The organism is Streptomyces sp. NPDC004065 (genome assembly GCF_044903565.1).
In the GTDB taxonomy this organism is placed as follows: Bacteria; Actinomycetota; Actinomycetes; order Streptomycetales; family Streptomycetaceae; genus Streptomyces.
Window position 1 is genome coordinate 1 of sequence record NZ_JBJDQT010000035.1, and the last position, 57,671, is coordinate 57,671.

Below are 57,671 nucleotides of genomic sequence, written 5' to 3' on the forward strand. Positions count from 1 at the left end.
GTGGGGGGGGGTGGCGGCGGGGGGTTCCACAACGCTTAACACCCCCTTTGGGGGGGGGGCCGCGCCCCCCCCCCCCCCCCCGGGGGGGGGGGGGGGGGGGCGGGGGGGGGGGGGGGGGGGTCCCCCCCCCCCCCCCCCCCACCCCGACGAACTCCGGTTCAGCGCTCGCCATCGCCATCGACGCCCACAGTCCCGGAGAAGTCCCACGGATGCCGCCGCGCCCCTCCCTTACCCGCTGCACCGCAGGTCGGACGGGGCGCAGTGGCGTTCGCCCGTCAGATGTCCCGGAACGTCTCGATCTGCGCCCCGATCGAGTTCAGCCGCTCCGCGAGGTCCTCGTAGCCGCGGTTGATGACGTAGACGTTGCGCAGGACCGAGGTGCCCTCGGCGGCCATCATCGCCAGCAGGACGACCACCGCGGGGCGCAGTGCCGGCGGGCACATCATCTCGGCGGCGCGCCAGCGGGTCGGGCCCTCCACCAGGACCCGGTGCGGGTCGAGGAGTTGCAGCCGGCCGCCGAGGCGGTTGAGGTCCGTCAGGTAGATGGCGCGGTTGTCGTAGACCCAGTCGTGAATGAGGGTCTTGCCCTGGGCGGTCGCGGCGATGGCCGCGAAGAACGGCACGTTGTCGATGTTCAGGCCGGGGAACGGCATCGGGTGGATCTTGTCGATGGGCGCCTCCAGCTTGGAGGGGCGCACGGTGAGGTCCACCAGCCGGGTGCGGCCGTTGTCGGCGTGGTACTCCGGGGTGCGGTCGTGGTCGAGGCCCATCTCCTCCAGGACCGCGAGCTCGATCTCGAGGAACTCGATCGGCACCCGGCGCACCGTCAGCTCCGACTCGGTGACCACGGCGGCGGCCAGCAGGCTCATCGCCTCCACCGGGTCCTCGCTGGGGGAGTAGTCCACGTCCACGTCGATGACCGGCACGCCGTGCACGGTGAGCGTGGTGGTGCCCACGCCCTCCACCTTGACGCCGAGCGCCTCCAGGAAGAAGCACAGGTCCTGGACCATGTAGTTGGAGGAGGCGTTGCGGATGACGGTCACGCCGTCGTGGCGCGCCGCCGCCAGCAGCGCGTTCTCGGTCACGGTGTCGCCGCGCTCGGTGAGCACGATCGGGCGGTCCGGGCGCACGGAGCGGTCCACCGTGGCGTGGTAGTGGCCCTCGGTGGCCGCCACCTCGAGCCCGAACCTGCGCAGCGCGATCATGTGCGGCTCGATGGTCCGCGTCCCCAGGTCGCAGCCGCCCGCGTACGGCAGCTTGAAGCGGTCCAGTCGGTGCAGCAGCGGGCCGAGGAACATGATGATGGAGCGGGTGCGCACGGCCGCCTCGGCGTCGATGGAGTCCAGGTCGAGGCCGGCCGGGGGCACGATCTCCAGATCCACCCCGTCGTTGATCCAGCGGGTGCGCACCCCGATGGACCCCAGCACCTCCAGGAGGCGGTAGACCTCCTCGATCCGCGCCACCCGGCGCAGCACCGTGCGCCCCTTGTTGAGCAGCGAGGCGCACAGCAGGGCCACGCACGCGTTCTTGCTCGTCTTGACGTCGATGGCGCCGGACAGCCGGCGGCCGCCGACCACCCGCAGATGCATCGGGCCGGCGTACCCGAGCGAGACGATCTCGCTGTCCAGGGCTTCGCCGATGCGGGCGATCATCTCAAGGCTGATGTTCTGGTTTCCGCGCTCGATGCGATTGACGGCGCTCTGGCTGGTGCCGAGTGCCTCGGCCAGCTGCGCCTGCGTCCAGCCGCGGTGCTGCCGGGCGTCGCGGATGAGCTTGCCGATGCGTACGAGGTAGTCGTCTGCCATGGGGCTGAGGTTATCTCAGATATGAGATGGCACCTCTCGGGGGGTCCATTCGGGTGACATCGCGTCACCGGTCCCTGCGTGTACGGGTGCTACGCCACCCGAACGGCCCAGGCAAATCCATCGATGTCGTACTACGTCCGGTACTGCTGTGGGTGTGTCGCGGGCCCTTGCGGCCGCCGGTGGTGAGGGACCAGGAACGTTTGTTGATGTTCAGCCGCACCCCCGGGAGGATGCGGAAGCTCTTGCGGAATGTGAGCGGCATGCCCTGCCTCCTTCACGAGCCGTCGTCTGCGCCGTCTTGCCCCCACCGGATACCCGGACTTGACGCCGCTATGGGCGGGCGGGGCGCACCTGTGGGGGAGTTGCCCCGCGGGAAGGCGGTTCGCAGCGGTCCGGCGTCGGCCTGCGGGGCAGCGGTCCGGCGTCGGCCTGCGGGGCAGCGGTTCGGCGTCGGTCTGCCGGGCGGCGGTCCGGCGTCGGCTCGCGGGGGTGTCGCCTCGGCCTCGGCTCGGCGTCGGCTCGCGGCACGCTCCTCGCGTGGGCGGGGCAACGTGGGCGGGGCAAGGGGATGCCTGTGTGCGGGCCCGCCTGTGCGTGCGGGCGGCTTGGGCCGCCTGCGCGTGCCGGCGGCCTCGCTCGTCGCCCCCGCCGGCCTACCCCGCCCCGCCGGGGTACCCGGTGTGCACACGCCCGCGAGAGCGGCCCGGCGCCCCGTCCGGCGCCGGGCCGCACATGACCATCCGGCCCTCATGTACTAGAGTTATCTCGACATCGAGATATCTGCCGAGGAGCACCGCAGCCGCCACCCGGTAAGGGTTACCTAACTTAGCCTTACCTGAGCGGAGAGGTCCAGTTGCCGTGGCGGCAGGATCGTGGTGGTACGCGCACATCAATGAAGGAGACTGTCGTGTCGGCGAACAGCTTCGACGCCCGCAGCACGCTGCAGGTGGGCGACGAGTCGTACGAGATCTTCCGGCTTGACAAGGTCGAGGGCTCGGCCCGACTGCCTTACAGCCTGAAGGTCCTGCTGGAGAACCTGCTCCGCACCGAGGACGGCGCGAACATCACCGCCGACCACATCCGCGCCCTCGGCAACTGGGACTCCCAGGCCCAGCCGTCGCAGGAGATCCAGTTCACGCCGGCCCGCGTGATCATGCAGGACTTCACCGGCGTGCCCTGTGTCGTCGACCTCGCCACCATGCGCGAGGCCGTCAAGGAGCTGGGCGGCGACCCGGCGAAGATCAACCCGCTCGCCCCGGCCGAGCTGGTCATCGACCACTCCGTCATCGCCGACAAGTTCGGCACCAACGACGCCTTCCAGCAGAACGTCGAGCTGGAGTACGGCCGCAACAAGGAGCGCTACCAGTTCCTGCGCTGGGGCCAGACCGCCTTCGACGAGTTCAAGGTCGTCCCGCCCGGCACCGGCATCGTCCACCAGGTGAACATCGAGCACCTGGCCCGTGTCGTCATGGTCCGCGACGGCAAGGCCTACCCCGACACGCTGGTCGGCACCGACTCGCACACCACCATGGTCAACGGCCTCGGCGTCCTCGGCTGGGGCGTCGGCGGCATCGAGGCCGAGGCCGCCATGCTCGGCCAGCCGGTCTCCATGCTGATCCCGCGCGTCGTCGGCTTCAAGCTCACCGGCGAGCTGCCCACCGGCACCACCGCCACCGACCTGGTGCTGACCATCACCGAGATGCTGCGCAAGCACGGTGTCGTCGGCAAGTTCGTCGAGTTCTACGGCGAGGGCGTGGCCGCCACGAGCCTCGCCAACCGCGCCACCATCGGCAACATGTCGCCGGAGTTCGGCTCCACCGCCGCGATCTTCCCGATCGACGATGAGACCATCAACTACATGCGCCTGACCGGCCGTCCCGAGCAGCAGCTCGCGCTCGTCGAGACGTACGCCAAGGAGCAGGGCCTCTGGCTGGACCCGAACGCCGAGCCGGACTACTCCGAGAAGCTCGAGCTGGACCTGTCCACGGTCGTCCCGTCCATCGCCGGCCCCAAGCGCCCGCAGGACCGCATCGTCCTGTCGCGTGCCGCCGAGCAGTTCAAGCAGGACGTCCGCAACTACGTCAACGACGAGTACGAGGCCAGCAAGGAGTCCTTCCCCGGCTCCGACGCCCCGTCCACCATCCCGAACGGCGCCCCGTCCAACCCGGTCCCCGTCGTCGCCCCCGACGGCACCGCCTACGAGCTGGACCACGGCGCGGTCACCGTCGCGGCCATCACCTCCTGCACCAACACCTCCAACCCGTACGTCATGGTCGCCGCCGCGCTGGTGGCCAAGAAGGCGGTGGAGAAGGGCCTGACCCGCAAGCCGTGGGTCAAGACCACGCTGGCGCCGGGGTCCAAGGTGGTCATGGACTACTACGACAAGGCCGGCCTGACCCCGTACCTGGACAAGCTGGGCTTCAACCTCGTCGGCTACGGCTGCACCACCTGCATCGGCAACTCCGGCCCGCTGCCGGAGGAGGTCTCCCAGGCCGTCAACGAGCACGACCTCGCCGTCACCTCGGTGCTGTCCGGCAACCGCAACTTCGAGGGCCGGATCAACCCCGACGTCAAGATGAACTACCTGGCGTCCCCGCCGCTGGTCGTCGCCTACGCCATCGCGGGCTCCATGAAGGTGGACATCACCCGGGACGCCCTCGGCGTCGACCAGGACGGCAACCCCGTCTTCCTGAAGGACATCTGGCCGAGCGAGGCCGAGGTCAACGACGTCGTCGCCAACGCCATCGGCGAGGACATGTTCTCCAAGTCCTACTCCGACGTGTTCGCCGGCGACGCCCAGTGGCAGTCGCTGCCGATCCCGACCGGCAACACCTTCGAGTGGGACCCGGAGTCCACCTACGTGCGCAAGCCCCCGTACTTCGAGGGCATGGGCCAGGAGCCGGAGCCGGTCGAGGACATCACCGGCGCCCGGGTGCTCGCCAAGCTCGGCGACTCGGTCACCACCGACCACATCTCCCCGGCCGGAGCCATCAAGGCCGACACCCCGGCCGGCCAGTACCTCACGGAGCACGGCGTCGAGCGCCGCGACTTCAACAGCTACGGCTCCCGCCGCGGCAACCACGAGGTCATGATCCGCGGCACGTTCGCCAACATCCGCCTGCGCAACCAGATCGCGCCGGGCACCGAGGGCGGCTACACCCGCGACTTCACCCAGGAAGGCGGCCCGGTCTCCTTCATCTACGACGCCTCGCGCAACTACATCGAGCAGGGCATCCCGCTGGTCGTCCTGGCCGGCAAGGAGTACGGCTCGGGTTCCTCGCGCGACTGGGCGGCCAAGGGCACGGCCCTGCTCGGCGTCAAGGCCGTCATCGCCGAGTCCTACGAGCGCATCCACCGCTCCAACCTCATCGGCATGGGCGTCCTGCCGCTGCAGTTCCCGGAGGGCCACACCGCCTCCACCCTCGGTCTGACCGGCGAGGAGACCTTCTCCATCACCGGCGTCACCGAGCTCAACGAGGGCACCACGCCGCGCACGGTGAAGGTCACCACCGACACCGGCGTCGAGTTCGACGCGGTCGTCCGCATCGACACCCCCGGTGAGGCGGACTACTACCGCAACGGCGGCATCATGCAGTACGTGCTGCGCAGCCTGATCCGCAAGTAACGGACCGGCAGGCAACGGTCCGGGCAGGGCAGCCGGACGGACCACAGGGCCGCATCCCCGGCAACGGGGGTGCGGCTCGCGCCGTCCCCGGGGAGTGTGCGGCCCGCGCCGTCACGGGCGGGCGCGCGGTCCGGGCGGGCGTGCGGGTCGGGTGGCGCGCGGTCCGGGCGGGCGTGCGGGTCGGGTGGGCCGCCTCGCCTGCGGCGGACGGCGGTCCGGACGTACGGAATGTCGACCGGTTCCCGTATGGCGGCCGATGAGGGCGGCCCCTAACCTGGCAACAGGTAGCCGAAAGTAGTCCTTCGGCTGCCAGGGGTGTTTCCGGGGTCCGACGATTGGGGTACTTGCCTGCGCTGGTGCACAACCGTCCCCTAATCTGGTCGGGCACCATCGGGCACATCGGGGGAAGCAGGGGGGCTGAGGTGGTGCGGGAGGGGGGACCCTTGTGGCGCAGGAGCAGCATGTGCGGCAATGAGAGCGAGTGCCTCGAGGTCGCCGTGGGACACGACGGCGTCCTGGCGCGTGACTCCAAGACGCCCCACCGCGCGTCCGTGCGCTTCACCGCCCCTGCCTGGAAGGAGTTCCTGCACGCGGTGACGCAGGGGGAGTTGGCCGGCTCATGACGTCGTTGTCAAGCCATCGCCAGGAGGTAGGGGGCCTTATGAATGCCGGTGCATCCGCGGCGCAGCATTCCGACAGGAGGACGTCCCGGGGGCCCGCGGTGACGGGCGCGATCACCTTCACCCTGGCCGCCGGTGCCGTGGCGACGCTCGCCGCCGCCCTCGCCTCCCTTGCCGTCGAGGGAGCGCTCGCCAAGAGGATCGTCTGGGCGGTGGTCGCCGTGGCGATCGCCGTCGCCGCCGGGGTGTGGCGGGCGGGCCGTCCCGTTACGCCGTCCCCACCTGGTCCGGGTCGCCTTCCGCAGGGTTCGCGGACGGGTTCGCCGGAGTAGCGGCCGCGCTCCTGCGCCGCCTGAAGGCGCGTATCCCCGCCCAGACCGCTCCGGTGATCCCGGACGCGCCGAGCAGCGAGCCCACTGCGGTGCCCATCCGGGACCACGGCAGCTCCAGACCCTTGGCCATGCGGACGGCCATCAGCACACACACCAGCACGGCCACGAGCGCCAGCAGCGCGAAGCCCCCGACCACGGCCAGCTGCCTCGTCTTCACCGCGCCGCGCGCGTTCTCTATCGCTATGAGGTTCCGCGTCTGCCTCTCGTCCTGTATGGCCTGCGCCTTGAGCTCTTCGTCGGTCAGCCCGGGAGCGGGCTCGGCGCCCCCGAACACATAGGTCCGGACCCACTGTTGCAGGCCCTGCCATGTCGACCTGAAGACCACGTCGGTCCTCCCCCTGGCTCCGAAAGCCGTGCGCCCCCTAGTGCCTAGCGGGTCCCGAGGTCTTGCTTGATGTGATCGATCAGGTCGAGGGACTCGGCGTCGCCGAGCGCAAGATCCGTGATCGTCCGGAAGCACTCCTGGTAACGGGCCAGCAGTTCGAGGTCCTCGCCGCCGGTCATGCTGCCGGCGGCGTGTTCCAGGTACAGCAGATCGTCGTCGTCCGGGAAACCCAGGAGGACGAAGCTGCCCAGGGTGCTGTAGTGCGCCCCGGCCGCGAAGGGCAGCACCCGGATCGAGATGCCTTCCCGGGCGCCGAGGTCGAGGAGTTGCTGCAACTGCTCGGCGAGCACCCGCGGGCCGCCGATCTGCCGGCGGACCGCGGCCTCGTCCAGCACGAACACGGTCGCGGGGTGCCCGGAGCCGTCGAACATCCGGCTCTGCCGCTCCATCCTCAGATCCACCACGCGCGCCGCCCGTTCGGGGCTCAGGCCACGGGGGGCGAGCAGGGCGTCGGCGTAGCCGCGGGTCTGCAGATGCCCGGGCACCACGATGGGGTGGTAGGTGTGCAGTGACGTGGCGGCGCTCTCGTAGCCCAGGTACTGGGCGAACTGCGGCGTGACCACGTCGTGGTACTTGGACCACCAGCTCGGCCCCTTGCTGCCGCGCGCGGCCTCCTCGAGATCGTGCACCTGGGCGGGGTCCGTGACGGCGTACAGGGACAGCAGGGCGCGCAGGTCGCTGACGGACACGCTCACCGTGCCGGTCTCCACGCGGATGAGCTTGGACTGCGACCACTCGACCCGCTCGGCGGCCTCACGCTGGCTCAGTCCGGCCCGCTCCCGGGCTTGTCGTAGGGCAAGGCGCAGCTTGCGCCGGTTCAGGCTTGGATCCACAGGGGGTGTCATCGCCGCTCCTTCGACCGTGCGCGTACCCCGCGCTCCGTCAGCCATGCACAAAAAGTTCGTGGCGTTCGGCCCCTGTCATTATGCATCGAGCTATCAGCCTATAGCCGAATGCAATTGCACGACACGGTGGCGTATTCCAGCGCTGGTGGTGCGCGGGGGGCGCAGAAGCGGCGCGTACGCGCCCCCCGCCTCCGGTCGTCACATGCGGACAACGTGTCAGCCGCCGCCCGTGCTCCCGTTGAGCGTGCTGCCGCCCCACAAACGGGTGCGCGAAGTGCGATCGGCGCACGGAAGACGGTACCGGCGCACGAAAAGGCGCCGGCGCGCAAGAAGCGCCGGCGCCACGGTGACGGTGTGTCAGGGAGAGCCGCGGGGCCGAGAGCCGGCAACTGGCAGCTGGCAGCCGGAGTCGGCAGCCGAGCCGCGCGCCGGGTGCGCCAGCAGCCAGCAGCCCGGCCGGGCGCCGGGAGCCGCGCGCCGGCAGCCGGCGGCCGGGAGCCGGCAGTCGAGCCGCGCGCCGGGAGCCGGCAGTTGGCAGCCGAGCCGCTCGCCGGGTGCCGGGCCGCGCGCCGGGAGCCGGCAGTTGGCAGCCGAGCCGCGCGCCGGGTGCCGGGCCGCGCGCCGGGAGCCGCGCGCCGGACGCCGGGTGCCGGGTGCCGGGTGCCGGGCAGCGCGCCGCGCGCCAGCAGCCAGCAGCCCGGCCGGGCGCCGGCAGTCGAGCCGCGCGCCGGGAGCCGGCAGTTGGCAGCCGAGCCGCGCGCCGGGTGCCGGGCCGCGCGCCGGCAGCCGGGCAGCGCGCCGGGAGCCGGCAGCACAGCCGCGCGCCGGGAGCGGCGCGCCAGTAGTCGACGGCCGGGCAGCGCGCCGCGTGCCGGGCGCCGAGAGTCGGCAGCCGCAGCCCAGCCGCGCGCCGGGTGCCGGGCAGCGCGCCGGCAGCCGGGAGGCGGCAGTCGGGAGCCGCGCGCCGGGCAGCGTGCCGGGCGCCGGGAGCCGGCAGCCCAACCGCGCGCCGGGAGCCGCGCGCCGGGAGCTGGCAGCCGAGCCGGGAGTCGGGAGCCGGGCCACGGGCCGGGAGTTGGGTGCTGGCAACCGGGCAGCGCGCCGGCGGTCGGCAGTCAGCAGCCGATCAGCACGCCGGAAGCCGAGCCGGGCCGCGCGCCAGCGCGCCGGGAGCCGCGGGCCGGGAGCCGCGCGCCGGCAGCCCAGTCGCGCGCCGAAAACCGCGCGCATCAGCGCAGCGACAGCGCGCACGCACGCCCCACCCGTTTACAGCGGCGCCGCAACGCGCTAGCTTCACGGGGCAAGGCGGGATGGGAGCGCTCCCATGACGGCGGACCGGAACCCGCCCTCCGGGTTCGCTCCCACCCCGCTCGCTCGACACGGGGGGCGGACCCGGTGGCCGGGTCGACGGCCACCGGGTCCGCGAGTCGGGCGGGCGAAGGGGGGAAGACGCCCGCCCGGGCAGTACCGGCTTGTGCGACCAGGGTGCGACAACGTTGTCGTAATGGTCTGCGCATGACTGTACCGCCTCAACGGACAACGATGTCAAGCAACTTGGCGTCCAGCCACCCGTGTGAGTGGCGGTGCGCGCCCCCGCTCCGGTACGCGCTCTTCCGCCGTACCACCGGCGCACGCTACTGTCCCTGCGGCTTGTGCGACCTGTGGTGCGCGACCCGTCCGAAGGAGGAGGGGCCGCGTCATGCGTTTCCGTCCCATGTCCCTGCTGCTGGCCGCGGTGCTCACGGCCGGCGGCGCCACTCCCGCCCTGGCGGCGACCGCCGCACCGCCCGGTTCCCGGCCGGCCGCCCTGGTCCAGGACCCCACCGGGTACGTCGACCCGCTCATCGGCACCAGGAACGGCGGCAACGTCTTCCCGGGCGCCGTCACGCCCTTCGGGATGCTCTCCTTCAGCCCGGAGAACACCCGCGGTGACGCGACGAGAACCGCCGCGCCCGGCGGCTACCAGTACGACGCCACCCGCATCCGCGGCTTCAGCCTGACCCACATGTCCGGCACCGGCTGCGCGGGCGGCAGCGGCGACATACCGCTCTTCCCGTACGCCGGCGAGGTCACCACCTCGCCGGCCGCCGACACCAAGGACGCCGTCTACGCCTCCGGCTTCCAGCACGGCGACGAGCGGGCCGAGCCCGGCCGCTACAAGGTGACCCTCGCCTCCGGCGTCACCGCCGACCTCACGGCGACGGCCCGCACCGGCTCCGCCCGCTTCACCTACCCCTCGGACAAGCCGGCCTCCCTGCTGATCCGGACCGCCAACTCCGAGGTCGGCTCGACCGCTTCCACGGTCACCATCGACCCCGCCCACCGGACCGTCTCCGGTTCCGTCACCTCGGGCAACTTCTGCGGCTACCTCGACCCCGAGGGCCGCCGCGCCTACTACACCCTCTACTTCACCGCCCGCTTCGACCGCGCCTTCGCGGCCACCGGCACCTGGCAGGACGACAGGCTGAACCCGGGCTCCACCTCCGCGAGCGGCGGTACCGGCGGCTTCTCCAACGGCGGGCGGCCCGTGGCCGGCAAGGGCGCCGGCGGCTATGTGCGGTTCGCGCCGGGCGACGGACCCGTCGGCGTCAAGGTGGGCATCTCCTACGTCGGCCAGGCCGGCGCGGAGGCCAACCTGGCCGCGGAGAACCCGCCGAAGCGCTCGTTCGACTCGGTGCGGGACGCCGCCCGCCGCGCCTGGCGCGAGAGGCTGTCCGCGATCCGGGTCGGCGGCGGCACCGACGAGGAGCGCACCACCTTCTACACCGCGCTTTACCACGCCCTGCTGCATCCCAACGTCATCAGCGACGCCGACCGCAGATACCGCGGCCCCGACGGCAAGGTGCACACGGTCGGCCGCGGCCACCAGGCGCAGTACGGCACCTTCTCCGGCTGGGACGTCTACCGCGACCAGGTGCAGCTGCTGACCCTGCTCAGCCCGCGCACCGGCTCCGACATCGCCCAGTCCCTGTACGAGCTGGCCCGGCAGAACGGCGGCGTCTGGGACCGCTGGCTGCACGGCGCGAGCGGCACCCACGTGATGAACGGCGACCCCTCGCCGACCGCGCTCGCCGGCATCCGCGCCTTCGGCGGCACCGGCTTCGACCTGAGGGGCGCGCTCGCCTCCCTGGTGAAGGCGGCCACCGTGCCCACCGAGCAGGACCTGTCCGCGGCGGGCAAGCCGGTGCTCTCGGTGGGCCAGCGGCCCTCCCTGGACAAGTACCTGAAGTCGCACTACATGCCGTCGGTCTCCAACGCCTGGGGCGGCGCCGCCGAGACCCTGGAGATGTCCACCGCCGACTTCTCCCTCTCCCAGCTCGCCGCGGCGGCCGGACGGAAGGACACCGCGGCCGAGTTCGCCCGCCGCGCCCAGTGGTGGCAGAACAACTTCAACATCGCCGCCGACCCCACCGGCGGCTACATCGCCAACCGCAAGGCCGACGGCAGCTGGGTCACCGGCTTCACCCCGGACACCGGCAACGGGTTCGTCGAGGGCTCCGCGGCCCAGTACACCTGGATGGTCCAGCACAACCCGGCCGGTCTGTTCGCCGCGATGGGCGGCCGTGACAAGGCCCTCGCCCGCCTCGACTCCTTCTTCCACGACGCCGACGGCGGCTGGGCCCTCACCGGCCACGGCGGCGCCAAGTCCGAACTCGACAACGAGCCCTCGATCAACGTCCCCTACCTGTACGACTACGCGGGCGCGCCCTACAAGGCGCAGGAGACGGTCCGTGCCGCCATGCGGCAGCTGTGGTCGGCCCAGCCGGGCGGCATCCCCGGCAACGACGACCTCGGCGCCATGTCCGCGTGGTACGTCTTCTCCGCCCTCGGCATGTACCCGCAGGTGCCCTCGCGCGCCGAACTCGTCCTCGCCTCACCGCTGTTCGAGCGCGCCGAGATCCACCGCCCGGGCGGCAACGACATCTCCGTGCGCGCGAGCGGGGCGGCGGCGGACGCGCCGTACGTGCGGTCGCTGAAGGTGAACGGCCGGGCGAGCGACCGCCCGTGGCTGCCGGCGTCCTTCGTCCGCGACGGCGGCCGCCTGGACTACACCCTGTCCACCACGCCCGACCGCGCCTGGGGCAGCGCCCCGTCGGACGCCCCGCTCTCCTTCCGGCAGGGCGAGCAGCCGTACCAGATCGGAGTGGGACCGACCACGGCGACCCTCGCGCCCGGCGGCAGCGCGAGGATCGGCATCCGTGCCGTGTCGCTGAGCGGCGGCCAGGGCCCCGAGGTGCGCTTCGAGGTCCGCACTCCCGCGGGCGTCACGGCCGCCCCGGCCTCGGGCACGGTGACCGGCGGCGCCCAGGAGATCACCCTCACCGCCGCCGGCGACGCCGGGCAGGGCTTCTACGACGCGAAGGTCACCGTCACCTCGGGCGACTCCTCCTACGAGCAGCCCGTGGCGCTGACGGTGGCGGCGCCCGGCACCCTGCTGGCCGCCTACGACAACACCGGCGTCTCCGACGACGACGGCGACCACGACGAGGCCGACTACGACGGCGGCGGCTGGAGCTACTCCCGCCAGGCCCTCGCCGCCGCGGGCCTCACCCCCGGCGGGCACGGCACGGTGGCCGGCCTGGCCTTCACCTGGCCCGCCTCCCCGGCCGGCCGCCCCGACAACGCCTCCGCGCACGGGCAGCGGATCGCACTGGACACCCCCGCCACCGCACTGTCCTTCGTCGGCAGCGCGGTCAACGGCAACCAGCAGTCCAAGGCCACCGTCACCTTCACCGACGGCACCACCACCGCCGTCGACCTGTCCTTCACCGACTGGACCGTCGGCGGAGGCGGCGGCACCGTCCAGTACGGCAACGAGGTCGTCGCCCGGACCGCGTACCGCAATGTCGCGGGCGCCGACAAGGACCCGGTGACCACCTATGTGTTCGCGACCAGGCCCGTCCAGGCGCCGGAGGGCAGGCGGATCGCGTCGGTGACGCTCCCGGACGACACCGACCTGCACGTGTTCACCCTGGCCACGAAGTAGCGGGGCCGGACAGCCGGAAGGGGCGGGCCCGAGGGCCCGCCCCTTCCTCGTGCCCACTGTCGTCGGTCAGGCCAGCAGCTCCACCTCCGTCAGCGCCGACGCGCCGTCCAGGACCAGCCGGTACTTCTGGTACGTGCCCGGCGAGGCGATGGTGAACGGGCGGGTCTGGCGGTCCCAGGCGAAGGACTCGCCCGAGCGCCGGTCCACCGTCTTCCAGGTGGTGCCGTCCGCCGACGCCTGGAGCGTCCAGCCCGCCGGCGCCCGGGCGTGGTCGCCCGAGGAGGTCAGGGTGTACTGGACGGCCTTGGTGGCGCCGGCGACCGGCAGGTCCACCGTCGTCACCGTGGCGCCGGTGGCGGAGGTGTCGTCGAACAGCGCCCCCTCGCCCTTCAGCACGTCCGCCCTGGGGCTGGGCGCCTTGTCACCGGTGGTGATGGACACCGGGGCCGCGTTCCTGCCCGTGCCCCACGCCGAGGGGCGCGGGCCCATGTCGAACCGCAGCACTCCGCCCTTGGACAGCATCGAGTGCGGCAGGCTGGTGGAGTTCCACGCGCGGCCGTTGAACCGCACGCCCTGCACATAGATGTTCTTCGCGCTGTTGCGGGGCGCCTCGACGACGAGGTCCCGGCCGTTCTCCAGGTGCACGGTCGCCTTGGTGAACAGTGGGGAGCCGATCGCGTAGTCGCCGCTGCCCATCACCAGCGGGTAGAAGCCGAGCGCCGAGAAGACGTACCAGGCCGACTGCTCGCCGTTGTCCTCGTCGCCGTGGTAGCCCTGGCCGATCTCGCTGCCGGTGTAGAGCCGGGAGAGCACCTCGCGGACCTTTTCCTGGGTCCTGTCCGGCCGGCCGGCGGCGTCGTACATGTAGGTGACGTGGTGCGCGACCTGGTTGGAGTGGCCGTACTGGCCCATCCGCACGTCCCGCGCCTCGGTCATCTCGTGGATGACCCCGCCGTAGGAGCCGACGAACTCGGGGGAGGCCGTCTCCGGGGTGGCGAAGTAGGTGTCCAGCTTCTGCGCCAGGGCCTTTTGGCCGCCGTACAGGTTGGCCAGGCCGCGGCTGTCCTGCGGGGCGGTGAAGGCGTAGCCCCAGCCGTCGGTCTCCGTGTAGTCGTAGCCCCACACGCGCGGGTCGTACGTGGCGGAGTCCACGCGCCAGTCGCCCTTGGCGTTACGGCCCTGGAAGAAGCCCGCCTTGGAGTCGAAGAGCTTCACGTAGTCCTGGGCGCGGTTGAGGAAGTACTGCGCCTCCTCCTTGTAGTGCTTCTTGCCGGTCTTCCGGTAGAGCGCCTCGCCCATCCTGGCGATGCCGTAGTCGTTGACGTAGCCCTCCATCGCCCACGACAGGCCCTCGCCGGTGGCCGTGCTGGTGTAGCCGAGGAACGGCGAGGTGCTCATGCCCTTGCGGCCCACGCCGGAGGACGGGGGCACGACGGTGGCGTTCTTCAGCGCCGCGTCGTAGGCCGCCGCGGCGTCCATGTGCACGCCCTTGACGTACGCGTCGGCGAACGCCACGTCCGAGGAGGTGCCGGTCATCAGGTCGGCGTAGCCGGGGGAGGACCAGCGCGAGGTCCAGCCGCCGTCCTTGTACTGCTGCACGAAGCCGTCGACCATCTCGCCGGCCTGGGACGGGGTCAGCAGCGAGTACGCCGGCCAGGTGGTCCGGTAGGTGTCCCAGAAGCCGTTGTTCACGTACACCTTGCCGTCGACGACCTTGGCGCCGGTGTGCGTCGGGGTGTCCTGGCCCGGCATCGGGGAGAACGGGGAGGCGTACCGGTCCTTGCCGTCCACCTTCTCGAAGCCCGAGTTCGGGTACAGGTACAGCCGGTACAGGCTGGAGTAGAGCGTGGTCAGCTGGTCCGGCGTGGCGCCCTGGACCTCGACCTTGCCGAGCAGCCCGTCCCAGGCCCGCTGGGCGCGCGCCCGGACGGTGTCGAAGGACGCCTTGTCCGGGACCTCCTGGGCCAGGTTGTCCTTGGCCTGGTCGACGCTGATGAGGGAGGTGGCCAGGCGCAGGGTGACCGTGCGGTCCTTGCCCGCGTCGAACCGCAGATAGCCCTTGACCCCGCTGGCGGAGCCGTCCTCGACGGGCTTGTCGAAGACGCCGTAGACGAACAGCCGCGTCGCCCCCGTGGACAGCCCGGACTTCACGTCCGAGTAGCCGGTGACGACGCCGTGCTCCTTGTCCAGGGTCAGCCCCGCCTGCTCGGTGACGTTGTCGAACAGCACGCTCGCGTCGTCGCCGGGGTAGGTGAAGCGGAGCACGGCCGCGTGGTCGGTCGGCGTCATCTCCGCCTTGAGACCGTTCTCGAACGTCACCCCGTAGTAGTAGGGGCGGGCGGTCTCGTTCTCGTGCCGGAAGGCCAGCGCACGGGCGGCGCGGCCGGTGTCCGGGGTGCCGGCCGCGGCCGACGGCATCAGCTGGAAGGTCTGCCGGTCGCCCATCCAGGGGCTCGGCTCATGGCTGGCGCTGAACGCCTGGATCGTCGGCAGGTTGTCGGCGTTGTTGGCCCGTGCGTACTCGTACAGCCAGCTCAGCGAGGACGCGTTGGTCACCGGGGTCCAGAAGTTGAACCCGTGCGGCAGCGCGGTCGCGGGGAAGTTGTTGCCGCGCGAGAAGCTGCCGCTGGAGTTGGTGCCGCGGGTGGTCAGCGCGTAGTCGGACAGGTGCGCCTTGGGCTTCTCCGGCGCCACCTGCCTGATGGTCACGTCGTCCAGCCAGCCGCGGAACTTCGCCGGGCCGGCGGGGGAGTCGTAGGCGAGCAGGATCCGGTCGACCGTCTTGCCGGCCGCCACCGATCCGATCCTCGACACCACGTTGTTCCACTGGTTGACGTACAGCACCTTGGCCGCGCCCTGCGCCTGCGGGCTCAGTCCGAATCCGTGCTGGTCGGTCGCGCCCAGCCGGCTCAGATACGTCCCGTCGGTGAACGCCAGGTCCACGGCGACGCGGGTGGCGTCGTAGTCGCGGTCGCCGTCCGCCATCGACGGGAAGAGCCGGTACGACAGCTGGGTGTCGCGGGTGACCTTGACATCGACGTCGAAGACCTTGTTGTACGAGTAGGCCCGGCCCTTGGCGGTGTGCCGGCCGGCGTAGCGCAGGGCGCGCTTGCCGGTGAAGCCGGCGCCCGACTTGGCGGTGGGCGAGCCGCTCGGGCCGCGGTCGACGAGGGAGAGCATGTCCTGCGGGACCGTGCCGTCGCCCTCGCCCGTGGAGAACTGCACGTCCGCGAGCTGCACTATGTTCGAGGCGCCGTTGTTCCGGGTGACGTCGAGCCGGAAGTGCTGGTACTCGGCCGGCTCGGCCAGATCGTACGTCTTGGTCTGGAAGCGCTCGGAGAAGGACTCGCCGGAGCGGGAGTCGACGGTCTTCCAGTCCTTGCCGTCGGCCGAGGCCCGCAGGGTCCAGTCCTTCGGGTCGCGCTCGGCGAAGTCGTTGGCGGACGTGAGGGCGTATCGGGTGATCTTCACGGGCTTGTCGAAGTCGAACTCGACCCAGCCGGTCGGCTCGAACGTCAGCCACTTGGTGCCGGACTCGCCGTCGACGAGGTTCTCCTTCACCTCGCCCGCGCCCGTGTTCTCGCCGCTGGCCCGCAGGTCCGTGACATGGTCGTCCACATTGCCCGGAATGCCGGAGCTGTAGCCGCCGTCCACGCCCGAGGCGCGCTTGCCGCCGCCGGGCGCGGTGTCGACGGTGTTCAGCCAGTCCGGGGCCCGGTCGCCGGACTCGAACGAGGACGTGAACTCCCGGTCCGCCGCCGGGGCCTTGCCCGGCAGGGCGACCGCCGCTCCCTGGGAGCCTACGGCCATGACAAAGGCGGCCGTGAGGACGACCGCCGGAGACCATCTGTGCAGTGCTCTGCGCCGCATGTGAGGGCACCCTCCCTGGTTATCGCGTGCTGGACAACGTTGTCAGTTCGGCACGCAAGGACCAGTAGGGAGTCAAGTGGCCAGGGATGTCAAGGGTGTTGGCTGTGGCATTCGGGCACAAAGTCACGGATATTTCCGTCAAGGAACCCGCGGGCGGCTCATATTTCCGCGAGGTCTCAACTCGGAAAAGACCGGCGGCGAACCTTGTATTCGATCTTGCTCCGTCGGCTGGAAGTGGACTATACCTGTCGGCACCCGCCACACCGTTCGGCCGGTCGGAAGCGGGTCCGGGGGGAGCCGGAAAGGGTGGTTCGGCGCGCGAAACGCGCCTGCCTCCTTGTTTTCCGGCGGATCCCGGTAGATGACGCACGGAGTACTTCCTGCACGACCCAGCTTGACCCGACAGCGGTGCCGGTCAGGATCCGGTTCACCGCCTGAGTCCTGGAGAAGGCGAGGACTTGAGCATGGGATCCACTTCCGCCGAGAACCACGGTTCCGGCACCACCGGCGCCCCGGGTGTCGGCCGCCGCGATCTGATCAAGCGGTCCGCCGCACTGGGCCTGATCTCCGTACCCGCCATGGGCCTGCTGTCGGCCTGCGCCAGCGGCGGCGGCGACAACTCCAGCGACGGCAACACCAAGGGCAAGACGTCCAAGGACAACCCGTTCGGCGCGCAGAAGGGCAGCAAACTCGACGTCGTCGTCTTCAAGGGCGGTTACGGCGACGACTACGCCAAGGCCTGGGAGGCCGACTTCAGCAAGAAGCTCGGCATCACCTCCACCCACACCGGCACCCAGGAGATCACCGGCAAGCTCCAGCCCCGCTTCAACGCCGGCAACCCGCCGGACGTCGTCGACGACTCCGGCGCCCAGCAGATCAAGATCGACGTCCTCAACAAGAACGGCCAGCTGCTCGACCTGTCCGAGGTCCTCGACGCGCCGTCGGTCGACGACCCCTCCAAGAAGGTCCGCGACCTGCTGATCCCCGGCACTCTCGACCCGGGCGTCCAGGAGGGCAAGGTCGTCGCCCTCAACTACATCTACACCGTCTGGGGCCTGTGGTACTCCGGCAAGCTCTTCAAGGAGAAGGGCTGGACGCCGCCCAAGACCTGGGACGACTTCCTCGCCATCTGCCAGGACGCCAAGAAGCAGGGCATCGGCGGCCTCGCCCACCAGGGCAAGTACCCCTACTACATCAACGTCGCCATCATGGACCTGATCGCCAAGACGGGCGGCATCGACGCCGTCAAGGCGATCGACAACCTCGACCCGAAGGCGTTCGTCGGCTCCGACGCGGCGCAGGCCGGCGTCGAGGCGGTCTACGAGGTCGTGGAGAAGGGCCTGCTGATGCCCGGCACCAACGGCCTGACCCACACCGAGTCGCAGACCCGCTGGAACCAGTACAAGGCCGCCTTCATCACCAGCGGTTCCTGGCTGGAGAACGAGCAGCTCAAGCAGACGCCGGCCGACTTCGACATGAAGTTCCTGCCGATGCCGCTGCTCGACGGCTCGCAGATGCCCTTCGAGGCGATCCGGGCCGGCTCCGGCGAGCCGTTCATCATCCCGGCCAAGGCGAAGAACCTGCCCGGCGCCAAGGAGTTCATGCGGCGCATGCTCTCCAAGGAGTGGTCGACGCTGTTCGCCAAGGAGGCGAACTCGCTGACCATCCTCAAGGACGGCGTGGACCCGAGCGTGAAGCTGCGCCCGGGCACCCAGTCCACGGTCGAGGCGTCCAAGGCGGCCGGCTCCCACACCTTCCGCTACCTCTACCCCGAGTGGTACAGCGAGATGGACACGGCCCTCCAGAACGCGTCCAACGAGCTCATGGCCAAGCGCATCCAGCCGAAGGAGTGGCTGAAGCGGTGTCAGGCCGCGGTGGACAAGCAGGCGAAGGACCCGGCGAGTAAGAAGAACCGTCACGCCTAGTTCCGCCGCATGCGCCGCAGGGGGTGCGGGCGGCCGGGCCGCGACCGGGCTCGTCCCGGGCGGCCGGACGGCCCCCGCGCCCCTTTCGGGGCGTTGGTACTGACCGGAATATCAGGAGCAGGACGCCATGCGCAAAGGGCAGTACCGGTTCGTCGCGGGATTCCTCCTCGTTCCCGTGGCGCTTTATCTGATCTTCGTGATCTGGCCGTACATCCAGACGTTCGGCTATTCGCTGACCGACTGGAAGGGCCAGTCCCAGACCTTCACCTTCATCGGCCTGGACAATTACCGGGCACTGTTCGACGACGACGTCTTCCTGCAGGCCATCTGGCACAACATCCTGTTCCTGGTGTTCATCCCGGTGATCACCATTCTGCTCGCCCTGTTCTTCGCCTTCATGGTGAACGCGGGCGGGCGCAGCAGGGCCGGCGGCGTCCAGGGAGTCGCCGGATCGAAGTTCTACAAGGTCGTCTACTTCTTCCCGCAGGTGCTCTCGCTGGCGATTCTCGCGGTGCTCTTCAACGCCGTGTACCGCAGCGACGGCGGCGGCCTGCTGAACGGTTTCCTGATCAAGATCGGGCTGGTCGACGCGAACAACCCGGTGGAATGGCTCAACGAGCCCAACATCGTGCTGTGGGCGCTGATGCTGGTCGTGGTCTGGCACGGCGTCGGCTTCTACCTGGTGCTGTTCTCGGCCGCCATGCAGTCCATCCCCCGGGACGTCTACGAGGCCGCGCTGATCGACGGCGCCGGCCGCGCCCAGTCCTTCTTCCGCATCACCCTGCCCCTGCTGTGGGACACCGTGCAGACGGCCTGGGTCTACCTGGGCATCGTCGCCATGGACATGTTCGTGCTGGTCTCCTCGATGACCCAGAACATGGGCGCCTACGGCGGCGGCCCCGACCACCACAGCGACGTGATGTCGACGGTGATGATGCGCAACTTCCTGTACTTCGGCAAGAGCGGCTACGCCTGCGCGATGGGCGTGATCATGCTGCTGCTCACCCTGATCCTGTCCGTGGTCACGCTGCGCGCCACCCGCCGCGAGCGCATCGAGTTCTGAGCGGGAGAGACGACGATGAGCGCACCCCTCAAGGAGACCGCCCCCGCCGGGGGACCCGCCCCGGCCGGACGGACGGTGGGCAAGGCCCCCGCACGTCCCGGGGACACCCGCAGCGAAGGCGTGGTCCTCAACGTCTTCTCGCACGGCTTCCTCGCGCTGTGGGCCCTGCTGATCGTGCTGCCGCTGCTGTGGCTGGTGATCAGCTCCTTCAAGACCGACGCCCAGATCGGTGGGTCGGCCTTCGGCTGGCCGCACAACTGGTCCCTGGACGTGTTCGGCCGCGCCTGGGACAAGGGCATCGGCGACTACTTCCTGAACACCGTGATCGTCCTGGTGTTCTCCGTCCCGCTGACCATGCTGTTCGGCTCCATGGCCGCGTACGTGCTGGCCCGCTACCGCTTCTGGGGCAACCGGCTGCTGTACTACTTCTTCGTCGCGGGCGCGATGTTCCCGGTGTTCCTGGCGCTGGTCCCGCTGTTCTTCATGGTCAAGCGCCTGGACATGCTGAACACCTACCAGGGTCTGGTCCTGGTCTACATCGCCTACTCGATGCCGTTCACGGTGTTCTTCATGCACGCCTTCTTCCGGACCCTGCCCACGGCGGTCTTCGAGGCGGCGATCCTCGACGGCGCCTCGCACACCCGGACGTTCTTCCAGGTCATGCTGCCGATGGCCAAGCCGGGCCTGATCAGCGTGGGGATCTTCAACACACTGGGGCAGTGGAACCAGTTCATCCTGCCCACCGTGCTGATGCAGCCGCAGAGCGGCGACGACCCCGAGCGCTATCTGCTCACCCAGGGGCTGATCCAGCTCCAGCAGCAGCAGGGGTACGCCTCCGACCTGCCCGTTCTCTTCGCCGGCGTGACGATCGCGATGATCCCCATGCTGGTGGTGTACCTGTCCTTCCAGCGCCAGGTGCAGGCGGGCCTGACCTCGGCGACGCTGAAGTGACGAGCTGAGGCGACGCGCCCACGGACCGTCCGGCGGACCTGCCGGACCCGCGCCGCTCCCGGGCTTGGCGGGAGCGGCGCGGGTGTGTGTGCGGGGCGTCGCGTACGGCCCGTGCGGAGGGCACGCCGGGGCGCGAGGGCGCAGGCGCGGACAGGGTGGGAGCGGGAGCGGACGCGCGCCGTACACGTGTACAGGGCACGGGTTCGTATATGTGTCCAAGGACCCGGATACGGTTCAACCTCTTGACGGGAGGCGACCCGAACGGCTCAGCTTAGAGTTCACTAGTTGGACATGGACGGGGCCTCGCCGAAGCGGCCCCGCGCTCAGGAGGTCGTCGTGGAGACTCCAGGGTCGCAGTCGTCGCTGCACCGGGCAAACCTGGAGCGGGTCGTACGTGCCGTGCGCCTGGCCGGATCCCTCACCCAGGCGGAGATCGCGAGGGCCACCGGCCTGTCCGCGGCGACGGTCTCCAATATCGTGCGAGAACTGAAGGACGGCGGAACAGTCCAGGTCACCCCCACTTCCGCGGGTGGCCGCAGGGCGCGCAGCGTGTCCCTGAGCGGAGACGCCGGCATCGTGATCGGGGTCGATTTCGGCCATACGCATTTGCGGGTCGCGATCGGGAACCTCGCCCACCAGGTGCTCGCCGAGGAGTCCGAGCCGCTGGATGTGGACGCCTCCTCGACGCAGGGCTTCGACCGGGCGGAACAGCTGGTCAACCGGCTGATCGCGGCCACCGGGGTGGATCCGTCCAAGGTCGCCGGGGTGGGTCTGGGCGTGCCCGGCCCGATCGACGTCGAGTCCGGCACGCTGGGCTCCACGGCCATCCTGCCGGGCTGGACCGGCATCAAGCCCGCCGAGGAGCTGCGGGGGCGGCTCGGCGTGCCGGTGCACGTGGACAACGACGCCAACCTCGGCGCCCTCGGCGAGCTGGTCTGGGGCAGTGGCCGGGGCGTGCGCGACCTGGCGTACATCAAGATCGCCAGTGGTGTCGGCGCCGGTCTGGTCATCGACGGCAAGATCTACCGGGGACCCGGCGGCACAGCAGGAGAAATCGGGCATATTACACTCGATGAGTCCGGCCCGGTCTGCCGGTGCGGCAACCGGGGGTGCCTGGAGACCTTCACGGCCGCACGGTACGTGCTGCCGCTGCTCCAGCCCAGTCATGGCACCGATCTGACCATGGAGGGCGTCGTACGGCTGGCCAGGGACGGTGACCCGGGCTGTCGTCGGGTGATCGCCGACGTCGGCCGCCACGTCGGCAGTGGAGTCGCCAATCTCTGCAATCTCCTCAACCCCAGCAGGGTGGTCCTCGGCGGTGATCTCGCGGAGGCCGGTGAGCTGGTGCTCGGGCCCATCAGGGAGTCCGTGGGCCGCTACGCCATCCCCAGCGCGGCGCGGCAGTTGTCCGTCCTCCCGGGGGCGCTCGGGGGCCGTGCGGAGGTGCTGGGGGCGCTCGCCCTGGCGCTCAGCGAGATGGGCGATTCGACCCTTTTGGACGGCACCCTCGCCATGGCCGCCCCCGCCTTCACTTAGAGAACGGATGGCACCGTTGCCATCTCGTTAAGGATTTACTTCTTGACGTCGCACGTGTGGCCGAGTTGACTTCCAGCCACCTCGGCCGCAACGACGCGGCCTCGTCAGGGAGGTTTAGAGAAGTGAACACGCGTATGCGTCGCGCGGCCGTCGCCGTTGCTGCTGGTGCCATGGCCGTCTCGCTCGCTGCCTGTGGCAGCGCCAAGGAGTCGAGTGGCGGCTCCTCCAACTCCTCCGGTGGGGAGAAGAAGGGCGACGCCATCACCGTCGGCCTGCTGCTGCCGGAGAACCAGACCGCTCGCTACGAGAAGTTCGACCGCCCGCTGATCGAGAAGAAGATCAAGGAGCTGACGAACAACAAGGGCAAGGTCGTCTACGCCAACGCCAAGCAGGACGCCACCCAGCAGAACCAGCAGGTCGAGACGATGATCACCAACAAGGTGGACGTCCTCATCGTCGACGCCGTGGACGCCGCCGCCATCAAGAACTCGGTGCAGAAGGCCAAGGACGCCAACATCCCGGTCGTCGCCTACGACCGGCTCGCGCAGGGCCCGATCGACGCCTACACCTCGTTCGACAACGTGACCGTCGGCAAGACGCAGGGCGAGGCCCTGCTCAAGGCCCTGGGCTCCAAGGCCAAGTCCGGCAAGATCGTCATGATGAACGGCTCCTCGACGGACCCGAACGCCGCGCAGTTCAAGCAGGGCGCGCACGCCGTGCTCGACGGCAAGGTGAACGTCGGCAAGGAGTACGACACCAAGGAGTGGAAGCCGGAGAACGCCAACTCCAACATGGAGGGCGCGATCTCCGCGATCGGCAAGAAGAACATCGTCGGCGTCTACTCCGCCAACGACGGCATGGCCGGCGGCATCATCACCGCCCTCAAGGCCGCCGGCATCAAGGTCCCGGTCACCGGCCAGGACGCCGAGCTCGCGGGTGTGCAGCGCATCGTCGCCGGTGAGCAGTACATGAGCGTCTACAAGCCGTACGCCCCCGAGGCCGACGCCGCCGCCGAGATGGCCGTCGCGCTCGCCCAGGGCAAGTCGCTCGACTCCGTGGCCAAGGACAAGGTCGACAGCCCCACCACCAAGGGCGTTCCCTCGGTGCTGGTGCCGGTCACCTCGCTGACCAAGGAGAACATCAAGGACACCGTCGTCAAGGACGGCGTCTACACCGTCGACGAGATCTGCACCGGCCAGTACAAGGCCGCCTGCGACAAGATCGGTCTGAAGTAATCGACGGTCAGCGCCTTTCCGGCCAGGGGAGTTCACGGTTGAATTCCCCTGGCGGGAAGCCCCAGGCGCCCTAGGCTCCTCCGGCGCCCCGCGTATCAGACAGCCCCGCAAGCTCGTGGCGGGGCGCCGGACGGAACATCCCCCAAACTCTCTGCACAACCTCCCGCCGGGTCAGGCGGCGAAGGAGATGGTTCACGTGTCCGCTACGCCCGTGCTGGCGTTGCGCGGGGTCTCCAAGCGGTTCGGTGCCGTCCAGGCGCTCACCGACGTAGAGCTTGAGGTCCACGCCGGTGAGGTGGTCGCCCTGGTCGGCGACAACGGCGCCGGAAAGTCCACGCTGGTCAAGACGATCGCCGGCGTGCACCCCATCGATGAGGGCGTCATCGAATGGGAAGGCAAGGCCGTCCAGGTCAACAAGCCGCACGACGCCCAGAACCTGGGCATCGCGACGGTGTACCAGGACCTCGCGCTGTGCGACAACATCGACGTCGTCGGCAACCTCTACCTGGGCCGGGAGATCCGCCGTCGCGGCGTCCTGGACGAGGTGGAGATGGAGCGGCGCTCGCGTGAGCTGCTGGACCAGCTGTCGATCCGCATTCCCAGCGTCCGTATCCCGATCGCCTCGCTCTCCGGCGGTCAGCGCCAGACCGTGGCCATCGCCCGTTCCATGCTCGGCGAGCCCAAGCTGGTGATCCTCGACGAGCCGACCGCCGCACTGGGCGTCGAGCAGACCGCCCAGGTCCTCGACCTGGTCGAGCGGCTGCGGGAGCGCGGCCACGCCGTGATCCTCATCAGCCACAACATGGCCGACGTCAAGGCCGTGGCCGACAAGGTGGCCGTGCTGCGCCTGGGCCGCAACAACGGCGTCTTCGAGGTCAAGTCGACCTCGCAGGAAGAGATCATCTCCGCCATCACCGGCGCCACGGACAACGCCGTGACCCGTCGTGCGGCGCGCACCAATGGGGAGATCAAGAAGTGAGCATCGACAAGACCTCCACGCCCCCCGACAACGTCGTGGAGAACCCCGAGGCGGCCCGCGGCTCCGACGTCGCCGTCGACCCCCGGCTGCTGGTGCGCGAACAGGGCTTCGCGGGCTACATCTCCGAGTTCAAGCGCAAGATCAAGGCCGGTGACCTGGGCTCCCTCCCGGTCGTGGTGGGCCTGGTGGTCATCTGGGTCATCTTCCAGAGCCTGAACTCCAACTTCCTCACCGCCGGCAACCTGTCCGACATCTCCGTCGCCATGGTCGGCACGGGCATGATCGCCGTCGGTATCGTGTTCGTCCTGCTGCTCGGCGAGATCGACCTGTCGGTCGGTTCCCTCTCCGGTGTCGCGGGCGCCACCTTCGCCGTACTGAACATCACCCACGGCATGAACGAGGTGCTGGCCTTTGTGCTGGCCATCCTCACCGGCACGGTCGCCGGCGCCATCCAGGGCTTCTTCTTCGCGAAGATCGGTGTGCCGGCGTTCGCCGTCACCCTGGCCGGTCTGCTGTTCTGGAACGGCTTCATGCTGAAGATCCTCGGCGACAACGGCACGATCAACCTCAACAGCGACGGCCTGGTCGCCAAGCTGACCAGCTACTACTTCTCCGACGTGGCCGCGGCCTACGGGCTGGCCGCCGTGGTGACCGTGGTGTACTTCCTCAGCGCCTACTTCGGCAACCGGCGCCGTGAGGCCGCCGGCGTGCCGTCCAAGCCGCTGAGCGAAACCGTCCTGCGCACCGTGCTGCTGGCGGTCGTCTCCTTCGCCGTGGCGATCGTCTACAACCAGTACAAGGGTCTGCCGCTGGCCGTGGTGATCTTCGTCGCCGTCCTGGTGGTCACGGACTTCGTGCTCCGCCGCACCTCCTACGGCCGCAAGGTCTTCGCCCTCGGCGGCAGCGTCGAGGCCTCCCGCCGTGCCGGTATCAACGTGGACCTGGTCCGGATCTCGGTCTTCTCGATCTCCGGTACGTTCGCCGCGATCGGCGGCCTGTTCATCGCCTCCAAGATCGCCTCCGCCAACCAGGGCGCAGGCGGCGGTGACCTGCTGATGAACGCCATCGCGGCGGCCGTCATCGGCGGTACGTCCCTGTTCGGCGGCCGCGGCCGCACCTGGAACGCGCTCCTCGGCGTGCTCGTGATCGTCTCGATCCAGTACGGCCTCGCCCTGGAGGGCATCGCCTCCCCGGTGCAGTACATGATCACCGGTGGCGTCCTGCTGGCGACCGTCGTCATCGACGCGGTCACCCGCAAGACCCAGAAGACGGCGGGCCGCGCCTAGCACCGACCCCCGCACGCACGACCGTGCCCGGCACCCTCGCGGTGCCGGGCACGGTCGTGCCGTGAACGGGCCCGGCCGGGGTGCGGCCGTTCGCGTGACCCGCGAGGCACCGCCCGCGCACCGGCCGTCAGACCGGAACATTAGACTCGTCTGGCCCGTCGAAAGCTCGATCAGCTCTACTGCAAGGAGGCACGGGTGCCGCTGCTGACCCGCATCAGGGGACCGCGCGATCTGGACCGGCTCAGCCTGGAGGAGCTGGACCAGCTGGCGGAGGAGATCCGGACCTTCCTCGTCGAGGCGGTCTCCAAGACCGGCGGCCACCTCGGCCCCAACCTCGGTGTGGTGGAGCTGACCATCGCCCTGCACCGGGTCTTCGACTCGCCCAGGGACAAGATCCTGTGGGACACCGGACACCAGTCCTATGTGCACAAGCTCCTGACCGGCCGGCAGGACTTCTCCCGGCTGAAGATGAAGGGCGGCCTGTCCGGCTACCCGTCCCAGGCCGAGTCCGAGCACGACGTCATCGAGAACAGCCACGCCTCCACCGTGCTCGGCTGGGCGGACGGCATCGCCAAGGCCAACCAGCTGCTGAAGCGGGACAGCCACGTCGCCGCGGTCATCGGCGACGGCGCCCTGACCGGCGGCATGGCCTGGGAAGCGCTGAACAACATCGCCGACGCCAAGGACCGCCCCCTGGTCATCGTCGTCAACGACAACGAGCGCTCCTACGCGCCCACCATCGGCGGCCTGGCCAACCACCTCGCGACCCTGCGCACCACCGACGGCTACGAGCGCTTCCTGGCCCGCACCCGCGAGGTCCTCGAGCGCACCCCGGTCGTCGGCCGGCCGCTCTACGAGACCCTGCACGGCGCCAAGAAGGGCCTGAAGGACTTCATCGCCCCGCAGGGCATGTTCGAGGACCTGGGCCTGAAGTACGTCGGCCCCATCGACGGCCACGACATCGAGGCCCTGGAGTCCGCGCTGGCCCGCGCCAAGCGCTTCGGCGGCCCGGTGATCGTGCACTGCCTCACCGAGAAGGGCCGCGGCTACCAGCCCGCCCTCCAGGACGAGGCCGACCGCTTCCACGCCGTGGGCAAGATCCACCCCGACACCGGGCTGCCCATCGCCTCCTCCGGCGCCGACTGGACGAGCGTCTTCGGCGACGAGATGGTCAAGCTCGGCAAGGAGCGCAAGGACATCGTCGCCATCACGGCCGCGATGCTCCAGCCGGTCGGCCTGGACAAGTTCGCCAAGGCCTTCCCCGACCGGGTCTACGACGTCGGCATCGCCGAGCAGCACGGCGCCGTCTCCGCCGCCGGCCTCGCCCACGCCGGTGTGCACCCCGTCTTCGCCGTCTACGCCACCTTCCTCAACCGCGCCTTCGACCAGGTGCTGATGGACGTGGCCCTGCACAAGTGCGGCGTCACCTTCGTCCTGGACCGGGCCGGCGTCACCGGCACCGACGGCGCCTCCCACAACGGCATGTGGGACATGTCGATCCTCCAGGTCGTCCCCGGACTGCGGCTGGCCGCCCCGCGCGACGCCGACCAGGTGCGCGCCCAGCTGCGCGAGGCCGTCGAGGTCGACGACGCCCCGACCGTGGTCCGCTTCTCCAAGGGCGCGGTCGGCCCCGCCGTACCCGCCGTGGGACGCGTCGGCGGCATGGACGTACTGCGCGAGCCCGGCACCGACCGCCCGGACGTGCTGCTGGTCTCCGTCGGCGCGCTCGCGCCCATGTGCCTGGAGGTCGCCGGCCTGCTGGACAAGCAGGGCATCTCCACCACCGTCGTGGACCCGCGCTGGGTCAAGCCCGTCGACGAGGCCATGGCCCCGCTCGCCGAGCGGCACCGGGTCGTCGTCACCGTCGAGGACAACTCACGCGTGGGCGGCGTCGGCTCGGCCGTCGCCCAGGCGCTCAGGGACGCCGGCGTCGACGTACCGCTGCGCGACTTCGGCATCCCGCCCCGCTTCCTCGACCACGCCTCCCGCGCCGAGGTCATGGCGGAGATCGGGCTGACCGCACCGGACATCGCCCGCCAGGTCACCGGCCTCGTCTCCCAGCTCGACGGCTCGCTCCACTCCCGGCTGCGCCCGGGCGGGACCGCCGCGGAGCGCACGGCCGACGAGGTCGACTCGGTGCAGCCCGCACGCGACTGAGGCGCCCCCGCACCGGGGAACCCATTGGGCCGGTTCCGCCCCCTCCACAGGTGGCGGAACCGGCCCGGCTGCGTGAACCTGCCAGTGCCGGGGCATACGCATCCCCAGCCCTCTCGATCATGTCGAGCCATGAACGAGGACGACAAGCAGGGGAGGTAGGGCCGTGAGCAGCACGCTCTTCAGGACGAAGAACATCGAGCAGTCCATCCGGGACACCGAGGAGCCGGAGCACGCTCTTCGAAAGTCCCTGTCCGCTCTGGACCTGACGGTCTTCGGCGTCGGCGTCATCATCGGCACCGGCATCTTCGTCCTGACCGGCACGGCGGCGAAGAACAACGCCGGCCCCGCGGTGTCCCTGTCGTTCGTCGTGGCCGGTGTGGTCTGCGCACTCGCCGCGCTCTGCTACGCCGAGTTCGCCTCCACCGTCCCGGTCGCCGGTTCGGCGTACACCTTCTCCTACTCCTCGCTCGGCGAGTTCCCCGCCTGGATCATCGGCTGGGACCTGGTGCTGGAACTGGCGCTCGGCACGGCGGTGGTCGCCGTCGGCTGGTCCGGCTACATCCACTCGCTGCTGGACAACGCGGGCTGGCATCTGCCCGAGTACCTCAGCGGCCGTGACGCCGCCTCCGGCTTCGGCTTCGACATCCTCGCCGCCGCGCTCGTCCTCGTCCTCACCGCCATCCTCGTCGTCGGCATGAAGCTCTCGGCCCGGGTCACCTCCATCGTCGTCGCCATCAAGGTGGCCGTGGTCCTCGTCGTGATCATCGCGGGCGCCTTCTTCGTCGACGGCGCCAACTACGACCCGTTCGTCCCGAAGGCGCAGGCCGAGGAGGCGGGCGGCAACCTCAAGGCGCCCCTCATCCAGCTCATGTTCGGCTGGGCGCCGTCCAACTTCGGCGTGATGGGCATCTTCACCGCCGCCTCCGTCGTCTTCTTCGCCTTCATCGGCTTCGACGTGGTGGCCACCGCGGCCGAGGAGACCCGCAACCCGCAGCGCGACGTCCCGCGCGGCATCCTCGGCTCCCTCGTCATCTGCACCGCCCTGTACGTCGCCGTCTCCATCGTCGTGACCGGCATGCAGAAGTACAGCGCGCTGTCGGTGGACGCCCCGCTCGCCGACGCCTTCAAGGCCACCGGCCACCCGTGGTTCGCGGGCCTGATCAGCTTCGGCGCCGCGATCGGCCTGACCACCGTGTGCATGATCCTGCTGCTCGGCCAGGCCCGGGTCTTCTTCGCGATGAGCCGCGACGGCCTGCTGCCCCGCTTCTTCTCGCACACCCACCCGCGCTTCCGCACGCCCTACCGGCCGACGATCCTGCTCGGCGTGGTCATCGCCGTCGTGGCGGGCTTCACCAGCCTGAGCGAGCTGGCCGAGCTGGTGAACATCGGCACGCTCTTCGCCTTCATCGTCGTCGCGATCAGCGTGATCATCCTCCGCAGGACCCGCCCGGACCTGCACCGCTCCTTCCGCACCCCCCTGGTGCCGCTGGTGCCGGTCCTCTCCGTCCTCGCCTCGCTGTGGCTGATGCTCAACCTGCCCGCCGAGACCTGGCTGCGGTTCGCCATCTGGATGGCGATCGGCTTCGTCGTCTACTTCGTCTACAGCCGCTCCCACAGCCGCCTGGCCCAGCCGGAACAGGCGGCGAAGCACCTGAGCGCCTGAACCTGAGCGGCGGGCGTGCCGGCCCCGAGCGGGGGTGGGGCGGGCGCGCCGTTTCGAGTGCCGTCCGGCGGGCGCGCCGGCCCCGCCCGAGCGGGGTGTGGCGGGCGCGCCGTTTCGAGTGCCGTCCGGCGGGCGCGCCGTCGCGGGTTCCGAGGCGGGCGGGCGCCCGCCTCTCGTGTCGCGCCGGGGCGCGGGTGTGCCGGGGAGCGTCGCCCGGCGCGGGTGCGCCGCTGACCGTCCCACCGGCGCCCTGGCGCCGCGGGCGGCCCCGCATCGGCAGGCGGGTACGGCGGGTCGCGCTCGGGGCGCGGGGTGGCGCGGACCGTCGCGGCGGCGGCCTCGCGCCGCGCGGGCGGCCGCGGCGCTGTGCGTGCCGCTGCGGAGGGCCGCACGGCGCGGGCGTGCGCGGACTGTAGCCCCGGCCCGGGTGCGCGCCGCGGGCGACCGCATCACGCGCGGGGCGCGACGGCTACGACCGCCCCGGTGCAGGCCCGACGCGCCCCCGGCCGGGGGGAGCAGGGCGCGTGAGACGGGCGCCGTGAGCGCGGTCTGGCGGGCGCGGCGGTGGCGTCCGCCCGTTGGATCGCGCCCAGGCGCGGCGGGTACGGCCGCACCGGTGTGCACTCGGCCGTCGCGTCACCAAGGCGCGGTGCGCCATGGACCGTGGCGCCTGGGGCCTATGGGCCGTGAGCCTGTCGTACCGGCGCGCGTGTCGCCGTCGGTCGCACCAGGGCGTGCGGGTGCGGCGGCCGCACCGGTGTGGTGCGCCGTGACGGGCGTACCGGAACGCCCGCGCGGCGCGGACTGTCGCTGCGGTGTGCGCTGCCATAGGTCGGCGCGGCGGCGCGGGTGCGCCATGGGCTGTCGTACCGGCGCGGGTGTGCCGCGGCTGGCGTTCCGGGGCGCCCTGCGCCGCGTGGGCGCGTCAGTGGCGCAGGGCACCGCGGGCGTGCTCGTGCGGCGAGTGTGGCCGCGGCGGTGTGCGGGCGTCGCGTCCGCGGCCTCAGGGGCGTACCGCGCGGGGGCCGGTGACGTCCGCTCCGTGGGCCGTGACCCGGCGGCGCAGTTCGCGGTCGGCGGTGACGACCAGGACGGGGCGGGCGCCGGCCGCCTGCCGGACCAGTTCGACGATGTGGTCGTCGCCGCTGCCGGGCGCCGACTCCACCCGTACCCCCGGCACCGATTCCACCCCGCGGGCCGCGCCTTCCACGACCAGGACGACCTCCAGCGGCCCGGGACACCCGGGCACTCCCGACTCCGCGTAGGCCACCAGCCGGTCCCGCAGCCGTTCCGCGGCCGCGCGCCGGTCGCGCCACCACCCGTCGGGCACGGACCCGACGACGTTCGCGCCGTCCACGACGAGCAGGGGCATGGCCGGCGACGTGTGCCGGTCTTGCCCCCTGTGCTCAGGTTCGCCCTTCTCCACCTGCCCAGCTTCCCACGGCCGTGCGCCTTCCGCGGCCGGTGCGGGGCCCGGCGCCCGTCGACCGCCGACCACGGCAGGGGCCGGAGGCGGCGGACAGTGGCCGTACCCGCAACGCATCGTCGGCGGGGGCGCCGACCCCGTGGCGGTCGGCGCCCCGTGGGCGGGTCAACCGCCGCACCGCGCCCATGGGGCGTCGCTCAGGAAGTCCCGCCGTGGGCCGGGGACTTCTTCGCCGACTCGGGGATGGCCGAGTCGGTGCGGATCGCCTTCCACAGCTGGGTCGCCTGGGGCTCGGCGGCCACCACGCGGTTCGGGTCCACCTTGTCGTAGGCCACCGGCAGCATGACGGTTTCCATGTTCGCGGGGTCGACGCCGTTCAGGCTGCGGCCGAACTCCGCCAGCTTGGTGAGCGAGGCGAGTTCGGAGTCCGTGGTGAGCGCGGCGGTCAGCTTGTCGGCGATCTTGTACGCCTTGGTCGGGCTGCCCAGCAGGTCCTGCTTCTTGATCTCGCTCAGCAGGTCGAGCATGAACTGCTGCTGCAGGCCGATGCGTCCGAGGTCGCTGCCGTCGCCGATGCCGTGCCGGGTGCGGACGAACTGCAGGGACTGCGTGCCGTCCAGCCGGTGCGGGCCCGCCGAGAGGTTGAAGCCGCTGGACTTGTCGTGGATGTCCTGCGGCACGTCGACGGTCACCCCGCCGATGGCGTCCACCAGCCCCTTGAAGCCGGCGAAGTCTATTTCGACGTAGTGGTCCATGCGGACCCCGGAGATCTGCTCCACCGTCTTGACCACACAGGCCGGACCGACCTGCGAGTAGATGGAGTTGAACATCACACGCTTCGCGGAGGGCACCGTGGAGCCGTCCGACTTCCTGCACTCGGGCCGGGTCACCAGGGTGTCGCGCGGGATGCTGACCGCGACGGCCTTGGTGCGGCCCTCGGGTATGTGCATCACCAGCGCGGTGTCCGAGCGGGCGCCGGAGACCTTGCCGGCGTCCAGTGCGGCGTTGGCCCCGGCCCGGGAGTCGGACCCCAGGATCAGCACGTTCTGCCCCGAAGTGGGAAGTTTCTCCGGGCGGTCGTCGCCGATGGCCCGGTCGATGTCGACTCCCTTGATGTTGCCGTCGAGACCGCTGTAGAGCCAGTAGGCGGTGCCGCCGAGCGCGAGCACGACAACGAGCAGCGAGAGGAGCACGATCCGGCCGGTGCGTCGCTTCTTCTTCGGTTTTCGCGCTCTGCGGTCGCCGCGCTCGGGCGGGGAGTCAGGAGCAGGCGGCACAGGGGTGCTCAAGTCGTGGCTCACGGGGTCCTCGCAACTCGTGCCCAAAGGGGCATGGGCAGCAGGCCGCTCCCGTGAGGGGCCGGGTCGGTGCTGCTCGGCTGACATTTGGTTGGTATCGAAACTATAGACATGTACTCGAGCACATGTATGAGTGATGTGCCCCGTTCTTCTCCTTGGGGAGGGTGGTGAACGGGCCCGTCCGCGGGGCTCGGTTCGCTTGCGCGGGTCCTTGTCCGCGGGGGTGACCGGAGGCCTCCCGGCCCGGGCGGCCCCAGGGGACGCTTGTTCGGTCGTGCATATGATGTGGCGATTTCTGGAGTCATTCGAGGGCGACGGGCCTGGGGTGGGAAGGGCGGCACACATGCGCGGCAGAGGTGCGCAGGCCGTGGACCGGCGGACCCGCGCCGGTGCCGAGGCCGGGGGCGGGCCCCGGCGGGCGGCCGTGACGGCGGTGGCCACCGGGACCTGGCTGCTGCGCGGGAACGACGGCCGCCTCGCCGTGTACGCGCTCGTGGAGGGCGGCGTGCACCGCTGGACGGAGAGCGCGGTCGGCAGCGGACTGTGGAGCGGGCCGGACTTCTTCCCCGCCGAGGGGCTGACCGGCCTCGCCGTCGCCCAAGGGGCCAATCGCTACGTGCACTTCCTCGGGCGCCGGGAGAGGCGGCCGGCGCAGGGCGCGCCCCAGGTCGACCTGGTCTACGCCGTGCAGTACCAGTCGGGCCGGACGCTGGGGGAGTGGCGTTCGCTGGGCAACCCGTACCGCGACCCGAAGGAGGCCGCGACACTCGGCGTGCCCGCCGCCGCCGTCGATGGGCAGGGCACGGTCTACGTCTTCGTCTCCGGCGGCCCCGGCGGGGTCATGCTCCGGCGTGAGTCCAGGAGCGGGGCGTGGGAGGCCTGGCAGGACCTGCGCGGCGGTGCGGTCGCGGGCGGGCCGGCGGCCGCGGCCAACTCCGCCGGCCTGGTGGAACTCCTCGCACCGGGGAACCGGTCGGTCATGCGCTGGGTGCAGACCGGGCCCGGGGAAGTCCTGCGCCGGGCGCAGGACCTGACGCCCGCTCCGGCACCCGGCTCGGCGGCGCTGCTCGAAACCGCTCCCGGGGTGTTCACCGCGTACTGGTCCGAGCAGAGCGGCACGGGCGTCCATGTGCAGCGGCCCGGCGAGTGGTCCTTCCCCGCCGGAGGGGCTCCGGGGGAGGGGCCCCACGCCGCGCTCCGTGCCACCATCGACGGCTACGACTGCACGCTCCTGGCCCACCGTGGGCGTACCGGGACAGCCGTGCTCGGCGTCTGCGGCACCGGCGGGGAGTCCGGCGGACTGTGGTGGACCGACACGGGGGTGCCCTGCGTCGGCACTCCGGGGCTGGCTCTGGACGGGCTGGGCCGGGTCGTCGTGGCGGCGGTCGCCCCGGACGGTTCGGTCCTGGTGAACCGGCAGCGTCCGGAACCCGGGCTCACCCTGTCCGACTGGGACCGTCTGCCGGGCGACTGAGCCGGCCCGCACCGCCGCCGCGGACCCGTGTCCGGCGGCGTGTCGCGCCCGTACACCGGAACGCGCGGGAAGTCCAGGAAGTAAAAGGTTGTACCGCTCAGTCGTGATCATAGTCACGTCCGGCAACGTGTGTACAAGCTGTCTTGACCTGGACTTTTAGCAAAGCATTATGTGAAAGTTTGATGGATTGCCGGTGTGCGGCGATCGCTGTGAGATGGGGCGATGGCCCCTTACGTCTGCTAACGCGAGCTTCGTCTTCCTCCAGGTCCCCGCAGCGGGGCCGCGCTGTCCCCGGAAGGCCGGGCCGCCGGGTATGGATGGTGGATGCCGCGTGGGTGGCTCGGGCAATCCTGAGGCCGGAGCGCTGATTTCGGCGTACCGGTCCGCGGTCCCGACCGGCGCGAGGCGGCGCATCGTGCGCGGGGTGCCGACCCCGGTCCGCAAGGCCGTGAAGTCCTCGCTCGCCGCCGCCGACTCCGTGCGCTCCGCCACGGTGGTCTGGGCGATGGGGGGCAGGCGGAAGGCGCCCCGGCACAGTACGGCCTACGTCCGGCGGGTCGTCCGCGTCGGCCGCCGCCACATGCGCGCGGTGCTGGTCGAGGGGGCGACGGAGTGGGCGGCACGCGCCCGCAACCTGCACATCGTGGTCTCCGTTCTGGAGGCGGCGGGCGTCGACTACTTCTGTGTGCGGGGCACGAGCAGCGGGCTGCCCGCCGTCGCCGTCCCCGCCGCCTCCCGGCGGCTGGTCGAGGATCTGCTCAGGCTCGCCTTCGAGGAGGCGCCCGGCTATGTGGGGCCGGCCGGCGGCGGTGAGGCCCGCATGGAGCCGGGCGACGACGAGAGGTCGTGGCGGCAGCTGCGCAAGCACAAGGTGCTGCGGGTCGCCTGGTACGTGTGCGATCCGACCCAGCAGCTGGTCTTCGGCGCGGCCGCCGGATGCGATGTCGAGGTGTGGACGGACCGGGAAGGGGAGCTGCGGGCCCCGCGTCCCAACCGCGTCATCGACGCGGTTCCGTCCGACGCCCCCCGCAAGTGGGCGCCGCAGAGTCTCTTCAGCCCCATACCCCCCGCCTACCGGACGGGGAACGCCAGGACGCTGGCCGAGTTCGCCGTGCCCCTCCCCGAGGACCACCAGTTCCCCATCGACGTCGTCTACACCTGGGTCGACGACTCGGACCCGGTCTGGCGGGCGTCGCGCGACCGCGCCCGCCAGGGGTTTCCCGCGGACCGGCTGCACGAGCAGGCGGCGAACGACTCGCGGTTCACCAGCCGGGACGAACTGCGCTACTCGCTGCGGTCGCTGCACCAGAACGCCCCCTGGGTGCGCAACATCTACCTCGTGACGGCGGGGCAGGTCCCGTCCTGGCTCCGGGCGCAGCACGCGAACCTGAGGGTGGTGGACCACCGGGAGATCTTCTCCGACCCGTCCGCTCTGCCGACGTTCAACTCGCATGCCATCGAGAGCCAGCTGCACCACATCGAGGGGCTCTCGGAGCACTTCCTCTACCTGAACGACGACGTGTTCTTCGGCCGGCCGGTGACTCCCGCCCACTTCTTCCACCCGAACGGGATCACCAAGTTCTTCACCTCGCCCGCGCTGATCCCGGGCGGCGCCGTCACCCCGGCCGACCTCCCGGTCAACGCGGCCGGCAAGAACAGCCGCTGGCTCATCGCGCAGAAGTTCGGTGTCGCCATCTCCCAGAAGATGAAGCACACACCGCACGCGCTGCGCAGGAGTGTGCTGCGGGAGATCGAGGAGTCCTTCCCGGAGCAGCACGCCGCGACCCGGCACTCGCGTTTCCGTTCCCCCGGGGACGTGCCGATCGCCTCGTCGCTGCACCACTACTTCGCCTACCACTCCGCCCGCGCCACGGTCGGTGACATCCAGTACCGGTACATCGACCTCTCGGCCGATCTCGCTGAGCGGCGCCTGAACACCCTCCTCGCCCACCGCAACATGGACACCTTCTGCCTGAACGACACGGTGGAGTCGGCGGACCCCGACGCGCAGCGCGACATGCTGGAACGTTTCCTCGGAGCGTATTTCCCGGTGCCGAGCCCTTACGAACTCCCGGAACCCGAGACCGTCCTCGAGGGGCGCGCCGCACCAGGACGGAGCATCGATGCCGCCGACCGATGACGTTCCCTTCCCCGCCGCACCGTCCGCGAGTGAGTCCCGACGCACATGAATCCCTACGACGTCACGCTGGTCGTGCCGGTCCACAACGTGGAGCAGTACCTCCCGGAGTGCCTGGAGTCCATCGAGGCGCAGACGGTGTTCCAGCGCTGCGAGATCATCCTGGTGGACAACGGCAGTACGGACGGCTCCTACCGGCTCTGTGCGGAGTTCGCCCGCCGGCACGCCAACGCCACGGTGCTGGTACGGCACGGGGGCGGCGCCGGAGCGGCCCGGAACCTCGGCATGGACCGGGCGACCAGTGCGCGCATCACGTTCTGCGACTCCGACGACGTGCTCCCGCCCACCGCGCTCGAACGCATGCTGGACGCCTCCCGGGCGACCGGAGCCCAGGTGGTGGTGGGCGCGATGGAGACGTTCCCCAAGCCGACCAACTGGGCCTGGAAGGAGCACTTCGGCAAGGGCGACCGGACGTTCGGCAGCATCGCCGAGGCGCCGGAACTGGTGCACAGCGCGAGTGCCTGCAACAAGCTCTTCGACCTGTCCTACCTGCGCTCCCACGGCATCCGCTTCGCGGAGGGCGTCCACTTCGAGGACGCCTACCTGGCCGTCTGCGCGCTCGTACTCGCCACCCGCCTCGCCCTCGTCGACACGTGCGTCTACCGCTACCGCAAGCGGGCCGCGGGGAACTCGACGATGGACGCGATCTGGACGCGCCGGCAGAACTACTGGGACCACCTCCGGCTCGTGGAGTACCTGCACGGGCTGGGCGCACGCCTGCCGGAACCCTCGCGGGCCGTGCTCGACCTCTTCCTGGTGCGCAGCTACCAGGGCTTCGCGCTCCGGGCACCCGACCTCTTCCAGGGGGCGGAGCTGGAGGACATCTACGCGCGGTGCCGCGCCGTCTACCGGGACGTCCCGCCCGGCACGGTCGTCAGGGCCACCGCCGACGCACGCCACCGCGTGGCCTACCTCGCCTTCACCACCGGGGACTTCGGGCTCTTCGCGGACCGTGCGGCCAGGCTGCGCGGGCTCTCCGTGCGCGACGGCCGTCTCTACCTCGGCGGCCGGCCGGAGGACCTGGAGGACCGGCTGCTGCCACTGGCGCAGGCCACACCCTTCACCGCCCATCTGGAGCACGTGCGCCTGGTGCCGGGAACCGGGACGCTGCGCCTTGCCGGACGGTTCGAGATCTCCGGCATGCCCCTGGTCCGGCCGCTGGCGGGGGACCTCGGCCTGCGGGTCCGGGGGAGTCGTATCGGCGTCCGCGCCACGCAGGTTCGCCGCCGGGACCTGAAGAACACGCGGCCGGACACGGAGTGGGGCGGCTTCACCGCCGACCTGCCCCTGGACGCCCTGCGGCAGGGCGTCCACGAACTGGAACTGGTGCTGGACACCGCGGGCGGCCAGGTGGCCACCCCGTGCCGGGTGGCCGCGGGCTACCTGCGGGGGGCGCGCGTCGTCGAACACGGCGGGACGCGGGTCGTGCCGCACTGGAAGGGGCGCAACCGCGCGGTCCTGATGGTCTCCGGCACGCGCCGGCTGTCCTGGCGCGGCCTCTCGGGCAGCCTCCTGGCCAAGGACGCCAAGCACGTGCTGCGGCGCCGGCCGTTCTGGCGGCAGCGCCTGATACGCCTGCTGACCAGGCCCCTGAAGCCACTGCTCCTCGGCCGGGACGTCTGGCTGTTCGGGGAGCGCGGCGACACCGCGCAGGACAACGGATGGCACCTGTTCCGCCACGCCCGCACCGCCGGGAAACGGCGCGGGGCGTACTACGTCATCCGGGCCGGCAGTCCCGACCGGGCCCACCTGAAGGGGCTCGGGCATGTCGTGGCGCACAGCTCCTGGAAACACAAGCTGCTGATGCTGCACGCGTCCGTGCTGGTCAACGCCTACGACATCGACACCTACATGCTGCCCGACGGCTGGGACAGGACCCGCTACCTCAAGCATCTGAACTGGCGCGTGGGCGCCCGGCGGGTGTTCCTCCAGCACGGTGTGACGGACAAGGACGTCAGCAAGGGCCTGCACCGCAACCGCACCGGCGTCGACCTCATCCTCGCGGTGAGCCGGCACGAGGGGTGGTTCCTGTCGGAGGAACTCGGCTACGAGGGACAGGTCGAGGTCATCGGCTTCCCCCGCTTCGACGCGCTGGTCCCCCGTCGCGGCGGGCGCACCATCCTGTTCATGCCGACGTGGCGCGCCTATCTGACCGTCGCCTCCTACAGCCGTGACGGCGGTGGCCGCGAGGCGCGTCAGGCGATGCGCGACCGGTTCCTCGCCTCCAGCTACCGGGAATTCGTGGCCCGCTTCCTCAACGACCCGGCTCTGCTGGCCGCCTTGCAGCGGTACGACTACACACTGGAATTCCTGCCGCACTACGAAATGCGCGCCATGGTCGGGGACATGGTTCCCGAACGGGACCGGGTCCGGATCATCGACCAGAACGAGGTCGGTGTGCAGGAGGCGATGAGGCGCTGCGATCTGTTCATCACGGACTGGTCGTCCACCGCCTTCGACATCGCCTACCTCGGAACCCCTCTGGTCTACGCCCAGTTCGACGCCGACGAGTACTGGGACGGGCACTACCGGAAAGGGTATTTCGACGCCCGTCGCGACGGATTCGGGCCGGTCGGTGAAACCGTCGAGGACGTCGTGGGCGAAGTGGTCCGCTACCTGCGGGAAGGGTGCACCAGGGAGCCCGAGTACCTGCGGCGGGCGGAGAAGTTCTTCGAGTACCGGGACCAGAACAACAATGCGAGGGCGCTGGAAGCGATCGACCGCCTCGTGCGAGGGCTGAATCAATGATGTGGTGTGCCAGGAGGAAGTATGTCCCAAGCCAACCGTGACGTCACCGTCGTGGTGCCGTTCCGTGACGTCCAGAACTACTTCGCCGAGTTTCTGCAATCGGTGGCCGCGCAGACGGCCTTCGCGCGTGCCCATGTGATTCTCGTCGACAACGGCAGCAGCGACCGGTCGGTGGCGATCGCGAGTGAATTCGCCGGCCGGCACGCCAACGTGGACCTGGTGTCGCAGCCGCACGGCCGGGCCGGTGACGCCCGCAACACGGGCATGGACCTGGCCGCGACGCCGTACATCGTCTTCTGGGACGCCGACGACGTCGTGCCCGAGCGGTCCCTGGAAGTGCTGCGGAACACCATCGTCAAAACCAGGGCCACGGTCGTCGTGGGCCGGGAGAAGCATGTGCCGAAGCCGGTCAAGGCGCCGTGGCACAAGTACTTCGGCAAGAACGTCAAGACCGTGGACAACGTCGTCGACGTCCCCGACCTGATCCACTCGGCGTCCTGCTGGAACAAGATGTTCGACCTCGACCTGCTGCGCGCGCAGGGCATCCGGTTCGGCACCGGCACGGCCTTCGAGGACGCCTACGTCTCGCTGCCCGCGCTGCTGCTGTCGGAGCGCATCGCGCTGGTCGACGCTCCCGTCTACGAGTACCGCAGGCGCGGCGACGGCACCTCCGTCATGGACACCATCTGGGACCTGCCCCAGAACTATCTGGACCAGCTGCTGATGCTGGAGTACCTCGCGGGGATGCGCCAGGGGCTCACGCCGTACCAGCAGGAGACGCTGGAGCGGTTCCTGATCCGCAGCGTGCAGGGGTTCCTGCTGAGGGCGCCGCGGGTGCTGAGCGAATCCGACTGCCGGCAGCTCTTCGAGCGCTGCCGCACGCTGTACTGGGGCATCACGGCCGAGCAGTTCGCCCGCAGCACGCACGACACCAGGCACCGGATCCCCTACCTCGCCCTCCACGTAGGGGACTTCGACCTCTTCTACCGTCCGGCCGCCGTCCTCGGTTCGGTCTACGGCCGCGAGGGAGACCTCTACGTCGACTACCCGGGCACGTCCTGGCAACTGCCGCTGACGAAGGTCACCTCCGTCCCGGCCAGGATCGAGGGAGTCTCCGCCGGCGAGGGCGGGACCGCGGTGGTCCACGGCCGCTTCTCGGTCAACGGAGTCCCCGACGAGCTGCTCGCCAAGCTCGAACTGCAGGTCTGGTTCGAACGCAGCGGCAGGACGCTCCCGGCGGTGAACCACGGACAGGCGTACGACGGGCCGGGCCAGGCGGGCGCCGTCTTCAGCGTCACCGTCGACCCCCGGGAGTTCCCCGCCGGATCCTTCCCGGTGCGTCTTGTGGTGTGCACCCGCGGCAGGGACGTCTCGCGGCCCTGCACGGTCTCCCCGGCCCTGACGCAGGAACCGGCCGTGAACGCGTTCCACGGCCTCGCACGCATCACCGCCGAAGGCGGGAACGCCCGGCTCGTCGTCGAGCCGGGCCGGCACTGACCAGGATCAGCTCCAGAAATGGGGTATTGGGCAGAAACAGGAGTCATACGTGAACGATCCCCTCTACGACGTCGCCGTCGTCGTCCCCATTTTCAACGTGGAGAGATATCTCCAGGAGTGCCTGGACTCGCTGGCCCGGCAGACCATGTTCGCCCGTTGTCAGGTGATCCTGGTCGACAACGGCAGCAGTGACGGCTCGCCCGCGATCGCAGCCGAATTCGCCGCGCAGCACCCGAACGTATGGGCGATCGTGCATCCCGAAGGAAAAGCCGGCGGGGCCAGGAACGCGGGCCTGGAACTGGTCACCGCCCGCTACGTCACGTTCTGCGACTCCGACGACGTCCTGCCCGACGAAGCCCTGGAGAGCATGTGGCGGACGGCGGTCGAGGAGCGGGTGCCGCTCACCATCGGACGGATGGAGACGTTCCCGGAGGCCACCAACTGGCCCTGGCTCCGCTATTTCGGCAAGCAGGTCCAGGTGCATCCGGGCATCGAGAACATCCCGGAGATGATCCACGGCGGAAGCGCCTGCCACAAGATGTTCGACGTCGAGTTCATCCGCGCGAACGACATCCGCTTCCGCGAGGGCGTGCACTTCGAGGACGCCTTCTTCTCGGTTCCCGCCATGCTGCTCGCGGACCGCATCGCGATGGTGCCGACCACGGTGTACCGGTACCGCAAGCGGGCCGCCGAGGACTCCACGATGGACAAGCTGTGGGAGCGCACGGAGAACTACTGGGACCACCTCCTGCTGGAGGAGTACCTGATGAGCTTCCGCCGCCGGCTCACCGGCCACCGGCAGGAGGTCCTCAACCGGTTCCTGGTGCGCAGCTACCAGGGCTTCGCGCTGCGCGCCCCGCAGGTCCTGCCCGAGGACGAACTGTTCCGGCTGTTCGAGCGGGCACGCGCCGTCTACACCCTGGTCACCCCCGACGCCGTGCTGGCCTCCACCCACGACACCCGCCACCGGGTGCCGTTCCTGGCCATGTACATGAACCGGTTCGACCTCTTCGCGCGGCCGGGACAGACGATCAACGGCGTGTACGGACGAGGCGGAGACCTCTATCTCGACATCGCGGTGCCGAGCGCGCTGCTGCCGCTGACGAAGATCTCCGCCACCAGCGTGCACGTGGAACGGATCCAGGCGGATGCCCGGGCCGGCGACATCCTCGTGGCCGGCCGGTTCGTGCTCAACGGGCTGCCGATGGACGAGCCCATGCGCAACCCGCTGCAGCTGTGGGTGGAGAAGAGCGGCCAGCTGGTGCCCGCACGGCAGGTGTGGCGCAGCGACCTGGCGGCCACGCGTGACGACCTCGCCTGGGGCGGATTCGAGGCGGTCTTCCCCGCCGGCGCCGTCAAGGACGGCGAGTTCCCCCTGAAACTGGTGTTCTGCACCACCGGCCGGGACGTCTCACGTCCGTGCATGACCACCACCGCGATGCTGCGCGGCGCCCGGCCCATGAAGGTCGCCGGCCGCTGGGTCCTTCCCCTGTCGAAGGGCAAGGACAACGCGGTGCTGGTCGTCCGGGAGGCCCAGGGCAGGAACGGCGACAAGGCCTGGGAGAAGTTCCTCGAGGGCCTGGACGACGACCAGAAGAAGCGCAAGGCGCCCTTCTGGCGGGCCCGCGCCATCCGGCGGGCCACCCTCAGGTTCTTCCGCCGCAAGGAGATCTGGCTGATCGGCGAACGCCGGGACACCGCACAGGACAACAGCCTGCACCTGTTCACGTATCTGCGCACGCACGAGCGCCGCCGCAAGGCCTACTACGTCATCGACAAGGACAGCGCGGACCGGGCGAAGCTGAAGCGCCTGGGGAACGTGGTGGCGCACAGCTCCTGGAAGCACAAGCTGCTCATGCTGCACGCGTCGCTGCTCATCAACGCCTACGACATCGACTCGTACATGCTGCCCGACGGCTGGGACCGCACGAAGTACCTCAAGCACCTCAACTGGCGCGTGGGCGCCCGGCGGGTGTTCCTCCAGCACGGTGTCACGGACGAGGACGGCAGCAAGGCCCTGCACCGCAACCGGACCGGTGTCGACCTGGTGTTCGCGACCAGCGACCGCGAGGCCCAGTACTTCTCCGAGCACATGCACTACGGGGACCAGGCCAAGGCGCTGGGCTTCCCGCGGTTCGACGCGCTGCAGCCGGACCGCGGCCGGCGGCGCGTCCTGCTGATGCCCACCTGGCGCAAGTACCTCACGATCCCCTCCTACCTCCAGCAGGACGGCGCCGACCAGGACGCGGTCGACGCGATCTTCCGGGAGTCGACGTACCGGGAGTTCCTGGTGCAGCTGCTGCGCCACCCGAAACTGATGGAGGCGCTGGAGCACTACGACTACGTGCTCGACTTCCTCCCGCACTACGAGATGCGGAACATGGTCGACGGGGTGGTACCGGACCACCCCCGGGTGCGGCGTCTGGACCAGACGAAGGTGAGCGTCCAGACGGCCCTGCGCCAGTGCGACCTGTTCATCACCGACTGGTCCTCGGTCCACTTCGACATGGCCTATCTCGGCACGCCGCTGGTCTACGCCCGGTTCGACCCGGACGAGTACTGGGCGAAGCACGCCAGGAAGGGATACTTCGAGGCCGCCTACGACGGCTTCGGACCGGTGTGCGGCAACGTCGAGGAAGTGGTGAACGAAGTGATCCGCTACCTCGGCAACGGGTGCGTCCGTGAGCCGGAGTACGACTACCGGGCACGCGCGTTCTTCGCCTTCGGCGACCGCGACAACTGTGCCCGTGCGACGGCCGCCATCGCGCAACTCGCGGCATCCGGGGCGTAAGGCCCCGGCCCGCCGGCCGCGGCGCGGCGTCACCGTACCGATCACCGCAGAGTGAGGGGGGCGGTCACGCGCGCCGCGGCCGGCGTCGTGCGGTCGCACAACGGCGAAGAGGGGCGCGGGGGACCGCGTGACCGGCGAGATGCCGGTCCGCGGCCGCCCCACGCCCCTCAGGCGTTCCCGGCGGGTGCGGCTACGCCGGAACCGAGGCCACCCCCGGCTCCAGGAACCGCTTGCCGTTGACCCGCTCGCTGACGCCCTCGCGGTCCAGGTACGGCGTGATGCCGCCCAGGTGGAAGGGCCAGCCGGCGCCGGTGATCAGGCACAGGTCGATGTCCTGGGCCTCGGCCACGACGCCCTCGTCGAGCATCAGGCCGATCTCCTGGGCGACCGCGTCCAGGACGCGGGCGCGGACCTGCTCCTCCGTCAGGACGGTGTCGCCCTGCTTCAGCAGCGCGGCGACCTCCGGGTCCAGCTCGGGCTTGCCGCTGTCGTAGACGTAGAAGCCGCGCTTGCCCGCCTCGACGACCGCCTTCAGGTTCGGGGAGACCGTGAAGCGGTCCGGGAACGCCCGGTTGAGCGTCTCGGAGACGTGCAGGCCGATGGCCGGGCCGACCAGCTCCAGCAGCACCAGCGGGGACATCGGCAGGCCGAGCGGCTCGACCGCCCTCTCCGCCACGTCGACCGGGGTGCCCTCGTCGATGACGTTCTGGATCTCGCCCATGAAGCGGGTCAGGATGCGGTTGACCACGAACGCCGGGGCGTCCTTGACCAGCACCGCCGTCTTCTTCAGCTTCTTGGCCACCGCGAAGGCGGTCGCCAGCGAGGCGTCGTCGGTCCGCTCGCCGCGGACGATCTCCAGCAGCGGCAGGACCGCCACCGGGTTGAAGAAGTGGAAGCCCACGACCCGCTCGGGGTTCTTCAGCTTGGAGGCCATCTCCGACACCGACAGGGAGGAGGTGTTGGTGGCCAGGATCGCGTGTGCCGGGGCGACCGCCTCGACCTCCGCGAAGACCTTCTGCTTGACGCCCATCTCCTCGAAGACCGCTTCGATGATGAAGTCGGCGTCCGCGAAGCCCTCGGCCTTGTCCAGCACACCGGTGACCAGTGCCTTGAGGCGGTTGGCCTGGTCCTGGCCGATCCGGCCCTTGCCGAGCAGCTTGTCGATCTCGGCGTGGACGTAGCCCACGCCCTTGTCGACGCGCTCCTGGTCGATGTCCGTGAGGACGACCGGGACCTCCAGGCGGCGCAGGAAGAGCAGGGCGAGCTGGCTGGCCATCAGGCCGGCGCCGACGACGCCCACCTTGGTCACCGGGCGCGCCAGGTTCTTGTCCGGGGCACCCGCGGGACGCTTGCCGCGCTTCTGGACGAGGTTGAACGCGTAGATGCCGGCGCGCAGTTCGCCGCCCATGATCAGGTCGGCGAGGGCCTGGTCCTCGGCGTCGTACCCCTGCTGCAGGTCGCCGTTCTTGGCGGCGGCGATGATGTCCAGGGCGCGGTAGGCGGCCGGGGCCGCGCCGTGCACCTTGGAGTCGGCGATGAACCGGCCCTTGGCGACGGCCTGGTCCCAGGCCTCGCCGCGGTCGATCACCGGACGGTCCACGACGATCTCGCCCTTGAGGACGGACGCCGTCCAGATCAGCGACTGCTCCAGGAAGTCGGCGCCCTCGAACAGGGCGTCGGCGATGCCCAGTTCGTAGACCTGCTTGCCCTTGAGCTGCTTGTTCTGGTTGAGGCTGTTCTCGATGATGACCGAGACGGCCCGGTCCGCGCCGATCAGGTTCGGCAGCAGGGTGCAGCCGCCCCAGCCGGGCACCAGGCCGAGGAAGACCTCGGGCAGCGAGAACGCCGGCAGGGCCGCGGACACCGTGCGGTAGGTGCAGTGCAGGCCGACCTCGACGCCGCCGCCCATCGCCGCGCCGTTGTAGTAGGCGAAGGTGGGGACGGCCAGCTTCGACAGCCGCTTGAAGACCTCGTGGCCGCCCTTGCCGATGGCGAGCGCGTCCTCGTGCCGCTTCAGCAGCTCCACGCCCTTGAGGTCGGCGCCGACCGCGAAGATGAACGGCTTGCCGGTGATGCCGGCGCCGACGATGTCGCCGTCCGCGGCCTCCTTCTCCACCTGGTCGATCGCGGTGTTCAGGTTCGCGAGCGACTGGGGGCCGAAGGTGGTCGGCTTGGTGTGGTCGTGGCCGTTGTCCAGGGTGATGAGCGCGAAGCGCCCGGCGCCCAGCGGGAGGTCGAAGTGGCGTACGTGCGCCTGGGTGACGACCTCGTCCGGGAACAGCTCGGCCGCGCCCTTCAGGAGTTCAGCGGTGGTGCTCACTTGTCGCCTCCGTCGAAGTGCGGGTTCTCCCAGATGACCGTCGCGCCCATGCCGAAGCCGACGCACATGGTGGTCAGACCGTAGCGGACCTGCGGCTGCTCCTCGAACTGGCGGGCCAGCTGCGTCATCAGGCGGACGCCGGAGGAGGCGAGCGGGTGACCGAAGGCGATCGCGCCGCCGTACTGGTTGACGCGCTCGTCGTCGTCCGCGATGCCGTAGTGGTCGAGGAAGGCGAGCACCTGGACGGCGAAGGCCTCGTTGATCTCGAACAGGCCGATGTCGGAGATGGACAGGCCGGCCTTGGCCAGCGCCTTCTCCGTGGCGGGGATCGGGCCGTAGCCCATGACCTCCGGCTCCACGCCCGCGAAGGCGTAGGAGACCAGGCGCATCTTGACCGGCAGGCCGTTCTCGCGGGCGAAGTCCTCGCTCGCGATGACCGAGGCGGTGGCGCCGTCGTTCAGGCCGGCCGCGTTGCCCGCGGTGACCCGGCCGTGCACGCGGAACGGCGTCTTGAGGTTCGCCAGGTTCTCCAGGGTGGTGCCCGGGCGCATCGGCTCGTCGGCCGTGACCAGGCCCCAGCCGGTCTCGCCGGCCTCGGGGTTGGTGCGGCGCACCGAGATCGGCACCAGGTCCTGCTGGATCTTGCCGTTGGCGTACGCCTTGGCGGCCTTCTCCTGCGAGCGCACCGCGTACTCGTCGGCGCGCAGCTTGGTGATCTGCGGGTAGCGGTCGTGCAGGTTCTCCGCCGTCATGCCCATGAACAGGGCGGACTGGTCGACCAGCTTCTCGCTGACGAACCGCGGGTTGGGGTCGACGCCCTCGCCCATCGGGTGGCGGCCCATGTGCTCCACGCCGCCCGCGATGGCCACGTCGTACGCGCCGAAGGCGATGGACCCGGAGACCGTGGTGACCGCGGTGAGCGCACCGGCGCACATGCGGTCGATGGAGTAACCGGGGACCGAGGTCGGCAGGCCCGCGAGGATGCCGGCGGTGCGGCCGATGGTCAGGCCCTGGTCGCCGATCTGCGTGGTCGCGGCGACGGCCACCTCGTCGATCTTCTTCGGGTCGAGACCGGGGTTGCGGCGCAGCAGCTCCCGGATCGCCTTCACGACGAGGTCGTCGGCGCGGGTCTCGTGGTAGATGCCCTTGGGGCCCGCCTTGCCGAACGGGGTGCGGACGCCGTCGACGAAGACGACGTCCCTGACGGTACGAGGCACGATGGCTCTCCTCCAGGTGCGGGATGGCACTGCTGCGTTGCGCTGAGCGCGCGCTCAGGCCCATGCTACTTACGAGTAACGTAACTGCCCAGTCCCCACGGCCGGAGCGGCGAAGGTCACACCGGGTCACCTGAGGGGGCCATACCCGGTCGTCCGGGAGCGCCACACCGGGTCACCTGACGGGACCACACCGGACAGCCGGGGGACGGGGCCGGCCGTACACCGTCCGTGGCCCCGCCGCCCGTGCACGTACGGCGCCCGGGGTCCGCGCGCACGCACGCCGTCCGCGGGGGCGCCCATAAGCGTCCCGCGCCCGCGGCGCGCCCGCGCACGTCCCGCGCCCGCGGTGCACGTCCCGCGCCCGCGGCGCGCGTCCCGCCCCCGCGGCGCGCTCTACTGCGGCTGCGTGCCCGCGGGGGACAGGGCCCGCACCAGGTACGGGGTCACCTGTTCCGTCTGCCAGGGGCGTGCGCCGCAGGCGGTGAGCGCCCCGGCGACGGTCTCCTCGGTCAGGGTGGCGGGCGGCTCCCAGCACAGGCGCCGTATCGCGTCGGGGGCGACGAGGTTCTCCTGCGGCATGCTCAGCCGCTCGGCCAGGGCCGAGACGGCGGCGCGCGCCGCCGACAGGCGGGCCGCCGCGGCCGGGTCCTTGTCGGCCCACGCGCGGGGCGGCGGGGGGCCGGTGACCGGCTGGCCGGGCTGGGGCAGCTGGGAGTCGGTGAGCGCCTTGGCCCGGTCGACCGCGGCCTGCCACTGCTCGAGCTGGCGCCGGCCCATGCGATGGCCGAAACCGTTCAGCGCGGCGAGGGCGTGCACGTTGGACGGGAGGGCGAGCGCGGCCTCCACGATGGCCGCGTCCGAGAGCACCTTGCCCGGCGAGACGTCCCGCCGCTGCGCGATCCGGTCCCGGGTCTGCCACAGCTCCCGCACGGCGGCGAGCTGCCGCCTGCGGCGCACCTTGTGCATCCCGGACGTACGGCGCCAGGGGTCCTTGCGGGGCTCGGCCGGCGGCGCCGAGGCTATCGCGTGGAACTCCTGCCGGGCCCAGTCCAGCTTGCCCTGCCGGTCCAGCTCCTTCTCCAGCGCGTCGCGCAGGTCGACGAGCAGTTCCACGTCGAGGGCCGCGTACCGCAGCCACGGCTCGGGCAGCGGCCGGGTCGACCAGTCGACGGCGGAGTGGCCCTTCTCCAGGACGAAGCCGAGCACGTTCTCGACCATGGCGCCCAGCCCGACCCGCGGGAACCCGGCGAGCCGGCCGGCCAGCTCGGTGTCGAACAGGCGGGTGGGCACCATGCCCGTCTCGCGCAGGCAGGGCAGGTCCTGGGTGGCGGCGTGCAGCACCCACTCGGTCCCGGACAGCGCCTCGCCGAGCGCGGACAGGTCGGGGCAGGCGACGGGGTCGATCAGCGCGGTGCCGGCGCCCTCGCGGCGCAGCTGCACCAGGTAGGCGCGCTGGCCGTAGCGGTAGCCGGAGGCGCGCTCGGCGTCGACCGCGACGGGGCCGGAACCGGCGGCGAAGGCCTCGACCGCCCGGGCGAGCGCGGACGCGTCGGCGATCACCGGCGGAATGCCCTCGCGCGGCTCGAGCAGCGGGATCGGCGCCCCGGTCTCCGAGGATCCGCCGTCGTCCGGAGGGGCGCCTCCGGTGGTGTGCAGTGAGCTGGCTGCTGCGGTCTCTTGGGCGTCGGTCACCTGTCAAGGGTATCCGTGGATGGACGGCGCCCGCCGACGGAACGTTCCGTCGGCGGGCGCCGGGGGGTCGTAAACCGGTCAGGCCGGCGACACGTCCGGTTCACGACCGGCACGGGGGACGACGTGGGAGAACGGGGAGAACGGGTGACGGGAGGGCGTGGGACGGGGGACGGGGGGAAGCGGGGCGACCGGGGACGGGGGCGATGCGGCCGATGAGGGGACGGGGCGGGGCCGGCCGGGGCGTGCGGGTCGTACGGCGGACGGTCGGTGGATGACGGCGGACGGTCAGTGGATGATGCCGGTGCGCAGGGCGACCGCCACCATGCCGGCGCGGTCGCCCGTGCCGAGCTTGCGGGCGATGCGCGCCAGATGGCTCTTGACGGTCAGCGCGGACAGGCCCATCGAGACGCCGATCGCCTTGTTCGACTGCCCCTCGGCGACCAGTCGCAGCACCTCCACCTCGCGGCCGGACAGCTCGCGGTAGCCGCCCGGGTGGCTCGGGGCACCCGGGGGGCGGCGGTGCAGGCGCGCGGCGGCGGCGCCGATCGGGGCGGCACCGGGCCGGGTGGGGAGCCCGACGTTGGTGCGGGTGCCGGTGACGACGTAGCCCTTGACCCCGCCCGCCAGGGCGTTGCGGACGGCGCCGATGTCGTCGGCCGCGGACAGCGCCAGGCCGTTGGGCCAGCCGGCGGCACGGGTCTCGGACAGCAGCGTGAGTCCGGAGCCGTCGGGCAGGTGCACGTCGGCGACGCAGATGTCGCGCGGGTTGCCGATGCGGGGGCGGGCCTCCGCGACGGACGACGCCTCGATGACGTCACGGACTCCGAGCGCCCACAGATGACGGGTGACGGTGGAACGGACGCGCGGGTCCGCCACGACGACCATGGCGGTCGGCTTGTTCGGGCGGTAGGCGACCAGGCTTGCGGGCTGCTCGAGGAGAACGGACACCAGGCCTCCTGGGGGGTGGGGGACGGGGCCGGCTTGCGGGGGTCAAGCCGTGACGAACCGTGCTTGCAAGGTCACAGTCGTCTTCGGCATCAAACCCCGTCTCCTTTAGAGAAAGATCACGATTTGGTGAGTTTTAATGTGTGCAATTCGGACACGCTGTCGATCATCCGAAGGTCGAATCGGTTCGCTCGAGGCCGTTCTGGGCCGTTCGGGTTCGGTCCGTGGCCGAATGTGGCCGTATCGACAAAGGGACGGCGGGTGGGGCGGTGAGGCGCCCGTACGGGTGTCCGGGCGGCCGCGGGCGGGAGTCCGGGGGGCGGCCGGCGGCCGGCACCGCGGGAGCGGCCGGAGGGCAGGGCGGAAGCGGCCGGAGCGGGGGAAGCCGCGGCGGAGGGGGGAAGCCGCGACGGCGGAGGGGCGCGGCCCCGCCTCCTGCCGTGGCCGGCTCCCCGGCCCGCCTCGGCGCGACTGCCCGCCTCAGCGCGACTGCGGGCCGCGCCGCTGCGGCAGCGTCACCACCGACGCGTCCCCGGGACCGGCCGGCGGCAACCCCGCCACCTGGGCCAGCAGATCGCACCAGGAGGCCAGGTGGGCGCCGGTGTCCGGGATCCCGCCCAGGCCCTCGCGCGGCGTCCAGGAGGCGCGGATCTCGATCTGCGAGACGGCGGGCCGCGAGGACAGCCCGCCGAAGTAGTGGGAGCCGGCCCGGGTGACGGTGCCGCTCGGCTCGCCGTACGCCAGGCCGCGCGCCTGCAGCGCCCCGGTCAGCCACGACCAGCACACGTCCGGCAGCAGCGGGTCGGCCGCCATCTCCGGCTCCAGCTCCGCCCGCACGAGCGTCACCAGCCGGAACGTCCCCCGCCAGGCGTCGTGCCCGGCCGGCTCGTGCAGCAGCACCAGGCGGCCGTCGGCGAGGTCCTGCTCACCGTCGACGACCGTGGCCTCCATCGCGTACGCGAACGGGGCGAGCCGGCGGGGAGCGGGCACCTGCTCGATCTCGATCTGCGGCCGCAGCCGCGCGGTCCTCAGTGCCTCGACGGCGGCCCGGAAGGGCAGCGGCGCGTGATCCGCCCTGCTCGCATGCCCGTCCCCCTCCTTCGGGTCGTCCATTCCGCCAGCGCCGTCCGACAGTCGTCCCTGAGCCGCAGCCATGCCGGGAAGATTAAGGGGAACGGGGCCTTCGTGCAGGGCAAGACACCCCGCCGCCGCCACCGGCGCCGCCCCCGGGGCCGCGGACCGCGGGCCGGGGGCCGTCCGGGGCCGTGCGAGACTTGCCCCGTGAGTGCCAACGAGACCAGCCACCGGCCGCCGACCGCCACCCACGACTCCGCCTTCCTCCGGGCGTGCAGGCGTGAGCCCGTGCCGCACACCCCCGTGTGGTTCATGCGCCAGGCCGGGCGGTCGCTGCCGGAGTACCGCAAGGTCCGCCAGGGCGTCGGCATGCTCGAGTCCTGCATGCGCCCCGAGCTGGTCACCGAGATCACCCTCCAGCCGGTCCGCCGGCACGGCGTCGACGCGGCGATCTACTTCAGCGACATCGTGGTCCCCCTCAAGGCCATCGGCGTCGACCTCGACATCAAGCCCGGCGTCGGCCCGGTCGTCGAGCAGCCCGTGCGCACCCGCGCGGACCTGGCCCGGCTGCGCGACCTCACCCCCGAGGACGTCCCCTACGTCACCGAGGCGATCCGCCAGCTCACCGGCGAACTCGGCGCGACGCCGCTGATCGGCTTCGCCGGCGCCCCGTTCACCCTGGCCAGCTACCTCGTGGAGGGCGGCCCGTCCCGCACCTACGAGAACGCCAAGGCGATGATGTACGGCGACCCGCGGCTGTGGGCCGACCTGCTGGACCGGCTCGCCGCCATCACGGCCGCCTTCCTGAAGGTGCAGATCGAGGCGGGCGCCAGTGCCGTCCAGCTCTTCGACTCCTGGGCCGGCGCGCTGCCCCCGGCCGACTACCGCCGCTCGGTGCTGCCCGCCTCCGCCAAGGTCTTCGGCGCGGTCGCCGGGTACGGGGTGCCGCGCATCCACTTCGGCGTCGGCACCGGCGAGCTGCTCGGACTGATGGGCGAGGCCGGCGCGGACGTCGTGGGCGTCGACTGGCGCGTCCCGCTCGACGAGGCCGCCCGCCGGGTGGGCCCCGGCAAGGCGCTCCAGGGCAACCTCGACCCCACGGTCCTGTTCGCGCCCCGCGAGGCCGTGGAGACCAAGACGCGTGAGGTGCTGCGGGCGGCGGAGGGCCTGGAGGGGCACGTCTTCAACCTCGGGCACGGCGTCATGCCGGCCACCGACCCCGACGCGCTGACGCGGCTGGTCGAGTTCGTCCACACCAGCACCGCCACCCGCTGACCCGGCCCGCCCGGGCCCCGGCTCACCAGGTCTGCCGGGGCCTGGCCTGCCGGCCGAACAGCAGCCGCGGCTGCGGCGGGGGCGGCGTGCCCGGGCGCAGCGGCAGCGCGATCAGCATGCCCGCGACGAAGCCCACGACATGCGCCGCGTATGCCACGGTGCCCGCCTGGGAGACGCCCTGGCCGGCCGAGTAGAAGGCCTGGAGCACGAACCAGAAGCCCAGCACCAGCCAGGCGGGCAGCCGCAGCGGCAGGAAGATCAGGAACGGTACGAGGACCCACACGCGGGCCGTCGGATACAGCACCAGATAGGCGCCCAGCACGCCCGCGATCGCGCCCGACGCCCCGATCAGCGGCTCCCCCGAGTCCGCGTTCAGCAGCGCGAAGCCGTAGCCCGCCGCATAGCCGCACACCACGTAGAACAAGAGGAACCGCACGTGTCCCATGCGGTCCTCGATGTTGTTGCCGAAGATCCACAGGAACAGCATGTTGCCCAGCAGGTGCAGCCAGCTGCCGTGCAGGAACATCGACGTGAGGACCGACAGCTCCGGGGACTTGCCGTACGGGGGCGGCGCCAGCACGCAGCCAGGCCCGTGCGGCCCGTACCCGATGCCGCCCGTCGGCACCAGCCGTGGCAGCTGATGGTGGATCAGCTCCCTGGGCACCAGGGCGTAGTGCTCCGTGAACGCCTCCAGATGGCACAGCTGCGCCAGGGTGCTGCCGCCGGTGAGGGAACCGGAGACGCCGGGCGTGGACAGGAACACCACGAAGTTCGCGGCGATCAGCGCGTACGTCACCCAAGGGGTGCGCCGCGCCGGGTTCACGTCATGGACCGGGATGACCACAGGGAAGTACTGCCCCCGATGCCCGGGGTGAATCGGGCGGGTTGCGCGCGGTGGGCCGGGCGGGACGCGTGCGGGGGGTGCGGCCGGGCGGGTTGAACACCGCTGTCACCGGCTCCGTATGTTCCGTCAACCGCCCGCGGCCCGGGCAAGGCGGCCCGCGGGGACGACGTGAGGAACAGGCGATGAACGAACGGGTTGCTCCGCCCATGCACGCCCTGCCCGACGGCGAGGCCGAGATCGCCCTGGTGGTGCGGCTGCCCTGGGAGGACGTCGCCCGCCTCGGCCAGGAGGCGGGGCGGCTGGCGTCCCAGATGCAGCGGCCGGTGACGCTGGACGAGGCCGTCAGCCACCGGCTCCGCTCCACCCGGCCGGCCGCGGCCCACGCCAAGCCGGCCGGCGAGCAGCCCGCGGCCACCACGGCGTCGAGCGCGTCGGTCTCCTCGCTGCCGAGGCTGAACGGGACGGCGTAGGGCGCCGTAGGGCGGGGGCGGGGCAGGGCGGCGGAGCGCGCGGCACGCAGCCGGGGCGCGCCCGCCGCGCCGCCCGCGCCGGCGGGTCTCAGGAGGCGCCGGCGCGGATCTTCGCGGTGGCCTTGCGGGCGGCCACCAGCACCGGGTCCCACACGGGTGAGAACGGCGGGGCGTACCCCAGGTCCAGGGCCGTCATCCGTTCCACCGTCATGCCCGCGGTGAGCGCGACCGCGGCGACGTCGACGCGTTTGGCCGCGCCCTCCCGGCCCACGATCTGCACGCCCAGCAGGCGGCCGGTGCCGAGTTCGGCGAGCATCTTCACCGTCATGGGGGAGGCGCCCGGGTAGTAGCCCGCGCGGCTCGTCGACTCGACGGTCACCGTCGTGAACCGCAGCCCCACCCGGCGGGCGTCCTTCTCGCGCAGCCCGGTGCGGGCGATCTCCAGGTCGCACACCTTGCTCACCGCCGTGCCCACCACGCCGGGGAAAGTGGCGTACCCGCCGCCCGCGTTGGTGCCGATGACCTGGCCGTGCTTGTTGGCGTGGGTGCCCAGCGGGACGTAGCGCTGCTGCCCGGAGACCAGGTCCAGGACCTCCACGCAGTCGCCGCCGGCCCAGATGTTCTCGTGGCCGCGCACCCGCATCGCCCGGTCGGTGAGCAGCCCGCCGTGCGCGCCGAGCGGCAGTCCGGCCGCCCGCGCCAGGCCCGTCTCCGGGCGCACGCCGATGCCCAGCACCACCACGTCGGCCGGGTACTCGGCGTCCTCGGTGGCGACCGCGCGCGCCCGGCCGTCCTGACCGGTGAGCACCTTGGTCACCTCGGCGCCGCCGGCCATGGTGATGCCGAGGCCCTCCATGGCCTCGCGCACCAGCCGGCCCATGTCCGCGTCGAGCGTGGACATCGGCTCGCTGCCCCGGTTGACGACCGTCACCTCGTAGCCGCGTTTTATCAGGGCCTCGGCCATCTCGACCCCGATGTAGCCCGCGCCGACCACCACCGCGCGGCGGCCCCGCGCGCGTGCCAGGGTGTCCAGCAGCGCCTGACCGTCGTCCAGGCTCTGCACGCCGTGCACCCCGGGCGCGTTGGCACCGGGCAGGTCGGGGCGCACCGGCCGCGCACCGGTCGCGATCACCAGCTTGTCGTAGGCGGTCCAGGACTCGGCCCCGGAGCCGACGTCCCGCGTGCGGACCCGGCGCGCGGCCACGTCGACGGCGGTGACCTCGGTGCGCATCCGCAGATCGATGTCCCGTGCGCGGTGCTCGGCCGGGGTGCGGGCGATCAGCCGGTCCCGCTCCACGACGTCGCCGCCCACCCAGTACGGGATGCCGCACGCCGAGTAGGAGGAGAAGTGGCCGCGCTCGAAGGCCACGATCTCCAGCTCGTCCGGCCCGCGCAGCCGGCGGGCCTGGGACGCCGCGGACATGCCCGCGGCGTCGGCGCCGATCACCACCAGCCGTTCCCTCGGGCCCCTGGTACCGCCCGCGCCGTCCGCCCCGCCCGCACCGCTCATGCTCATGCGGACACGCTACGGCGGTCCCGCGGCTCAGTCCCGGCCGCCCCGCTCCCCGGCGTCCGCGCCGCCGGTTGCGCTGCCTGTTCCGGTACCGGTTGCGCCGGCTGTTCCGGTACCTGTTCCCGTGCCGGTCCCGGCGCCCGTCCCCGTGCCGGTCCCGGCGCCCGTCCCCGTGCCGGTCCCGGCGCCCGCTCCCGTGCCGGTCCCGGCAGCCGTCCCCGTGCCGGTCCCGGCAGCCGTTCCGGCGCCGGTCCCGGTGCCGTCGTCCCCGCCCGGCCGCTGCCGGGCGGCCGGCACCTGGCCCGCCGGCGTGCCCGGCGGCACGGGCCAGGCCGGGGCGGGGCGGCGCGGCAGCCGGGGCCGTACGACCCGCAGCCACACCAGGACGGCCAGCGCCGCCGTCACGGCGAACGGGAGCACCGCGCCGAGCGCCAGCACGATCCAGCGGACCACGGTCACGAACACGTGCCAGCCGCCGGCCAGCGCGTCCGTGAACCCGGGCCGGTCCTCCCCGCCGGCCCGCGGCAGCGGCGCCTCGGACAGCGACAGGGTGATGGTGGCCAGGCTGGTGCGGTCCTTCAGGGCGGCCTGCTGGGCGAGCAGCGCCTCCAGGTCGGACTCGCGGCGGCTCAGCTCGCTCTCGAGGGTGACCACATCGCCGAGCCGGGTGGCCCGGTCCATCAGCGCGCGGACCCGGGCCACGCTGGCGCGCTGCGACTTGATGCGGCTGTCCACGTCGACGACCTGGTCGGTGACGTCCTGCGCCTTGGCCGTGCGCTCGACCAGCTTGCCGGTGCCCTCCAGGCCGGTGAGCACCTCGTCGTACCGGTCGGTGGGCACGCGCAGGACCACGCGGGTCTGCTCGCGGCCCTCGTCGTCGCGGCTGGTGGTCTCGTCGCCGACGTAGCCGCCCGCGCTCTCGGCGGCGGCGCGGGCGGTGTCGAGCGCCTTGGGCACGTCCTTGACCCGCACGGTCAGGGAGGCGGTGCGGATGATGTGGCCGGCGGACGGCGCGGGCGCCGCGGTGGCCCGGCCCGCGCCGCCCGCGCCGCCGGAGCGGGGCGTGCCGCCGCCCCGGGCGTCCTGCGCGGCCCCGGCCCCGGCCCCGGCCCCGGGGGCGGCCTCGGCGCCGCCGTGTGCGGCCTTGTCGGAGGAGCCGCCCCCGCCGCCGGCGCCGCATCCGGTGAGCGCGAGCGCGGCGGCCAGCAGCAGCCCGGCCAGGGCGTGAACGGGTCGGACGGAACGTCGTGCGCGCATGTGCGGTGCACCCCCGAGGAGTCGGCTGAGGACTGACGCTCCTTCGACGCCCGGGCCCCGCCGGACGTTGGCCGGAAAGGGTCCCGATGAGGTCACGGTCGGGACTCGTGGCGGACACTGGGGGCGGGACGGGAGTGTCAGCGGTGTCCGAGAGAGTGAAGACATGAGCACAACTGGTAGGAAAACGGGGCGGGTCGTCGTCATCGGCGCCGGCATCGCCGGGCTGGCCGCCGCGCACCGGCTGCTGGGGCACGGGGCGCGGGTGACCGTCCTGGAGGCCTCCGGCCGGGTCGGCGGCAAGCTGCTGGCCGGGGAGATCGCGGGCGTGCGGGTCGACCTGGGAGCCGAGTCGATGCTGGCCCGCCGCCCCGAGGCCGTGGCCCTGGCCCGGGAGGCCGGGCTGGGCGACCTGCTCCAGCCCCCCGCCACGGCGAGCGCCTCGATCTGGACCCGCGGCGCCCTGCGTCCCATGCCCCGCGGGCATGTGATGGGCGTCCCGGGCACCGCCTCCGCCCTCGCCGGCGTGCTGTCCGACGAGGGCCTCGCCCGCATCGAACGCGACGCCGACCTGCCCCGCACCCCGATCGGCGACGACGTGGCCGTCGGCGCGTACGTGGCCGCGCGACTCGGCCGCGAGGTCGTCGACCGGGTCGTCGAGCCGCTGCTCGGCGGGGTCTACGCGGGCGACGCCTACCGCATCTCCCTGCGCTCGGCCGTCCCCCAGCTGTTCGAGGCGGCCCGCGAGCACGCCGGTCTGCTCGAGGCCGTCCGCGCGGTCCAGGCCCGGGCCGCCGCGGCACCGCGGCAGAGCGGACCGGTCTTCATGGGCATCGAGGGCGGAGTGGGCCGGCTGCCGCTCGCGGTCGCCGAGTCCGTGCGGGCGCGCGGCGGCGAGATCCTGGCCGGCGCGCCGGTGACGGAGCTGCGCCGGGAGCACCGCGGGGAGGACGGCGGACAGGGCGGCCTCTGGCGGGTGAGCGCCGGCGACCGGGTGCTGCACGCCGACGCGGTGGTCCTCGCCGTGCCCGCGCCGGTCGCCGCCGGACTGCTCGGCGCCGAGTCCCCGGGGGCCGCCGCCGAACTGCGGGCCGTCGAGTACGCCTCCATGGCGCTGGTCACCCTCGCCTACCGCCGGGACGGCGCCCGCCTGCCCGAGGGCAGCGGCTTCCTGGTGCCGCCCGTCGACGGCCGGACCATCAAGGCGTCCACGTTCGCCTCCCGGAAGTGGGGCTGGATCGCCGGCGAGAACCCGGACCTGCTGGTGCTGCGCGCGTCCGTGGGGCGGTACGGCGAGACGGAGATCCTCGAGCGGGAGGACGCCGACCTGGTGGACGTCGCCCGGCACGACCTGCGGGAGGCCACCGGCCTGGACGCCGCGCCGGTGGCGGCCCGCGTCACCCGGTGGACCGACGGCCTGCCCCAGTACCCGGTCGGCCACCACGCGCGCGTGGTCCGCATCCGCGAACACGTCGGCAAGCTGCCGGGGATCGCGCTGTGCGGAGCGGCCTACGACGGCGTGGGCATCCCGGCCTGCGTCGCGAGCGCCCACGCCGCGGCGGACCAGCTCGCGGGCGGCTTCCGCGGTGTGCAGGAGCTCACCGCCCACCCGGTGCAGAGCCTGCACGGCGGAGCGGGAGAATAGCCCCATGAGTGACGATGCTCCCACCACCGGGCCCGCCAGGATCCCCAACAAGGGCAAGCTGGCCAAGGACCTCAACGAGGTCATCCGCTACACGCTGTGGTCCGTCTTCAAACTGCGGGACGTGCTGCCCGAGGACCGCGCGGGCTGGGCGGACGAGGTCCAGGAGCTGTTCGACCAGCTCGCCGCCAAGGACGTGACCGTCCGCGGCACCTACGACCTGTCGGGCATGCGCGCCGACGCCGACCTGATGATCTGGTGGCACGCCGAGACCAGCGACCGGCTGCAGGAGGCGTACAACCTCTTCCGCCGCACGCGGCTGGGCCGGGCGCTGGAGCCGGTGTGGTCCAACATGGCGCTGCACCGTCCCGCCGAGTTCAACCGCTCGCACATCCCGGCGTTCCTCGCCGACGAGACGCCGCGCGCCTACGTCAGCGTCTACCCGTTCGTGCGCTCCTACGAGTGGTACCTGCTGCCCGACGAGGACCGCCGCCGGATGCTCGCCGACCACGGGAAGATGGCCCGCGGCTACCCGGACGTACGCGCGAACACGGTCGCGTCCTTCTCCCTCGGCGACTACGAGTGGCTGCTCGCCTTCGAGGCCGACGAGCTGCACCGCATCGTCGACCTCATGCGCCACCTGCGCGGCGCCGAGGCCCGCCGGCACGTC

The 57,671-nt window shown here is 71.5% G+C and carries 36 protein-coding genes (1 of these 36 running past the window's edge); 21 read left to right on the plus strand and 15 right to left on the minus strand.

From position 1 onward, the window contains the following. Window positions 1-275: 275 nt before the first annotated feature. Both ACI2LW_RS29225 and ACI2LW_RS29230 read right to left on the minus strand, forming a co-directional pair. Entirely contained in the window at window positions 276-1,805 is a 1,530-nt protein-coding gene (locus ACI2LW_RS29225) for a helix-turn-helix domain-containing protein (protein ID WP_404734241.1), read from the minus strand. A 64-nt stretch (window positions 1,806-1,869) separates the two neighbouring features. Continuing rightward, the gene (locus ACI2LW_RS29230; protein WP_404734242.1) at window positions 1,870-2,067 is read right to left on the minus strand and encodes a DUF4236 domain-containing protein; all 198 of its coding nucleotides are present in this window, start codon (window positions 2,065-2,067) and stop codon (window positions 1,870-1,872) included. Window positions 2,068-2,712: 645 nt separating this feature from the next. Here ACI2LW_RS29230 and acnA point away from each other — a divergent pair. Further along, a complete protein-coding gene (gene acnA / locus ACI2LW_RS29235; RefSeq protein WP_404734243.1) occupies window positions 2,713-5,430 on the plus strand; it encodes an aconitate hydratase AcnA in 2,718 nt (905 codons plus the stop codon). A 425-nt stretch (window positions 5,431-5,855) separates the two neighbouring features. After that, on the plus strand, window positions 5,856-6,053 hold the full coding sequence (locus ACI2LW_RS29240) for a DUF397 domain-containing protein (protein ID WP_404734296.1): 198 nt from the start codon (window positions 5,856-5,858) through the stop codon (window positions 6,051-6,053). A gap of 264 nt (window positions 6,054-6,317) precedes the next feature. Here the strand turns inward: ACI2LW_RS29240 and ACI2LW_RS29245 are convergent, their stop codons facing one another. Then, complete coding sequence (locus ACI2LW_RS29245; RefSeq protein ID WP_404734244.1) at window positions 6,318-6,767, minus strand: hypothetical protein; 450 nt, start codon at window positions 6,765-6,767, stop codon at window positions 6,318-6,320. Between the two features lie 44 nt (window positions 6,768-6,811). Continuing rightward, on the minus strand, window positions 6,812-7,672 hold the full coding sequence (locus ACI2LW_RS29250; protein ID WP_404734245.1) for a helix-turn-helix domain-containing protein: 861 nt from the start codon (window positions 7,670-7,672) through the stop codon (window positions 6,812-6,814). A 1,699-nt stretch (window positions 7,673-9,371) separates the two neighbouring features. On the opposite strand from ACI2LW_RS29250, the gene ACI2LW_RS29255 reads away from it, so the two are divergent. Then, complete coding sequence (locus tag ACI2LW_RS29255) at window positions 9,372-12,659, plus strand: GH92 family glycosyl hydrolase (RefSeq protein ID WP_404734246.1); 3,288 nt, start codon at window positions 9,372-9,374, stop codon at window positions 12,657-12,659. A gap of 66 nt (window positions 12,660-12,725) precedes the next feature. On the opposite strand, the gene ACI2LW_RS29260 is transcribed toward ACI2LW_RS29255, so the two are convergent. Beyond that, complete coding sequence (locus ACI2LW_RS29260; RefSeq protein WP_404734247.1) at window positions 12,726-16,529, minus strand: GH92 family glycosyl hydrolase; 3,804 nt, start codon at window positions 16,527-16,529, stop codon at window positions 12,726-12,728. 464 nt (window positions 16,530-16,993) lie between these two features. Between ACI2LW_RS29260 and ngcE the strand changes: the two genes are divergently transcribed. The 9 genes from ngcE to ACI2LW_RS29305 all read left to right on the plus strand — a co-directional run bounded on the left by ngcE (window position 16,994) and on the right by ACI2LW_RS29305 (window position 29,324). Beyond that, window positions 16,994-18,454, plus strand: coding sequence for an N-acetylglucosamine/diacetylchitobiose ABC transporter substrate-binding protein (gene ngcE, locus ACI2LW_RS29265; protein WP_404734248.1), 1,461 nt, complete (start codon window positions 16,994-16,996; stop codon window positions 18,452-18,454). 127 nt (window positions 18,455-18,581) lie between these two features. Further along, window positions 18,582-19,517 (plus strand): carbohydrate ABC transporter permease, encoded by a 936-nt coding sequence (locus tag ACI2LW_RS29270; RefSeq protein WP_404734249.1) that lies wholly within the window; start codon window positions 18,582-18,584, stop codon window positions 19,515-19,517. 15 nt (window positions 19,518-19,532) lie between these two features. Then, on the plus strand, window positions 19,533-20,468 hold the full coding sequence (locus ACI2LW_RS29275) for a carbohydrate ABC transporter permease (protein WP_404734250.1): 936 nt from the start codon (window positions 19,533-19,535) through the stop codon (window positions 20,466-20,468). A gap of 336 nt (window positions 20,469-20,804) precedes the next feature. Further along, complete coding sequence (locus ACI2LW_RS29280; protein WP_404734251.1) at window positions 20,805-22,004, plus strand: ROK family protein; 1,200 nt, start codon at window positions 20,805-20,807, stop codon at window positions 22,002-22,004. Between the two features lie 134 nt (window positions 22,005-22,138). Further along, complete coding sequence (locus ACI2LW_RS29285) at window positions 22,139-23,239, plus strand: substrate-binding domain-containing protein (protein ID WP_404734297.1); 1,101 nt, start codon at window positions 22,139-22,141, stop codon at window positions 23,237-23,239. Window positions 23,240-23,426: 187 nt separating this feature from the next. After that, a complete protein-coding gene (locus ACI2LW_RS29290) occupies window positions 23,427-24,218 on the plus strand; it encodes an ATP-binding cassette domain-containing protein (RefSeq protein WP_404734252.1) in 792 nt (263 codons plus the stop codon). Beyond that, a complete protein-coding gene (locus ACI2LW_RS29295) occupies window positions 24,215-25,504 on the plus strand; it encodes a sugar ABC transporter permease (protein ID WP_404734253.1) in 1,290 nt (429 codons plus the stop codon). Before ACI2LW_RS29290 ends, ACI2LW_RS29295 begins: the two co-directional genes overlap by 4 nt. 195 nt (window positions 25,505-25,699) lie before the next feature. Then, complete coding sequence (gene dxs, locus ACI2LW_RS29300) at window positions 25,700-27,661, plus strand: 1-deoxy-D-xylulose-5-phosphate synthase (protein WP_404734254.1); 1,962 nt, start codon at window positions 25,700-25,702, stop codon at window positions 27,659-27,661. Between the two features lie 163 nt (window positions 27,662-27,824). After that, window positions 27,825-29,324 (plus strand): amino acid permease, encoded by a 1,500-nt coding sequence (locus ACI2LW_RS29305; protein WP_404734255.1) that lies wholly within the window; start codon window positions 27,825-27,827, stop codon window positions 29,322-29,324. Between the two features lie 1,003 nt (window positions 29,325-30,327). On the opposite strand, the gene ACI2LW_RS29310 is transcribed toward ACI2LW_RS29305, so the two are convergent. After that, a complete protein-coding gene (locus ACI2LW_RS29310; RefSeq protein WP_404734256.1) occupies window positions 30,328-30,696 on the minus strand; it encodes an NTP pyrophosphohydrolase in 369 nt (122 codons plus the stop codon). A 251-nt stretch (window positions 30,697-30,947) separates the two neighbouring features. Continuing rightward, window positions 30,948-32,051, minus strand: coding sequence for an LCP family protein (locus tag ACI2LW_RS29315; protein WP_404734257.1), 1,104 nt, complete (start codon window positions 32,049-32,051; stop codon window positions 30,948-30,950). A gap of 340 nt (window positions 32,052-32,391) precedes the next feature. Between ACI2LW_RS29315 and ACI2LW_RS29320 the strand changes: the two genes are divergently transcribed. The 5 genes from ACI2LW_RS29320 to ACI2LW_RS29340 all read left to right on the plus strand — a co-directional run bounded on the left by ACI2LW_RS29320 (window position 32,392) and on the right by ACI2LW_RS29340 (window position 42,755). Beyond that, on the plus strand, window positions 32,392-33,522 hold the full coding sequence (locus ACI2LW_RS29320) for a hypothetical protein (RefSeq protein ID WP_404734258.1): 1,131 nt from the start codon (window positions 32,392-32,394) through the stop codon (window positions 33,520-33,522). Between the two features lie 313 nt (window positions 33,523-33,835). Beyond that, on the plus strand, window positions 33,836-35,662 hold the full coding sequence (locus ACI2LW_RS29325; protein WP_404734259.1) for a stealth family protein: 1,827 nt from the start codon (window positions 33,836-33,838) through the stop codon (window positions 35,660-35,662). A gap of 45 nt (window positions 35,663-35,707) precedes the next feature. Then, the gene (locus ACI2LW_RS29330; RefSeq protein WP_404734260.1) at window positions 35,708-38,467 is read left to right on the plus strand and encodes a glycosyltransferase; all 2,760 of its coding nucleotides are present in this window, start codon (window positions 35,708-35,710) and stop codon (window positions 38,465-38,467) included. Between the two features lie 21 nt (window positions 38,468-38,488). Beyond that, window positions 38,489-39,964: a glycosyltransferase family 2 protein gene (locus ACI2LW_RS29335; protein ID WP_404734261.1), complete on the plus strand. Its 1,476-nt coding sequence runs from the start codon at window positions 38,489-38,491 to the stop codon at window positions 39,962-39,964. Between the two features lie 49 nt (window positions 39,965-40,013). Next, window positions 40,014-42,755, plus strand: a complete 2,742-nt coding sequence (locus tag ACI2LW_RS29340; RefSeq protein WP_404734262.1) for a CDP-glycerol glycerophosphotransferase family protein — start codon at window positions 40,014-40,016, stop codon at window positions 42,753-42,755. A gap of 190 nt (window positions 42,756-42,945) precedes the next feature. Here the strand turns inward: ACI2LW_RS29340 and ACI2LW_RS29345 are convergent, their stop codons facing one another. The 5 genes from ACI2LW_RS29345 to ACI2LW_RS29365 all read right to left on the minus strand — a co-directional run bounded on the left by ACI2LW_RS29345 (window position 42,946) and on the right by ACI2LW_RS29365 (window position 50,084). After that, window positions 42,946-45,075: a 3-hydroxyacyl-CoA dehydrogenase NAD-binding domain-containing protein gene (locus ACI2LW_RS29345; protein WP_404734263.1), complete on the minus strand. Its 2,130-nt coding sequence runs from the start codon at window positions 45,073-45,075 to the stop codon at window positions 42,946-42,948. Further along, on the minus strand, window positions 45,072-46,292 hold the full coding sequence (locus ACI2LW_RS29350) for a thiolase family protein (protein WP_404734264.1): 1,221 nt from the start codon (window positions 46,290-46,292) through the stop codon (window positions 45,072-45,074). Before ACI2LW_RS29350 ends, ACI2LW_RS29345 begins: the two co-directional genes overlap by 4 nt. Window positions 46,293-46,685: 393 nt before the next feature. Next, entirely contained in the window at window positions 46,686-47,984 is a 1,299-nt protein-coding gene (locus ACI2LW_RS29355; RefSeq protein ID WP_404734265.1) for an HRDC domain-containing protein, read from the minus strand. Between the two features lie 285 nt (window positions 47,985-48,269). Beyond that, on the minus strand, window positions 48,270-48,932 hold the full coding sequence (locus tag ACI2LW_RS29360; protein ID WP_003972894.1) for a response regulator transcription factor: 663 nt from the start codon (window positions 48,930-48,932) through the stop codon (window positions 48,270-48,272). Between the two features lie 477 nt (window positions 48,933-49,409). Then, a complete protein-coding gene (locus tag ACI2LW_RS29365) occupies window positions 49,410-50,084 on the minus strand; it encodes a DUF3000 domain-containing protein (RefSeq protein ID WP_404734266.1) in 675 nt (224 codons plus the stop codon). A gap of 126 nt (window positions 50,085-50,210) precedes the next feature. Between ACI2LW_RS29365 and hemE the strand changes: the two genes are divergently transcribed. Beyond that, window positions 50,211-51,278 (plus strand): uroporphyrinogen decarboxylase, encoded by a 1,068-nt coding sequence (hemE, locus tag ACI2LW_RS29370; RefSeq protein ID WP_404734267.1) that lies wholly within the window; start codon window positions 50,211-50,213, stop codon window positions 51,276-51,278. Between the two features lie 22 nt (window positions 51,279-51,300). Here the strand turns inward: hemE and ACI2LW_RS29375 are convergent, their stop codons facing one another. Further along, the gene (locus tag ACI2LW_RS29375) at window positions 51,301-52,122 is read right to left on the minus strand and encodes a rhomboid family intramembrane serine protease (RefSeq protein WP_404734268.1); all 822 of its coding nucleotides are present in this window, start codon (window positions 52,120-52,122) and stop codon (window positions 51,301-51,303) included. 182 nt (window positions 52,123-52,304) lie between these two features. Between ACI2LW_RS29375 and ACI2LW_RS29380 the strand changes: the two genes are divergently transcribed. Beyond that, window positions 52,305-52,592, plus strand: a complete 288-nt coding sequence (locus ACI2LW_RS29380) for a hypothetical protein (RefSeq protein ID WP_404734269.1) — start codon at window positions 52,305-52,307, stop codon at window positions 52,590-52,592. An 88-nt stretch (window positions 52,593-52,680) separates the two neighbouring features. Here the strand turns inward: ACI2LW_RS29380 and ACI2LW_RS29385 are convergent, their stop codons facing one another. Next, entirely contained in the window at window positions 52,681-54,108 is a 1,428-nt protein-coding gene (locus tag ACI2LW_RS29385; RefSeq protein ID WP_404734270.1) for an FAD-dependent oxidoreductase, read from the minus strand. A gap of 27 nt (window positions 54,109-54,135) precedes the next feature. Continuing rightward, window positions 54,136-55,362, minus strand: a complete 1,227-nt coding sequence (locus tag ACI2LW_RS29390) for a DUF4349 domain-containing protein (RefSeq protein ID WP_404734271.1) — start codon at window positions 55,360-55,362, stop codon at window positions 54,136-54,138. Between the two features lie 163 nt (window positions 55,363-55,525). Between ACI2LW_RS29390 and hemG the strand changes: the two genes are divergently transcribed. Both hemG and hemQ read left to right on the plus strand, forming a co-directional pair. Next, window positions 55,526-57,004, plus strand: a complete 1,479-nt coding sequence (gene hemG / locus ACI2LW_RS29395; RefSeq protein WP_404734272.1) for a protoporphyrinogen oxidase — start codon at window positions 55,526-55,528, stop codon at window positions 57,002-57,004. Between the two features lie 4 nt (window positions 57,005-57,008). After that, on the plus strand, window positions 57,009-57,671 hold the 5' portion of the coding sequence (hemQ, locus tag ACI2LW_RS29400; RefSeq protein ID WP_404734273.1) for a hydrogen peroxide-dependent heme synthase. 69 nt of this gene lie beyond the right edge of the window; the window shows 663 of its 732 coding nt (coding positions 1-663); the start codon lies at window positions 57,009-57,011; its stop codon lies beyond the right edge, outside the window.

What these genes read in the sequence shown, in the direction of transcription:
- ACI2LW_RS29285 (WP_404734297.1), top strand. Translation starts at nt 22,139, where the DNA reads ATGCGTCGCGCGGCCGTCGCCGTTGCTGCTGGTGCCATGGCCGTCTCG.
- ACI2LW_RS29270 (WP_404734249.1), top strand. Translation starts at nt 18,582, where the DNA reads ATGCGCAAAGGGCAGTACCGGTTCGTCGCGGGATTCCTCCTCGTTCCC.
- ngcE (WP_404734248.1), top strand. Translation starts at nt 16,994, where the DNA reads ATGGGATCCACTTCCGCCGAGAACCACGGTTCCGGCACCACCGGCGCC.
- ACI2LW_RS29250 (WP_404734245.1), bottom strand. Translation starts at nt 7,672, where the DNA reads ATGACACCCCCTGTGGATCCAAGCCTGAACCGGCGCAAGCTGCGCCTT.
- ACI2LW_RS29335 (WP_404734261.1), top strand. Translation starts at nt 38,489, where the DNA reads ATGTCCCAAGCCAACCGTGACGTCACCGTCGTGGTGCCGTTCCGTGAC.
- ACI2LW_RS29380 (WP_404734269.1), top strand. Translation starts at nt 52,305, where the DNA reads ATGAACGAACGGGTTGCTCCGCCCATGCACGCCCTGCCCGACGGCGAG.
- ACI2LW_RS29275 (WP_404734250.1), top strand. Translation starts at nt 19,533, where the DNA reads ATGAGCGCACCCCTCAAGGAGACCGCCCCCGCCGGGGGACCCGCCCCG.
- ACI2LW_RS29255 (WP_404734246.1), top strand. Translation starts at nt 9,372, where the DNA reads ATGCGTTTCCGTCCCATGTCCCTGCTGCTGGCCGCGGTGCTCACGGCC.
- ACI2LW_RS29310 (WP_404734256.1), bottom strand. Translation starts at nt 30,696, where the DNA reads ATGCCCCTGCTCGTCGTGGACGGCGCGAACGTCGTCGGGTCCGTGCCC.
- ACI2LW_RS29225 (WP_404734241.1), bottom strand. Translation starts at nt 1,805, where the DNA reads ATGGCAGACGACTACCTCGTACGCATCGGCAAGCTCATCCGCGACGCC.
- ACI2LW_RS29365 (WP_404734266.1), bottom strand. Translation starts at nt 50,084, where the DNA reads ATGGCTGCGGCTCAGGGACGACTGTCGGACGGCGCTGGCGGAATGGAC.
- ACI2LW_RS29330 (WP_404734260.1), top strand. Translation starts at nt 35,708, where the DNA reads ATGAATCCCTACGACGTCACGCTGGTCGTGCCGGTCCACAACGTGGAG.
- ACI2LW_RS29390 (WP_404734271.1), bottom strand. Translation starts at nt 55,362, where the DNA reads ATGCGCGCACGACGTTCCGTCCGACCCGTTCACGCCCTGGCCGGGCTG.
- ACI2LW_RS29290 (WP_404734252.1), top strand. Translation starts at nt 23,427, where the DNA reads ATGGTTCACGTGTCCGCTACGCCCGTGCTGGCGTTGCGCGGGGTCTCC.
- hemG (WP_404734272.1), top strand. Translation starts at nt 55,526, where the DNA reads ATGAGCACAACTGGTAGGAAAACGGGGCGGGTCGTCGTCATCGGCGCC.
- ACI2LW_RS29385 (WP_404734270.1), bottom strand. Translation starts at nt 54,108, where the DNA reads ATGAGCATGAGCGGTGCGGGCGGGGCGGACGGCGCGGGCGGTACCAGG.
- ACI2LW_RS29320 (WP_404734258.1), top strand. Translation starts at nt 32,392, where the DNA reads ATGCGCGGCAGAGGTGCGCAGGCCGTGGACCGGCGGACCCGCGCCGGT.
- ACI2LW_RS29325 (WP_404734259.1), top strand. Translation starts at nt 33,836, where the DNA reads ATGGATGGTGGATGCCGCGTGGGTGGCTCGGGCAATCCTGAGGCCGGA.
- ACI2LW_RS29230 (WP_404734242.1), bottom strand. Translation starts at nt 2,067, where the DNA reads ATGCCGCTCACATTCCGCAAGAGCTTCCGCATCCTCCCGGGGGTGCGG.
- ACI2LW_RS29260 (WP_404734247.1), bottom strand. Translation starts at nt 16,529, where the DNA reads ATGCGGCGCAGAGCACTGCACAGATGGTCTCCGGCGGTCGTCCTCACG.